This window comes from Spirosoma gilvum (assembly GCF_054776815.1).
Genome location: NZ_BAAHBH010000001.1, coordinates 922,742 through 980,412, shown reverse-complemented (window position 1 = coordinate 980,412; position 57,671 = coordinate 922,742). Strand labels below are relative to the sequence as shown.

Annotated in this window: 50 protein-coding genes (2 of these 50 running past the window's edge); 23 read left to right on the top strand and 27 right to left on the bottom strand. The window is 49.8% G+C overall.

Annotated features, from left to right (window positions below; all coding sequences use genetic code 11):
• From ACYVFD_RS03960 to ACYVFD_RS03945, 4 genes are all read right to left on the bottom strand, one after another.
• Nucleotides 1–213 carry the beginning of an ABC transporter permease gene (locus ACYVFD_RS03960; protein WP_461088453.1) on the bottom strand. 2,526 nt of this gene lie to the left of the window's left edge, so the window shows 213 of its 2,739 coding nt (coding positions 1–213); the start codon lies at nucleotides 211–213; the stop codon falls past the left edge of the window.
• Entirely contained in the window at nucleotides 210–548 is a 339-nt protein-coding gene (locus ACYVFD_RS03955) for a PadR family transcriptional regulator (protein ID WP_461088452.1), read from the bottom strand. The genes ACYVFD_RS03960 and ACYVFD_RS03955 overlap by 4 nt, the downstream gene beginning before the upstream one ends.
• A 196-nt stretch (nucleotides 549–744) precedes the next feature.
• A complete protein-coding gene (locus ACYVFD_RS03950) occupies nucleotides 745–3,402 on the bottom strand; it encodes an ABC transporter permease (RefSeq protein WP_461088451.1) in 2,658 nt (885 codons plus the stop codon).
• 4 nt (nucleotides 3,403–3,406) lie between these two features.
• Nucleotides 3,407–3,745: a PadR family transcriptional regulator gene (locus tag ACYVFD_RS03945; RefSeq protein WP_461088450.1), complete on the bottom strand. Its 339-nt coding sequence runs from the start codon at nucleotides 3,743–3,745 to the stop codon at nucleotides 3,407–3,409.
• 381 nt (nucleotides 3,746–4,126) lie between these two features.
• On the opposite strand from ACYVFD_RS03945, the gene ACYVFD_RS03940 reads away from it, so the two are divergent.
• The 4 genes from ACYVFD_RS03940 (at nucleotide 4,127) to ACYVFD_RS03925 (ending at nucleotide 7,527) form a co-directional block, all read left to right on the top strand.
• Nucleotides 4,127–5,011 (top strand): SDR family oxidoreductase, encoded by an 885-nt coding sequence (locus ACYVFD_RS03940; RefSeq protein ID WP_461088449.1) that lies wholly within the window; start codon nucleotides 4,127–4,129, stop codon nucleotides 5,009–5,011.
• 235 nt (nucleotides 5,012–5,246) lie between these two features.
• A complete protein-coding gene (locus ACYVFD_RS03935) occupies nucleotides 5,247–5,741 on the top strand; it encodes a hypothetical protein (protein ID WP_461088448.1) in 495 nt (164 codons plus the stop codon).
• Between the two features lie 7 nt (nucleotides 5,742–5,748).
• Entirely contained in the window at nucleotides 5,749–6,504 is a 756-nt protein-coding gene (locus ACYVFD_RS03930) for a VOC family protein (RefSeq protein ID WP_461088447.1), read from the top strand.
• Between the two features lie 93 nt (nucleotides 6,505–6,597).
• Nucleotides 6,598–7,527 (top strand): hypothetical protein, encoded by a 930-nt coding sequence (locus tag ACYVFD_RS03925; protein WP_461088446.1) that lies wholly within the window; start codon nucleotides 6,598–6,600, stop codon nucleotides 7,525–7,527.
• 201 nt (nucleotides 7,528–7,728) lie between these two features.
• On the opposite strand, the gene ACYVFD_RS03920 is transcribed toward ACYVFD_RS03925, so the two are convergent.
• Nucleotides 7,729–8,616 (bottom strand): helix-turn-helix domain-containing protein, encoded by an 888-nt coding sequence (locus ACYVFD_RS03920; RefSeq protein ID WP_461088445.1) that lies wholly within the window; start codon nucleotides 8,614–8,616, stop codon nucleotides 7,729–7,731.
• A gap of 156 nt (nucleotides 8,617–8,772) precedes the next feature.
• Here ACYVFD_RS03920 and ACYVFD_RS03915 point away from each other — a divergent pair, with 156 nt between their 5' ends.
• The 3 genes from ACYVFD_RS03915 (at nucleotide 8,773) to ACYVFD_RS03905 (ending at nucleotide 10,649) form a co-directional block, all read left to right on the top strand.
• On the top strand, nucleotides 8,773–9,546 hold the full coding sequence (locus tag ACYVFD_RS03915) for a hypothetical protein (RefSeq protein WP_461088444.1): 774 nt from the start codon (nucleotides 8,773–8,775) through the stop codon (nucleotides 9,544–9,546).
• A 28-nt stretch (nucleotides 9,547–9,574) separates the two neighbouring features.
• Complete coding sequence (locus ACYVFD_RS03910) at nucleotides 9,575–10,147, top strand: sugar O-acetyltransferase (RefSeq protein WP_461088443.1); 573 nt, start codon at nucleotides 9,575–9,577, stop codon at nucleotides 10,145–10,147.
• A 106-nt stretch (nucleotides 10,148–10,253) separates the two neighbouring features.
• Nucleotides 10,254–10,649, top strand: coding sequence for a (R)-mandelonitrile lyase (locus tag ACYVFD_RS03905; RefSeq protein ID WP_461088442.1), 396 nt, complete (start codon nucleotides 10,254–10,256; stop codon nucleotides 10,647–10,649).
• Between the two features lie 11 nt (nucleotides 10,650–10,660).
• Here ACYVFD_RS03905 and rhaM read toward each other — a convergent pair whose 3' ends face one another.
• The 4 genes from rhaM to ACYVFD_RS03885 form a co-directional block, all read right to left on the bottom strand.
• Nucleotides 10,661–10,975, bottom strand: coding sequence for an L-rhamnose mutarotase (gene rhaM, locus ACYVFD_RS03900; protein WP_461088614.1), 315 nt, complete (start codon nucleotides 10,973–10,975; stop codon nucleotides 10,661–10,663).
• 106 nt (nucleotides 10,976–11,081) lie between these two features.
• Nucleotides 11,082–12,215: a glycoside hydrolase family 88/105 protein gene (locus ACYVFD_RS03895; protein WP_461088441.1), complete on the bottom strand. Its 1,134-nt coding sequence runs from the start codon at nucleotides 12,213–12,215 to the stop codon at nucleotides 11,082–11,084.
• Between the two features lie 86 nt (nucleotides 12,216–12,301).
• Complete coding sequence (locus tag ACYVFD_RS03890) at nucleotides 12,302–13,696, bottom strand: FGGY-family carbohydrate kinase (RefSeq protein ID WP_461088440.1); 1,395 nt, start codon at nucleotides 13,694–13,696, stop codon at nucleotides 12,302–12,304.
• Between the two features lie 117 nt (nucleotides 13,697–13,813).
• Nucleotides 13,814–15,088 carry a sugar isomerase gene (locus tag ACYVFD_RS03885; RefSeq protein ID WP_461088439.1) on the bottom strand — a complete coding sequence of 425 codons (1,275 nt, stop codon included), beginning with the start codon at nucleotides 15,086–15,088 and terminating at the stop codon, nucleotides 13,814–13,816.
• 131 nt (nucleotides 15,089–15,219) lie between these two features.
• Between ACYVFD_RS03885 and tnpA the strand changes: the two genes are divergently transcribed.
• On the top strand, nucleotides 15,220–15,663 hold the full coding sequence (gene tnpA, locus ACYVFD_RS03880; RefSeq protein ID WP_461088438.1) for an IS200/IS605 family transposase: 444 nt from the start codon (nucleotides 15,220–15,222) through the stop codon (nucleotides 15,661–15,663).
• Nucleotides 15,664–15,805: 142 nt separating this feature from the next.
• Here tnpA and ACYVFD_RS03875 read toward each other — a convergent pair whose 3' ends face one another.
• Nucleotides 15,806–17,911: a bifunctional aldolase/short-chain dehydrogenase gene (locus tag ACYVFD_RS03875; RefSeq protein ID WP_461088437.1), complete on the bottom strand. Its 2,106-nt coding sequence runs from the start codon at nucleotides 17,909–17,911 to the stop codon at nucleotides 15,806–15,808.
• Between the two features lie 380 nt (nucleotides 17,912–18,291).
• On the opposite strand from ACYVFD_RS03875, the gene rhaT reads away from it, so the two are divergent.
• Nucleotides 18,292–19,329 (top strand): L-rhamnose/proton symporter RhaT, encoded by a 1,038-nt coding sequence (rhaT, locus tag ACYVFD_RS03870; protein WP_461088436.1) that lies wholly within the window; start codon nucleotides 18,292–18,294, stop codon nucleotides 19,327–19,329.
• Nucleotides 19,330–19,404: 75 nt separating this feature from the next.
• Here rhaT and ACYVFD_RS03865 read toward each other — a convergent pair whose 3' ends face one another.
• The 11 genes from ACYVFD_RS03865 to hisG all read right to left on the bottom strand — a co-directional run bounded on the left by ACYVFD_RS03865 (nucleotide 19,405) and on the right by hisG (nucleotide 30,690).
• Nucleotides 19,405–20,166 (bottom strand): phytanoyl-CoA dioxygenase family protein, encoded by a 762-nt coding sequence (locus ACYVFD_RS03865; RefSeq protein WP_461088435.1) that lies wholly within the window; start codon nucleotides 20,164–20,166, stop codon nucleotides 19,405–19,407.
• Nucleotides 20,167–20,202: 36 nt separating this feature from the next.
• Entirely contained in the window at nucleotides 20,203–21,162 is a 960-nt protein-coding gene (gene metF / locus ACYVFD_RS03860; protein ID WP_461088434.1) for a methylenetetrahydrofolate reductase [NAD(P)H], read from the bottom strand.
• A 51-nt stretch (nucleotides 21,163–21,213) separates the two neighbouring features.
• Nucleotides 21,214–22,050, bottom strand: a complete 837-nt coding sequence (locus ACYVFD_RS03855; protein ID WP_461088433.1) for a phosphatase PAP2 family protein — start codon at nucleotides 22,048–22,050, stop codon at nucleotides 21,214–21,216.
• Nucleotides 22,051–22,111: 61 nt separating this feature from the next.
• Nucleotides 22,112–25,465 (bottom strand): UvrD-helicase domain-containing protein, encoded by a 3,354-nt coding sequence (locus ACYVFD_RS03850; protein WP_461088432.1) that lies wholly within the window; start codon nucleotides 25,463–25,465, stop codon nucleotides 22,112–22,114.
• A 67-nt stretch (nucleotides 25,466–25,532) separates the two neighbouring features.
• Complete coding sequence (locus ACYVFD_RS03845; RefSeq protein WP_461088431.1) at nucleotides 25,533–26,075, bottom strand: hypothetical protein; 543 nt, start codon at nucleotides 26,073–26,075, stop codon at nucleotides 25,533–25,535.
• Between the two features lie 68 nt (nucleotides 26,076–26,143).
• Entirely contained in the window at nucleotides 26,144–27,271 is a 1,128-nt protein-coding gene (gene hisC, locus ACYVFD_RS03840) for a histidinol-phosphate transaminase (protein ID WP_461088430.1), read from the bottom strand.
• 15 nt (nucleotides 27,272–27,286) lie between these two features.
• Entirely contained in the window at nucleotides 27,287–27,787 is a 501-nt protein-coding gene (locus ACYVFD_RS03835; protein WP_461088429.1) for a peptide deformylase, read from the bottom strand.
• Nucleotides 27,784–28,164, bottom strand: coding sequence for a type II toxin-antitoxin system VapC family toxin (locus ACYVFD_RS03830; protein WP_461088428.1), 381 nt, complete (start codon nucleotides 28,162–28,164; stop codon nucleotides 27,784–27,786). The genes ACYVFD_RS03835 and ACYVFD_RS03830 overlap by 4 nt, the downstream gene beginning before the upstream one ends.
• Complete coding sequence (locus ACYVFD_RS03825; RefSeq protein WP_461088427.1) at nucleotides 28,161–28,403, bottom strand: hypothetical protein; 243 nt, start codon at nucleotides 28,401–28,403, stop codon at nucleotides 28,161–28,163. Before ACYVFD_RS03825 ends, ACYVFD_RS03830 begins: the two co-directional genes overlap by 4 nt.
• A 32-nt stretch (nucleotides 28,404–28,435) precedes the next feature.
• Nucleotides 28,436–29,725 (bottom strand): histidinol dehydrogenase, encoded by a 1,290-nt coding sequence (hisD, locus tag ACYVFD_RS03820; RefSeq protein WP_461088426.1) that lies wholly within the window; start codon nucleotides 29,723–29,725, stop codon nucleotides 28,436–28,438.
• A gap of 104 nt (nucleotides 29,726–29,829) precedes the next feature.
• Nucleotides 29,830–30,690: an ATP phosphoribosyltransferase gene (gene hisG / locus ACYVFD_RS03815; RefSeq protein WP_461088425.1), complete on the bottom strand. Its 861-nt coding sequence runs from the start codon at nucleotides 30,688–30,690 to the stop codon at nucleotides 29,830–29,832.
• A 294-nt stretch (nucleotides 30,691–30,984) separates the two neighbouring features.
• On the opposite strand from hisG, the gene ACYVFD_RS03810 reads away from it, so the two are divergent.
• The 9 genes from ACYVFD_RS03810 to recG all read left to right on the top strand — a co-directional run bounded on the left by ACYVFD_RS03810 (nucleotide 30,985) and on the right by recG (nucleotide 41,386).
• Nucleotides 30,985–31,650 (top strand): 7-carboxy-7-deazaguanine synthase QueE, encoded by a 666-nt coding sequence (locus ACYVFD_RS03810; RefSeq protein ID WP_461088424.1) that lies wholly within the window; start codon nucleotides 30,985–30,987, stop codon nucleotides 31,648–31,650.
• A complete protein-coding gene (locus ACYVFD_RS03805) occupies nucleotides 31,605–33,614 on the top strand; it encodes an OmpA family protein (protein WP_461088423.1) in 2,010 nt (669 codons plus the stop codon). The genes ACYVFD_RS03810 and ACYVFD_RS03805 overlap by 46 nt, the downstream gene beginning before the upstream one ends.
• A 187-nt stretch (nucleotides 33,615–33,801) precedes the next feature.
• The gene (trxB, locus tag ACYVFD_RS03800) at nucleotides 33,802–34,767 is read left to right on the top strand and encodes a thioredoxin-disulfide reductase (RefSeq protein WP_461088422.1); all 966 of its coding nucleotides are present in this window, start codon (nucleotides 33,802–33,804) and stop codon (nucleotides 34,765–34,767) included.
• A 64-nt stretch (nucleotides 34,768–34,831) separates the two neighbouring features.
• Complete coding sequence (locus ACYVFD_RS03795) at nucleotides 34,832–35,899, top strand: peptidoglycan DD-metalloendopeptidase family protein (RefSeq protein ID WP_461088421.1); 1,068 nt, start codon at nucleotides 34,832–34,834, stop codon at nucleotides 35,897–35,899.
• A 68-nt stretch (nucleotides 35,900–35,967) separates the two neighbouring features.
• Nucleotides 35,968–36,285 carry a 50S ribosomal protein L21 gene (gene rplU, locus ACYVFD_RS03790; protein ID WP_020595800.1) on the top strand — a complete coding sequence of 106 codons (318 nt, stop codon included), beginning with the start codon at nucleotides 35,968–35,970 and terminating at the stop codon, nucleotides 36,283–36,285.
• Nucleotides 36,286–36,381: 96 nt separating this feature from the next.
• The gene (rpmA, locus tag ACYVFD_RS03785) at nucleotides 36,382–36,696 is read left to right on the top strand and encodes a 50S ribosomal protein L27 (protein ID WP_461088420.1); all 315 of its coding nucleotides are present in this window, start codon (nucleotides 36,382–36,384) and stop codon (nucleotides 36,694–36,696) included.
• 188 nt (nucleotides 36,697–36,884) lie between these two features.
• Nucleotides 36,885–37,487, top strand: coding sequence for a NifU family protein (locus ACYVFD_RS03780; protein WP_461088419.1), 603 nt, complete (start codon nucleotides 36,885–36,887; stop codon nucleotides 37,485–37,487).
• A 161-nt stretch (nucleotides 37,488–37,648) separates the two neighbouring features.
• Entirely contained in the window at nucleotides 37,649–39,082 is a 1,434-nt protein-coding gene (locus ACYVFD_RS03775; RefSeq protein ID WP_461088418.1) for a DUF5723 family protein, read from the top strand.
• A 195-nt stretch (nucleotides 39,083–39,277) separates the two neighbouring features.
• Complete coding sequence (gene recG, locus ACYVFD_RS03770) at nucleotides 39,278–41,386, top strand: ATP-dependent DNA helicase RecG (RefSeq protein WP_461088417.1); 2,109 nt, start codon at nucleotides 39,278–39,280, stop codon at nucleotides 41,384–41,386.
• A gap of 22 nt (nucleotides 41,387–41,408) precedes the next feature.
• Here the strand turns inward: recG and ACYVFD_RS03765 are convergent, their stop codons facing one another.
• The 4 genes from ACYVFD_RS03765 to ACYVFD_RS03750 all read right to left on the bottom strand — a co-directional run bounded on the left by ACYVFD_RS03765 (nucleotide 41,409) and on the right by ACYVFD_RS03750 (nucleotide 48,745).
• Nucleotides 41,409–42,587, bottom strand: coding sequence for a DEAD/DEAH box helicase (locus tag ACYVFD_RS03765; protein ID WP_461088416.1), 1,179 nt, complete (start codon nucleotides 42,585–42,587; stop codon nucleotides 41,409–41,411).
• Entirely contained in the window at nucleotides 42,553–43,881 is a 1,329-nt protein-coding gene (locus ACYVFD_RS03760; protein ID WP_461088415.1) for a DEAD/DEAH box helicase, read from the bottom strand. The genes ACYVFD_RS03765 and ACYVFD_RS03760 overlap by 35 nt, the downstream gene beginning before the upstream one ends.
• Before the next feature lie 361 nt (nucleotides 43,882–44,242).
• Nucleotides 44,243–45,544, bottom strand: coding sequence for an amidohydrolase family protein (locus ACYVFD_RS03755; protein ID WP_461088414.1), 1,302 nt, complete (start codon nucleotides 45,542–45,544; stop codon nucleotides 44,243–44,245).
• Nucleotides 45,545–45,643: 99 nt separating this feature from the next.
• Complete coding sequence (locus ACYVFD_RS03750) at nucleotides 45,644–48,745, bottom strand: amidohydrolase family protein (RefSeq protein ID WP_461088413.1); 3,102 nt, start codon at nucleotides 48,743–48,745, stop codon at nucleotides 45,644–45,646.
• Between the two features lie 166 nt (nucleotides 48,746–48,911).
• On the opposite strand from ACYVFD_RS03750, the gene ACYVFD_RS03745 reads away from it, so the two are divergent.
• Entirely contained in the window at nucleotides 48,912–49,655 is a 744-nt protein-coding gene (locus tag ACYVFD_RS03745; protein ID WP_461088412.1) for a hypothetical protein, read from the top strand.
• Nucleotides 49,656–49,846: 191 nt separating this feature from the next.
• The gene (locus ACYVFD_RS03740) at nucleotides 49,847–51,091 is read left to right on the top strand and encodes a BamA/TamA family outer membrane protein (protein ID WP_461088411.1); all 1,245 of its coding nucleotides are present in this window, start codon (nucleotides 49,847–49,849) and stop codon (nucleotides 51,089–51,091) included.
• Between the two features lie 12 nt (nucleotides 51,092–51,103).
• On the opposite strand, the gene ACYVFD_RS03735 is transcribed toward ACYVFD_RS03740, so the two are convergent.
• Both ACYVFD_RS03735 and ACYVFD_RS03730 read right to left on the bottom strand, forming a co-directional pair.
• Entirely contained in the window at nucleotides 51,104–52,216 is a 1,113-nt protein-coding gene (locus tag ACYVFD_RS03735; protein ID WP_461088410.1) for a Gfo/Idh/MocA family protein, read from the bottom strand.
• Between the two features lie 9 nt (nucleotides 52,217–52,225).
• The gene (locus ACYVFD_RS03730) at nucleotides 52,226–53,671 is read right to left on the bottom strand and encodes a DEAD/DEAH box helicase (protein ID WP_461088613.1); all 1,446 of its coding nucleotides are present in this window, start codon (nucleotides 53,669–53,671) and stop codon (nucleotides 52,226–52,228) included.
• 206 nt (nucleotides 53,672–53,877) lie between these two features.
• On the opposite strand from ACYVFD_RS03730, the gene ACYVFD_RS03725 reads away from it, so the two are divergent.
• The 3 genes in view from ACYVFD_RS03725 to ACYVFD_RS03715 are tightly spaced (at most 43 nt apart) and all read left to right on the top strand, a layout consistent with a single transcriptional unit that may run on beyond the window.
• Nucleotides 53,878–55,110 carry a mandelate racemase/muconate lactonizing enzyme family protein gene (locus tag ACYVFD_RS03725; protein ID WP_461088409.1) on the top strand — a complete coding sequence of 411 codons (1,233 nt, stop codon included), beginning with the start codon at nucleotides 53,878–53,880 and terminating at the stop codon, nucleotides 55,108–55,110.
• A 35-nt stretch (nucleotides 55,111–55,145) separates the two neighbouring features.
• On the top strand, nucleotides 55,146–56,243 hold the full coding sequence (locus ACYVFD_RS03720) for an L-dopachrome tautomerase-related protein (RefSeq protein ID WP_461088408.1): 1,098 nt from the start codon (nucleotides 55,146–55,148) through the stop codon (nucleotides 56,241–56,243).
• Nucleotides 56,244–56,286: 43 nt separating this feature from the next.
• A protein-coding gene (locus tag ACYVFD_RS03715) for a TonB-dependent receptor (RefSeq protein ID WP_461088407.1) crosses the window boundary here: on the top strand, nucleotides 56,287–57,671 show its 5' portion. 733 nt of this gene lie beyond the right edge of the window; 1,385 of the gene's 2,118 nt are visible here — the first part of the coding sequence; it begins with the start codon at nucleotides 56,287–56,289; the stop codon falls past the right edge of the window.

Genomic DNA, 57,671 nt, shown 5'->3' with positions numbered 1-57,671 from the left:
AGGCGGCAGTACCGACACCACATTGAGCACATAGCGCAGGGTGGCCTGTGTTTTCCCCGCCCGATGGTACCAGTAATCGTATAGTTCATCCAGATCACCCTCGACTTCTTCGAGCGTGTTTTCTGGATGCAGTTTGGTCAACAGCCAGTGGGCCCAACGAGGAGGACGATCCGGCGACCGGGTCCGGCGATTCGGCTGAGGCATCGGGTTCATAGACCACTCAGTCGAAGGGTGCTTGGCGGCAGCATTTGCCAGAGTTCCTGCCGCAGTTGCTGAATTTCCTGAAGCGCCCGGCTACCCAGAGCCGTAACCCGAAACAATCGCTTGCGTCGACCGCCCCTTTCCGTAGTTGCCCCACCCAGATACGACGACACAAACCCTTTTTCTTCCAATCGAATCAGCGTGTTATGAACAGTGCCGAAGGTGACGATTCGCCCGGTATGTTCTTCCAGTGCCTGGCTCACCGTAACGCCATAGCCTTCTCCATCAAGAATGGCCACCATCAACAAGACGATTTCTTCAAATTCACCTAAATAGGTTCGGCGCATGGATTTAGGTTATTAGTTTATATTTTATCGTACAAATCTATTGCCAATAAACAAAACAGGCCATTTCAAATCAGAAACGGCCTGTTTTGCAAAATATCAAGTAAATTACTGTCCATTAACGGACAATCGGTGTCCCTCATCGGACGCGATTTAACTCTGAAATAAAGGAACCTACTTGAGTAGCCATACTGCAATCCTACTCCGCCCGTAGACTCTGGATCGGGTTGGTAAGGGCCGCTTTTATAGACTGGAAGCTAACCGTTAAAAAGGCGATTAGTATGGCCAGTAAAGCCGCTAGTGCAAATGTCCATACGCTGATGTCGATGCGGTAGGGATAGTTTTGCAGCCACTTGTCGATGGCGTAATAGGCGGCCGGGAAAGCAAAGACGAACGAGAACGAAACCAGCTTCAGAAAATCGGACGAGAGTAACTGAACAACGCTCGACGTCGATGCGCCCAGTACTTTCCGAATGCCTACTTCCTTCGTACGTCGTTCGGCCGACAGCGTGGCTAACCCAAATAACCCAATGCAGGAAATGAAGATAGTCAGGACAGCCCCGAATAGCATGATTTGCTTCCATTTTGCTTCTGATTCATACTTCCGCAAATTTTCCTGATCGAGAAACTTATAGGTGTACGGGCTAATGGGGAACAACCGCTTGAAGGTTTGTTCGATGGCTTTCAGGCTGGCAGTTTCGGTGTTGGGTTTGATTTTGATGAAGGCTTTCCCGTATTCGTTTTTGGGCCGCATGGTAAACAACTGCGAGCGGATCTGTTGATTCAGCGGTACGAAATGATAGTCCTTCACCACGCCAATCACGATGAACTTCTCCGGCTTTTCGTACGCAAAGAAATCGACAACCTGCCCAATGGGGTTTTTCCAGCCCGCTTCTTTCACAAAACTTTCGTTGACCAACACCGACTGAATAGAATCGCTCGGAAAATCGGGTGAGAAATTACGCCCTTTCAGAATCGGAATTTTAAACAGGGGCAGGTAGCTTTCGTTGACGGTTTCATAGGCAAACGAGAGCTGTTTTTCACCATTGTTCACCTTGGCCACCGTTCCCCAGAATCCCCGGTTCTTCGGCGCTACCTCGACAATAGTAGGCAATTTTAGCAGTTCTTTTTTCAACAAACTAACCTCATTCCGTTTCAAATTCGACTTGTCAACCACTACCAGATTCTTATCGTCGTATCCCAATTTCGTATTGGTCAGGTAGTTAAACTGCGAATAAATGGTCAGCGTTGTCACGATCAGAAACGATGCCAACGCAAACTGTAACACAACCAGACCTTTTTGCAGGTAATTTTTACCCGACAGATTGAAGCGGCTATATAGCGTTTGTACGGGATTGTAGCTGGACAAGACCAGTGCCGGATAAAACCCCGCAAGCAATCCCGTCATGACAAAAAGTAGTACGTAGCCAGTCACCAGCCGTGCATCGAACAAATAGGAAAGCGACAGGGCTTTATTGGCCAGTTGATTAAACGTAGGCAACACCAGTTGAACCAGCGCTACAGCAAACACAAAGGCGAACAAACACAGGAGAAACGACTCGCCCAGAAACTGGAACGTCAGTTGCGTACGGCCTCCGCCCACTACTTTTCGGATACCGATTTCCTTGGCCCGTTTCAACGACCGGGCAACGGTCAGGTTGACAAAATTGATACAGGCAATCAACAGTACGAATAGCGCAATACCCGATAAGATGTAGGAAAACATAGGGTTGCTCTCGTCCACCAAGCCATTGCTGGCCGGCAATTCCTTGCTCAAATGCATGTCGGTGAATGGCTGAAGTGCGTATTTCACGTTATTTTTATTGCCAAACTTCTCCGCCATCTCTTTTATACTCACCTGAGCATCGGCCTGATAAACCTGGTTCATTTTTGCTTCGACGGCTGATATATTGGCCGTTGGACTCAGCACGACAAACGTATTCTGGAAGACGCTAAACCAGTTATTGTTTAGGGCATACTCCTCTTTCGACACCTCCATCGGCAATAATACGTCGAATTTGACGGAAGAATTCTGCGGGCATTTTGCCGCAACACCCGTTACCGTGTAGGGCTCAAACTGATCTTTTTCTTTCAGAAAAATCAGTTTCCCAAGTGCCTGAGTGGTATGAAATTGCTTCTCAGCCATCTCTTCCGAAAGCACTACTGACCTGGGTTGGCGAAGAGCTGTTGCAGGGTTTCCACTTAAAAGTGGAAAGGAAAAAATGGTAAAAAAAGAGGAATCAGCATAAAACACTTCCTGACTTTTTACATCCGTTCCTTCTTTAATATCCCGCTGATTGGACTGGTATCGGACAAATGACCGAATTTCGGGCACCCCAGCCGTAAACTTAGGTCCCTGAAAAATACCGGTATAAGGCTGAAACGACTCGGGTATGCCTGCCGAGTTGTATTCCCGACTGGTGATGCGGTAGATATGCGGGTTGTTCGCATGGAACTGGTCGTAGCTGACTTCATCTTTCGTGTACAGCATGATCAGCATGGCAGCCGCCAGACCAATACTTAATCCAACGACGTTGATGATGGAGTAGGCCTTGTTGTGAGCCAGTGTGCGCAGGGCAATGGTTAGGTAATTACGTAACATACTCAGATTTAATAAAGAAGGAGATGGATAATCGGATGTTCTTCGGGCCGATTGAGCCGGTTTGAAAAAGAATGGGCTCAGGTAATGCAGCACCGCCCAACTGTATTCGCGTCGGGCACGCGCTAACCCTACCTGATCGATGCGTTTAGAGAACACTTCATGTAAATCGCCCTGCACATCTTCGAGCAGGTAGGGCGACAGGCAGCTTTCCAGCAGCCAATCGGCCCAGCGGGGAGGTCGGCGGGTTGCTTTCATACCCTTAAAAACCTATTAATTGAAATTTTCCGGGTGGAATGGCCTGCCAGAGTCGGCTGCGCACTTCCTGAACATCGTTTAAGGCTCGGACGCCAATAGCCGTCAAGGTAAAAAAGCGTTTACGGCGTCCACCCCGTTCGGCCGTAGCGCCCCCCATGACAGAAGACAAAAACCCTTTCTCTTCCAGCCGGTATAAGGTGGCATGGACAGCACTCATGGTAATTGACCGGCCGGTCTGTTGCTGAAGCTCCTCCCAGATCGTGACGCCGTAGGCTTCGGCCGGACAGGCCGCTACCACCAGCAAGACAATCTCTTCAAACTCGCCTAAAAAAGCCCTGCGCATAGCTTTATTCTGATTGACATGATTAGTTATAATTTTGCAAATCAAATGCCTTGCCAGAAGTAAAAAAGGCCATTTACAGGCAATAAGGACACTTTTACAATCGTATAAACTGTCCGAAATCGTACAGTTTTGTCCGCGACTGTCCGGTTCTCGAAGCCGCTAGACCCAGCTTATACGCATACTACCCAGTGATGTTCTACGGGTCGTATCGCCCAGTTCACGAATCACTTTTTCCGGTTGATCTGACTTACAATAGCTCACTGGGCCGGTTCCACGCAATTTTGTCCTGCCAGTCAGCAAGTGGCTTACAATTCCTGAACGGCATACAACAAATGCTTTAGCAACTCTTCTTTTTTACGCATAAACAACAACTAGTGAATTATGAAAATCTTAGTCATTGGCGGAACCGGAACAATTGGCCGCCTGGTCGTAGCCGAATTAGCTCAACAAAAGATGCCAGTCCGTGTACTGATCACATCGCCTGAACAGGCATCCCTATTTCCTAAAAGCGTTGAAACGATTGTAGGGCACCTGGAACAACCGGGCTCACTACCAAAAGCCTTCAACGATATCGACACGGTAGCTCTGCTCAATCAGCGCAGCCCGACCGAAGGAGCGCAGGGTCAGTATGCTATTGCCGCAGCTAAACGCGCTGGCGTTCGTAAAATGGTCTATTTAAGCCAGTATGGCGTTCGCCAGATACCGCACCTAAAGGCCAAAGTCATTATCGAAAATGTTTTGATGCAAACCGAAATGGAGTACGTAATGGTCTGCCCTACACTCGTCTATCAACATGATCCGGCCATCGGTTCGTCCATCGCGTCGTATGGGATTCCCCCTCAGCCAGTTGATGCTAACGATGTCAATCGGGTTGATGCGCGTGATGTGGCCGACGTAGCGATTAAAGCGATCCTCACCGATGACTTTAACGGCCAGTCTATTCCAGTCGTTAGTCCTCAGTCGTTTACTCAAACCCAACCCGTCGATCTCATCAGCAGACTACAGGAAACGACCACTCCCTATTCCGTTACAGATCAATCGCTTGCTACCTGGCTCGTTGAGGACTGGCGGAAAACCTACCAATTAATGAAGGAACAGGGGTTTAAAATATCGCCCGACGATATAGCCTTCTGCACCGAAGTCCTTGGGCGTACACCTCGTAGTTACGCCGATTTTTGGGCCGACTATGCACCGATTTCCCTACCTACTTTCGAATTTGATTTATCCGGGCAAAGCTCCCGCCTGGCCGCTGAAATTGGTTCATAGGCCAAGCGGGACTTGACCTGGATAGTAGATCGATAAAATCCAAACAGATTAGAACGGGTATAGGTATGAACGGTTGACTCGCCTTTCGCATCAATTCATCCGAGTCTTTTTCCGGTTGACAACCATGCCTGTGGGAGAACCTCTATTCGGACACCAACTTTGTCAGGCCAACCCGGCAACGTAAACAACAACAAGTAATCAGAAGCCTCTTTTTTAATCAAAAACAACAAATACAATGAAAGCCTTTAACACCTTCTTCATGGCTGCTGCCGCCACGTTTATTCTGACAGCTGCATCGTACAAGTTACCTTCCAACAGCAAAAGCCTGGCCTTCGTAGGCAAAAACCTGAGTATGGCGTCCTTCCAGGTTAGCCCAGCCATTGATCTGGATGGCGACGGTAAAGTCGATACTGATCTGATGGCGTTTCTCCGCCCCTGCGACAAAGACAATACCCTGACCTTTGAAGAAAACGGTAAAGTATCGGGTAATACAGGTACGCTGTCTTGTTCATCGGAAGAGTCGCTGCCGGTTGTTGCGAAGCCCAGCCACTGGACGTACAATGAGAAAACGGCCACCATCCGCATCGTAAGCGACAAGGATGCCAGCGCTGTATCAGAATGGAAAGTACTGGACGCATCGGCCGCTGGCTTGAAAATCGAGAAAACAGCTACCGAATATGGGAAGCAATCAACCACAACAGTGACGTTAAAGTCGGTTGTCAATCAGTAAGTTCGCCATGAAAATTGTTGCTCTTGAACTCTATACGACCGACCTTCTGGGTACGCGGGCGTTCTACAACCGGCAGCTTGGTTTGTCAATCGTCGCTGAATCGGTCGACACCCTGACAGTTCAGGTGGGCTGGACCCGCCTGACTTTCAGGGCCGTCGATGAGCCGGTAGCCCCCTATCACTTTGCCATCAATGTGCCAGTGGGGATGCTGGAAGTCTGCCTCCACAGCTATCCGCTGAACTATCTAACAACGAAAGGACAGGAGATTGTCGAATTGCCCACCTGGCGTGCCCGGGCCAGTTTCTTTCACGACAACAACGGCAATCTGGTGAAGTTCATCAGCCGCAACGACTTGTCTCTATTCAACCCGAACCTGACTGTCGATGATCTGTTTCAGGGAATTAGTGAGGTGGGTATAGCAACCGAATGTACCCCAACCACGACCCGTCAGTTGATGCAGCGGTTTGGTCTACCGACCTTCCGTCGGTTTGCGCCATCGCCCGAGCTGTCGATTCTGGGAAATGATGCGGGGCTCTTAACAGTAGCGCAGGTGGGTCATCCCTGGCCATTTACCAAAATACCAGCGGCCATGAATCACTGTCAGGTGACCTTTGAAACTGAACCGGGTAGCCCAGCCCAAACTTTGTACTGCTACGGCGTCAATCAATTACCTGTTTTGCTTGGGAAGCCCTTATTTGTTGGCACGGAGTACATCCGTTCAAAGGCCAGATCGCTCAACTCAATGCCCGTTATTGTCGGTTGATGCCAATTCCCCTTTTCTAGCGACCACTCCAGAATCAACTTTACATGGTCAAACGACGAGTATTACCCGAACCTTTCTCTTTTTTAACCGCTCATGAAAACTAGTAAACACATTATACTTCTCACCCTATTTAGTGCTAGTTTCTGGCTCGTTGCCGCCCGCGTTAGCGACGTTATGTCTGAACTAAGCATCGAAACCGGTAAGCTCCGACAGGATGTTCTGCTTAATCTGAAAGAGCCCCAGTGGTTCTTTTTTAACGCTACCAGCTCGATGCGGCAAATGGCCCGTCGGATTCCCGAATCGTCACGAGCCACTACGGTTCGGGCACTGGGAAAAGTGGTTCGGGCGTATGTGGAATCCTCGAATTTTAAGGATGCCTGGCTACAGGACCTACGGACGTATTATCCATACGACGAATCATATACCGACGAAAGTTTAGCCCGGAAGAAGCAGGACAATGAAGCCAACCGATCGGCTATGAAAAGCCAGCTTGGCACCCTTGATCAGGCTTTTGCCGGTATGGACCCAGCTATGATACAAATGGCTATCAGGAGCCAGTTGGCGCAGGAAGAACAGGGATTGGGGTCCCTCTCGGGTAGTGAACGGACCAGCAAAGCGCAACACATCGCCGAACTGAAAAAAGTGCTCAATCTGGCCCCAGCCGAATGCAAAAAACAGTATCTGGCATTACTGAAGCGGCAGGCAGGTGCCAACATCGATCAACAGACTGCCACACCTGAAGTCGATAAAGATCGCCTGGCGCAACAACGTCGGCAGAAAGCCGAATTCGACGCCCATGCTGACTTCCGCCCTCAACTAAAAAAACGCTTGCAGGATTTTATTATTCTGACCGAAACTGTTGACTTTGAAGCCCGGCTGATTCCAATGGGTCGGAAGCAGGAATTTGCGAACCCTGTTTACCAACGCAAACCTGCCGAGTGGAAATTCCTGTACCGGCTGGGTAAAACCCCCGTCATGGAAGCTCGTGCGTTTGCCCAACAATGGCTCGCTGAATTACACTGATTAAGGCCGCAACCATCTAATTTACACGTAAGCCACGCTTATTGCCTGATGAAAACTATTGGGCAGTAAGCGTGGCTTACGGTTATGCAACATAAAACATAGAACCTGTTTAAACTTTTATTTCTATGGCTATTTTGTCGTTCCTCGGGATGACAATGCACACCAATTAGTGCTCAACTATATAAAGTTTAAAACAGGCTCTTAACTTAACCCTCTATACTCATTGGGCGAAACACCTACTTTTTGTTTAAAAAATCGGGTAAAATGCTGCGGGTATTTGAAACCTAATTCATACGAGATTTCACTCAACGATTTGCTGGTGTCGAAAATTCGTTCTTTGGCCAGATCGATCAAATGGAGCTGAATGTATTCAAGGGCCGACTTACCTGTTTCCTTCTTGATTAAATCCCCAAAATAATTGGGCGAAAGATGTACCGAATCAGCAAAGTGGGCAACGGTCGGAACGCCATTGATTTTCAGATTTTCACTCAACAAATAGTCGTTTAACTTCTGCTCGAACTGCTCAACTATACCCCGATTCACGTGTTCACGGGTGATAAACTGGCGGTCATAGAATCGTAAAAAATACTTTAGCAGTAACTCAAGATTGGCTACAATCAATTGCTTACTATGTCGGTCAATAGTTTGGTCGATTTCAGCAGCAATATTTTCAAAACAAGCATTGATCGTCTCTCTCTCTTTATCAGAAAGGTGCAGAGCCTCATTGGACTGATAGCTAAAAAACGAATAGTCGTGAATCTGCCGGCCTAAGCTCGTGCCTTTGATGAGGTCGGGATGAAAAATGAGCGCCTGACCATAGGGTTGATGGACTTCGCCTTCTGGTTCATTCGTAATAACCTGTCCCGGTCCAAAAAAGACAACAGTTCCCTCAGCATAATCATAGTATCTGTTGCCATACCGCAAGTCGCCACAGTGGGTTTCTTTGATGATAATGGCGTAAAAACCCAAGGTAAACCGGGCTCGTTTCAATGGGTCAGACTTACTCAAATCCACCAGATTGATGAGCGGATGCAGCGTCTTGTTATTGAATGTATCGCTGTATTTTTTTAGGCTATCGTAGACGATCATCTTCCTCGTTTTTAATCAAATCTACAGACCAAAACGGTGGGTCATTCTGGTAACCGTAAAAATGGTAGATAAAACCGTAAAATGTATAAAAGCCAGTAAATAGGTACTGGATAATTTTGTGTGTACTTATCAAACAACCACCGTAATTCACTGTAAATGAGGACTAGCATTATTGTTTCAACTACCTTACTTTTAGCATTTTCATCCATAACGGGTTTTGGACAAACTACCGACAGCACCCAAAGCGTCTCGACGTTTTCAGGTTCTGTTGGCCTTACGAACAATGGTTTTTCTATCGTACCAACCTTTTCGTTGAATAACCCCGCCTTGATCATGAACTTGTACTGGCGCAGGAAACGGTTCAGCTTCGACCCCGACATTCGCCTTGTGCCAGATGCCAGTAAAGGCGGTTTTATTTTCTGGCTCCGGTATCGGCTGATCGAGCAAAAGCGGTTCAGTTTGCGGGTGGGTGTACACCCAGCCTTTTCATTGGTAAAAAAAATCATTTCCGAAAATGGCACTGATCATGAAATTACCGAAATGCTACGGTTTGCGGCTGCAGAAGTTGTACCCAACTACCAGATTACACCCAATTGGAGCATTGGAGCCGTGTATCTGCATGGCAGTGGGCTGCAAAACCATGGTCCACAAAATACCAACGTTTTCTTCCTGAACAATGTCGTTTCAAATATCAGACTAGGTGGCGACTTTAGGCTGACGCTCGTTCCGACTGTATATCTGTTATACGTCGATAGTAGTCAGGGGAGTTATTTTACCGGTACTGCCATCTTTGCTAAAAAAGGCATTCCTTTTACGGCACAGGGCACCATTAATCAGACCTTCACATCGAATGTCCCTGGCAACCAGGATTTCATGTGGAATGTGATGCTGGCCTACTATTTCAGTAAGACCTTTAGGCATGTCAACTAACCGTAACGAATGAAAGCGAATCTGCGCGATGAACGAACACCCGAAAAAAAGCATTTTTGAACGATTACGCGCCGGAGAGCCACTTCGACAAGACGATCCCGAGTATGCTCAATTTGGTGCCGTCGTTTCCCGGACCATAAAGCTATGCGTCGAAATGAACGCCACAGCTACTGATATTGACCAGATTCGCTCCCGGTTGAGTGACATCATCTGCACCGAAATAAACCCATCAACCGTGGTGTTCCCGCCGTTTTACACCAACTTCGGCCAATTTATCAGCCTGGGTAAAAACATCTTTATCAACCACAACTGTTCGTTTCTCGACATTGGCGGCATCACTATTGAAGACGATGTGCAAATTGGTCCCGGTGCCAAGCTGACCTCCGAGAACCACCCACTAGACCCTGCTGATCGTAAAACTCTTCTGCTGGCCCCTATCGTCATTAAACGAAATGCCTGGATTGGAGCAGGGGCAACCATTTTGCCGGGCGTAACCGTTGGCGAAAATTCCATAGTAGCAGCCGGAGCGGTGGTGAGCCGGGATGTGCCGTCGAATACAGTGGTGGCGGGTGTACCGGCAAAGATTGTCAAGGCTTTGTAAGTGAACGTTCAATCCATAGTATTCGAACGGGCAACGTCAGTTGCAACCAAGGATATTTACGAGTAGCTGGCAAGGCAACTAATTTATATCGCTATCAAAAAGAGTTATGGAAATCATTAAGAATGGAACACAAGCCTCTGCCAAAGGGCCAGAGGCCTGGTTTACAGGGGATGTACGAATTGATCCCTTATTTTCAAAAAAGGCGGCAACTAAAGGGGCTGGAGCACTGGTTACCTTTGAACCCGGCGCCCGAACGGCCTGGCATACTCACCCTGCCGGCCAAACGCTCATTATTGTTTCGGGCATGGGCTGGGTGCAACGCGAGGGTGGCCCAATTGAAGCTATTCATCCAGGAGATGTCATTTGGTTCGAACCGAATGAAAAGCACTTGCATGGTGCTTCACCAACGAAGGCTATGAGCCACATAGCCATTCAGGAGGAAGTCAATGGCCAAGTAGTAACCTGGATGGAGAAAGTAAGCGAGGATGAATACTCAAAATAACGCAGGCAGCGTTACTCCATATGAAAGACCCGCTCCAACCGAATGGATACAGGGGAATTATCGGGGTTTGTATCCATCAGGTCTGCCATATACGCCCACCATCGTTTCATAACAGGCAGTTCAGGCAAGGTATCGGCAGTATGACCCGGCAATCGTTTCTGCACGCCAAAGAGCGTCCCGGTCGATCGGTCCAGAAATATCGAATAATCACGAATACCAGCATCAGTCAACACCTGTGACAACTCAGGCCAGATTTCATCGTGACGCCGTTGATATTCAGCCTCAACGCCAGGCTTCAATTTCATCGTAAAGGCTATTTCTTCCATTTTTATTCCGTTTACAGTCTTCTGTTTCCTGTTTTCAGTTAGCTGACGCATTGATGTTTTGGTTTCTGCGTCAGCTAACTGAAAACAGGAAACAGAAGACTGTAAACTAATTTAGTTTATACAATTCTGTTCCGGCCAGCAGAAAGCAACCCAGACCATAATCTTCGAAATCGGGTTTGCTGTCGTAGGTAACAGGCTGTCCGTCTTTGGGCTCTTTGCCGGTTCCCTGTACATAGCCCAAAAAGCCATTCGGATGTACTGATTCGGTCGCCATGACATTCCAGGCTTTGGCAATAGTCGGTCGGTACGTCTTTGCATCGAGTAAACCATGATTGATACCCCAGGCTATACCGTACACAAACAAAGCGGTTCCCGTAAGCTCCTTACCCCCATAATTTGTCGGATCGTGCAGACTTGCATTCCAGTATCCATCCGGGCGTTGCAGGGGCACCAGGGCCTTAATCATTTCCAGATACGTCTTCTGATACTCGTCACGATGTGGCGCGTCTTTGGGCATAATGTCGAGTACACGTACCAGCGCTGCCACCACCCAGCCATTCCCTCGCGACCAGTAGCAATCTTGTCCGTTCGGTTCTTTGTAGGGAGGTACAAAATCCTTATCCCGCCACCATAGATGATCTTCGGGATTGTATAGTCCATTGCCGCCATGCTTCGTTTTCGAGTAATTGTAAATCTGGTACATCTTCTCGAAGTAAGCGGGATTTTTTTCCAGTACGCCTAACTGCGCAAAGACGGGCATGGCCATCTGCAAGGCATCGACCCAGTTCCAGTCATCGATTTTATCGCTGGCGACCATTGCATCAATCGATGCTTTGATGTCGCGAATACGCTCTGGTTTAGGATCGATCGCATAGAGATCAATGAACGTTTGGCCGCAGCACTGGTCATCGGCATTTCGGGTTTTGGTCCCACTCCGAAGCCCCCAATTATGCTTTACCCCCCATTCGACAGCGTAATCGTAGTAAGGCTTCTGTTTATCGATGCCGTACAGTGCCATCAGCCCTTCGTAGTAGACAGCCCGTGTCCAGATGTTGCTGGGTCGGGTTTTGTTGGTCACGATTTCCTTGCCGGGATCGGGCCAGGTCTTCATAAAGTATTCGTTGGCCAACGTCATTTTGGCCAGAATTTCCTTTTTAGCCGGTAGCTTCTGTGCCTGAACAGCTAGTGTCGTTAAGCAAAATAAGAGGGCAAGCCGGTAGCTTAGCGGTGGGCGTTTCATAGTTTTTAAGTCAACGTTTCATCCTGACCATTTCACCCAGGCCAAAGAGGTGACTGAATGATCGGAATGAAACTTGAAGCAACGGATTAATGAGCAATTATCTGAGCAGTATATTTTTTGAGTTCAACACAATCGCCCGGCAGTGGACACGCATTCCAATGCTGGTGAATGGCCAGGGCAGCTCCCAGCGCCGATGCCTGGGCCACCGATGCGGCATACACTTCGATGGTAGGGAAGGCAATCGCCAGCAGGTTCATATAAATGGGATTTTTGCTAAAGCCGCCATCTACAAAAATTCGCTTCACAGGCGACCCGGCCAGAACGAGATTCGTCGAAATCAATTGCTGTGATACAATGTCGAGAATGAGTTGATGATAAGCTTCGTCGTAGCTGGCAAAATCAGCTAATTTCCGTTGCCCAAACAATGACCCTTTCATCGACAGGAGTTGATCGCCTTTCGCATCATTGCCTGTTGTGACCTGACTATGCTGATGACGTAATCGCTCGATTGTCGCTGGGCTGTAGGCTACCTTTTTATACTGATCGACTGGTACCTGAAAATGCTCTGCCAGCCGTTTTACCTGCTGCTCATGCTCATATCCGGCAAACAAGCGGGATGATTTTACCGGCTGACCTTTGTAGTGCATGTAATTCAGGCAATCGTACTGCAACTCTTCGGGAGTCAGTGGGCGGTTGTTGAACGGATTCATGCTCACGCACCAGGTACCGGTCGAGATCAACACAAACGGTTCCTGAAACGACGCCAGATAGGGAATCAGGGCCGACGAACTGTCGTGCAAGCCAACGCCCACCTGTACCGAACGTCCCTCTACATTTGTTCCCTGAACCGAATCAGATGGAACGATGGGTGCCAGATGCGTGTCCAGTTTTTCGTCGATTACCCATTTGTGATATTGCTGCCGGTCAAAATCCCAGAGCATGGTATGACAGCCGATGCTGGTCAGATCGGAAACAGGCCAGCCACTAATCAGGTGACTTACATACTGCGGCAGATGAAGTGCATAGGCCAGTTTTGCGAACCGTTCCGGCTGTTCGTGCTTGAATCGATACAGTTGAAGGCCCGAGTTCAGGCTCCCCAGCGAAGGCGAGGCCGTTTGGCGAGTCAATTCCGTTTCGCCACCGTAGTTCGCAAAAAACTGCTGCAAAAGCGGTCCAGGATACGCTTTCAGGTAATTGTACAGGGGAGCAAACGCTTGTCCATTCTGATCAATATAGACCAGACTGGCCCCATAGGTGGAGAAATTAACGGCTTTTACCGAATAGTCCGGCAAGGCCATCACCTCGGCCAGCGACGTGGTTACCCAGTTTTGAAGCAAGTTTACATCTTCGCACAAGTCACCGTCTTCGTCAGGTACCTCTGAAAATTGCTCCGATTTTTCCCAAACGATTCGGTACTGTTCGTCAAACAGAAACAGCTTCTTATTGGTCTTCCCAATGTCAAAAATTGCAACAACGTTCATAGTCAATTTTGAATGATTGAATGACTGAATGATAGAATGAACGGTTCGCCGTCGCGGTGAATAAATAACTAGCGTGAGTCTATTCAATCATTCTATCATTCAGTCATTCACAATTGATTAAAGTCCCGTTGCTACGGTTTTGGCACCACGTTCACCGATGAGTTGCTGACGGACGTTCAGGCTGCGGAACAGGGCTAGTGGGTTCAGGGCCCCGCCTGCCCGCCGACGCGCTTCGGCTACCAGCGGACGCACATCGGTACGGAACGCTTCCTGCAGAATTTCCTGCGCCCGAACAGGGTCGTTGGCTTCGCGGGCTTCTTCCAGTGCTTCGCGATCAATGAGCAATGCCTGGGCATACGCCAGTTGGATGGCTTCGACCGACTGGATCAGGTCTTCGAGTGGATCTTTTACGTTATGGCTGGCATCGATCATCCAACCCAGGTCTTTAGCATGGTTCATACCACGCTCATCCATCCCGTCGATCAGTTCAGCAAAAATCAGGAACAGTTGGTAGGGCCGGATGCTACCTACAGTCAGGTCGTCGTCGCCGTATTTAGAGTCGTTGAAATGGAACCCACCCAGTTTACCCTGATGTAACAGAATGGCTACAATCTGCTCAATGTTGGCGTTGGGCAGGTGGTGCCCTAAATCGACCAGTGTATAGGCTTTCGGTCCGAGTTTGCTGGCATACAGGAAGCTGCTACCCCAGTCACCAACCGTCATCGAATAGAAGTTTGGTTCAAAGGCTTTGTATTCGACAAACATCTTCCAGTCGTCCGGCAAAGCGGCATAGATTTCGGCCAGACTTCCCAGCGTCCGGTCGAAGGCTTTCCGAAAGTTCAACTGACCGGGGAAGCACGAACCATCTGACAACCAGACCGTCAGCGAATCAGAACCTAGTGCCACGCCATGCCGGATCACCTCGATATTATGGTCGATAGCCTGTTGCCGAACGGCTGCATCAGTATGTTGGAGCGAACCGAATTTATAACTCAGCGATTGGTCGGGTTGATCCTGAAAGGTATTGGAATTGACCGCATCGAACCGAAGTCCGTGTTTAGCGGCTAATTGCTTGATCGCCTGTGGGTCAGTTGGGATGTCCCAGGGGATATGCAGGGAAATAGCTCCGCTCGCCCGGTTCAGCGCATGTAGTAGGCCAATATCGTCAATTTTTTCTTCAAGCGAGCGTGGCTCTCCCCCACCCGGAAAACGTCCGAAGCGGGTTCCGCCTGTGCCCAACGCCCAGCTAGGGATGGCAATCTGAAAGTCAATCAGTTTCTGAATAATGGGTTCCGCCTTAGCGACCTCCTGTGTCCAGTACGACAGTTTCCGTTGGTGCCCTTCCAACTGCGACTGGTTATACTCCGCAATATATTCGCGTTCGATTTGCATAAAGGTTTACAAGTTATAGGTATCCACGATCTGGATAATCCGTCTAATTATCAGCCCACACATTTATGTGTGGGTTCATAAAATCGTTAATCAATTCGTCAAACCGTTTTAACGGTTTTCTCCACTTTCCTATGAGCCACTCCAAATCGAAACTCTGGGTCCACGCTGTTTTTTCGACCAAAGACCGTCAACCATTAATCATTCCGGTCATTCGGCAAACTGTACACATCGAACTACGGAACCAACTAATTAATCTGGGTTGCTTTGTTGACTGTATTGGTGGAGTGGCCGACCATGTTCATCTTCTCTTCCTGCTCAATCCCAAAAAGTCTATAGCCGACGTGCTGAAACAACTAAAAGGAGGCAGTTCACATGCGTTTAATCAGGCTAAACTAACCGCGACGCATTTTGCCTGGCAAACTGGTTACGGCGCGTTTTCAGTTAGTGAGTCTCATGTTCCGCGCGTTCGAACTTATATCCAAAATCAGGAGGAACACCATCGTAAACTAAGCTATCAGGAGGAATACCGGAGGTTTATGATGCATTATGGGTTACCAACTGACGATATTGGCTAGCTCTCAAAACCGTTAAAACGGTTGAAAATGACGCGTAAACTACCGTTTTGACCCACAAATAAATTTGTGGGCTGATAATTTTTTGTGGTTTCTGAATTGTGGTGTCGGTTTTAAGAAACCGACACCACTTGTCTAGGCCTTATTACCGAACAAACGCCATAGCAACGCCACCGTCTACGTTCAGGACATTACCGGTTGATTTAGCCAGCAGGCCGTTTACGCAGGCCAGGCAGGCATTGGCAATATCGTCGGGTAGAATGATCTCATTCAGCAAGGTGCGTTTGGCATAGTAACCAGGGAGTTCTTCCACTGTAATGCCATACGCTTTTGCACGACCTTCGGCCCAGGCACCTGCCCAGATTTTCGAATCCGAAATAACAGCGTCAGGATTCACCACATTCACCCGGATATGATCCTTACCCAGCTCGGCAGCATTTAAGCGACTCAGGTGCAATTGAGCGGCTTTGGCTGAACCATACCCTGCGTTGTTCGGGCCGGATACCAGCGCGTTTTTGCTAACAATGTTGATCACATCGCCACCCAGTTTCTGCTTGCGCATGATCTCAACGCCTTTCTGCGTAACCAGGAACTGACCTTTTACCAGCACATCGTACAACAGATCCCAGTCTTTTTCGGTATGCTCTTCGATTGGCTTCGAGATGCTCAACCCAGCACAGTTCACCACAATATCGACACCACCAAACGCCAGTACCGCCGTATCGAACGTAGCCGCAATGGTATTAGCCTGGGTTACGTCCAACTGATCGGCCGCGTAAGCATCTTTGCCATATTGCTTCTGGAATTCTTCTTTAGCACCCGCCAGACGGTCAGCATCGTTATCGTTGATGACGACCACAGCGCCTTCGGAAAGGAACTTCTTAGCAATGGCTTTTCCGATACCACCCGCACTACCCGTAATCAGGGCAATTTTACCGGATAGTGGCTTCGGCTTGGGCATCCGCTGGAGTTTCGCTTCTTCGAGCAGCCAGTACTCAATGTCGAACGCTTCCTGCTCAGGCAGTCCAACGTAGTCCGATACCGCTTCGGCACCTTTCATGACGTTGATAGCGTTGGTGTAGAATTCGGCAGCCACCCGAGCCGTTTGCTTGTCTTTGGCAAAGGTCATCATACCCACGCCTGGCCATAGCAGTACCACCGGATTCGTATCACGAATGGCGGGGCTGTTGGGGTGTTTGCAACGTTCGTAGTAAGCCGTATAATCGGCGCGGTAATCAGCAAAAGCCTGACCGAGATAGGCAACACTGTCGTCACCAGTTAGTTTTTCAGGATCGAGAACCAGCGGACGGATTTTGGTACGCAGGAAGTGATCGGGGCAGCTTGTACCCAGGCGAGCCAGACGAGGCAGATCGTTCGAGTTTACGAACTCCAGTACCCGCTCATCATCGGTAAAATGGCCGATCATCTGCCGATAACTCGAAGCCAGTCCACGTAGGGTTGGCATCAGAGCGGCAGCTAGTTTTTTGCGGGTTTCCGGCGTTTCGCTTTGACCAGCTACTCCTCCGAACACCGGACGCTTTTTGCCGAAGTTCTGATGCAGGTATTCGGATGCCTGCTCAATCACTTCCAGCGTATTCATGTATGATTCGTACGATGTGGCACCCCAGGTAAACAGACCATGTCCACCCAGTATAATACCCCGAAGGTTCGGGTTTTTCTTAACGGCTTCTTCCAGCTTCAGGCCCAGGTCGAAACCAGGACGTTGCCAGGGAATCCAGGCCATCTGATCACCCCAGATTTCGTGCATGATCGCTTCACCGTCTTTGCTGGCGGCAATAGCAATCAGAGCATCCGGGTGCAGGTGGTCGATGTGTTTGAATGGCAATAGTCCGTGCAGTGGCGTGTCGATGGATGGCGCTGCACATTTCGGATCGAAGAGACAGTGATCAAAAAGACCAACCATTTCATCTTCGAATTCCAGACCACGGTAGCGACTTTTCAGGGCATGCAACCGCTCAACGTACAGATTGGCGCACCCTTTTTTGGTAAGCGTACCAATGTCGCCACCTGAGCCTTTCACCCACATTACCTCGACAGGTTCACCGGTCAATGGATTGGTTTCCATCAGCTTTACCGACGTATTCCCACCGGCGTAGTTCGTCAGACGCAGGTCAGCACCGAGCAGGTTGGAACGATAAATAAACAAAGCGACTTCATCACCCGCGAGTTCTGCGGCTTTTTGCTCATCCCAGAGATAGCTAACGTAGTTGAACGCTTGCGTCGTATTCATAGATAAATTGTAAGTAGTTCCTTTCCGAAATCTTGTTTTTAAGGCAAAGTACGTTTTATTTGTTTTCTCCTGTGTCATGCACTCTCCTGTTATAAAAGAGATTCTTTTTTTCGACTGGAAGTCAATAGTTAGTTATTGATAGTCATGTGGTAGTCATTAATTGTCATTCTATTTTCATTGATAGTCATCCGTGAGCAATAACTACCGAATGACTACGAATGACCATCAATGACAATAGAATGACAAGATACTGCCATACAGGAGAGAGCAGGTAAGTTTGAGGATCAAATTAGGATAAATTTGTTAAAATCCGTGATTTGTAGTTGCCGGAACAGGCTTCTCATCATTCATCATTAATCATTCATCATTTTAAAAAAACCGTGGCTGTAATCTGGGGTGTTGTACTGCATGCGCTGGGAGGGTTTGCTTCCGGCAGTTTCTATCTACCATATAAAAAAGTTCAGGGCTGGGCCTGGGAAAGTTACTGGCTCGTCGGCGGGTTATTCTCCTGGGTAGCAGCACCACTTATTTTAGGCTCACTGACGGTTCCTAATCTGTTCGGCGTACTGGCGCAGGCGCCAACCGAAACCGTCCTCTGGTGCTATTTCTGGGGTGTTTTATGGGGCTTCGGTGGACTAACGTTTGGCTTGGCCATGCGCTATCTGGGCTTATCGCTTGGCATGGCGGTTACACTCGGGTTATGTGCATTCTTTGGTACTCTGGTTCCGCCTATCTGGCAGGGTCAATTTGGCGAACTCATCAGCACTACTTCCGGACAAGTCATTATGCTGGGACTGGGCGTTTGTGTACTGGGTATTTCGATCTGCGGCATTGCGGGTATGATGAAAGAACGTTCTCTAACGGAAGAACAAAAGAAGGCAGTCATTGCCGAGTTTGATATTCGGAAAGGGCTTATGGTTGCCATTTTTTCGGGCATCATGAGCGCCTGCTTTGCCTTCGGACAAACGGCCGGGCAACCCATCGCTCAACTGGCAGTGAAAGCTGGCGCCGACCCACTCTACATGAACAATGCGGCATTGGTTATTATTCTGCTAGGTGGTCTGACAACCAACGCTGTCTGGACCATTTACCTGAATATCAAAAACCGCACCTACACCGATTACACAAATTACTCGACCCCCATCGTTGCCAATATTATTTTCTGTGCCATGGCTGGATTCACCTGGTATTTTCAGTTCTTCTTTTATGGCATGGGCGACAGCAAAATGGGCGAGTATCGGTTCTCAGGCTGGACACTTCACATGGCCTTTATTATTGCCTTCAGCAGTCTATGGGGGCTAATCCTACACGAATGGCGAGGCTCTAATCCCAAAACCATGCGTACGATTTCACTGGGCATACTGACCGTCGTTCTCTCAACCGTCATTGTCGGCATCGGCAATTATCTGGCCGCATAACAAAAATCATTTCTAAGAAACTCAAACGGTCGCTTCTCGTTGCCATTCGGCGAAAGAAGCGACCGTTAGAGTTTCTTAGTTCAGCCCAACTCGTATTGCCTGTTCGACAGGGGAATAAGCGCCATCGGATCGGTAAAGTTGTAAGGGTTCAGCCGGCAGCAAAGGAGGTTGGGCCATAAACCGAGGTTCGGTACCGTGGTGAGGCTGAGCCGCATGAACCAAAAAGGGATGACAGAGATACACCGTTCCTGCTTTTCCCGTAGCTAATTCAATCCGACGATTCAAGGTTGCCTCATCGAACTGCTGAGCCAGCTCCATAAACGACAATCCGTTGTCGCCAGCCGGTTGCAACCATTTCGGCACATCCTGATGCGAACCGACCAGAATTCGGGTTGGGGCATCCTCAGGTCCTACATCTGAGAACAGAAATAGCATGAGCAAGGCACGCCCTTTGGAGGAAACATTCAACCGCCAGGAACCATCGTCACCAGCAAAACTCGCTTCAGCATGCCAGCCCGTATCGCCCGGATCGACAGGGCTTGGAAATCGGACCGGGAACGTCCCTAAACTGTTTCGAGGCTCCCAACGCCCTTTCCCAACCAGTTGATCAAACGCTTCGTGCAACTGGGGCATATTGACCGCTTTTTGAAAAGGTTCCTGTGCATACCCACCCAGACGAATGACAGGCTGCGTCCAGGTGGTCGGATCAGTCGGGTCACAACCGGTGTCTTTCCACAAAATAGCGCGACCTGCCTCAGCCAGTTCGCGAGGAAATGCGTTATCGATTCGGACAAATCCGTCCTGAATAAACTGGTTGATTTCGGTTTGGCTAAGCATTGCTTTCCCTCTGCCATTACCCCACTGCCCTATGCGTTAGAACAGTTCACGGGCTATTTTCATGATATTATCAGCCTTACCCATCGTATAAAAGTGCAGGACGGGTGCGCCAGCGTCTGTCAGTTCACGACATTGCTGGATACACCACTCGACACCAACCTGCCGGGCCTGCTGGTCATTCTCACAGGATTCGACGGCCTTCCGCAAGTCTTCCGGTATTTCCAGATGGAACAGCTTGGGTAAAATCTGAAGTTGCTTGCGCGTACTGAGCGGTTTCAGCCCCGGAATAATTGGTACTGTAATGCCTTCCTGCCGACACCGCTCCACAAAGTCCAGAAACTTTTTATTATCAAAAAACATCTGGGTCACGATGTAGTGCGCTCCTTTATCGATTTTCTGTTTGAGATAATGAAAATCAATGTCGTGGTCGAGTGCTTCAAAATGCTTTTCAGGATAAGCCGCTACGCCGATGCAAAAATCACTGGGAGCCAGCGCCGTATCCTCTTCATGCAGGTAAATTCCCTGGTTCATATTGGCCACCTGCTCTACGAGTTCGCTGGCGTAGGAGTAGCCGTTTTCTTTGGCTTTGAAGGTTGTAAATGGCTTGGCCGGATCGCCCCGAAGCACCAGCGCATTGTCGATGCCGAGGTAATGTAGGTCGATCAGAAAGTCTTCAGTTTCTTCGCGGGTGAAACCGCCACAGAGCACATGCGGCACTGGATCGACGCCAAACTTATGCATGATGGCCGAACAAATGCCCACCGTACCGGGTCGTTTTCGGGTCACAATTTTCTGAATGGTCCCGTCGGGCATGGGCCGTTCGATGTATTCTTCCCGGTGATAGGTAACGTCGATAAACGGCGGTTTGAACTCCATCAACGGCTCAATATTGTCGAGCAGATTCTTGAGATTATCGCCTTTGATGGGCGGTATGACTTCAATCGAAAATATCGGCTTGCCGTTTGCGGCTTTAATGTGATCGGTAATTTTAGTCATCAGTCAAAAACACAGGCCGGATAAACAGCATCCAGCAACATAGTCTTAAAGTTAACGCGAAAACACGGCTAAGCGCACATAGATTCCGTTGGCTGAACCATTGCTCCACGGTTGCACATCCAGCCGGTTCCCGAACGAGCTACGCTGCTTCACCTGGTGAAGTTTGGGAATGCCCCAACCGACCAACGACCCAAAGGCAGCGCCCGCCAGCAGATCGGTTGGGTAATGGAGTCCGGCTTCGTACCGAAACAAAGCCGTAGCCGATGCCAGCCCAAGCGTTCCGACCCATACTACGGGCTTCCATTTGGAATGTGGAAAATAGTGCCGGAATACTTCACTGGTAAAAACGGCTGTGGCAAAGGCATTCGTGGCATGCCCCGAAAAGAAGGATTGACGAGATGTTCGGTCCAGTTTTTCATCCAGCGATACCAGTGGGTTATACACGTATGGTCGTGTTCGCTGCGTGACCGACTTAACGGTTCGGCCAACCCCATTGGCCAGCAACAGCGTTTCAATAAACATCACCCCCACCGTCTTGACATCCTGCCGTATAGGTTGCAAACCAAGGCCAATAACACCTGCGGCCCCAATCGTTCCTACCAAAGCCACATCGCTCAGTTTGTCGGCCGAAGTTGACCAGTGAAAAGTTGCATTCCGATCAAAGGAACTAATATCCCCCCGATTGAGCGATGCTATTTCTGCAGGTGTCAGCGGATCTATTGCCTTAGTCAGGGCTACCGAAGCCCCTAACGTAACCGCCCCCGCCCCCAGCAAACCGACTTCACGGCCTGTACGAAGATCATAAGGCGACTGCGCAAAGCCAGTGCTAATGAATAATGAATAATGGACAATGAATATTGATGAGAAAACACGGCACTTCCTATACATTCCTTTCCAAACTTTCTGATTCACTTCCATCATTGTTCATTATTCATTAAACATTCTTCATTTATGACACCCGCACTACTTCGGGTTTCTCAGCCAGATAGACCAGGCGTCCTTCCACTTCCGCAAAACCCATATCGCGGTAAAGACGGGTAAAGTATTTTAAAGAAGCGGTCGGGTTTTTAGTTTGTTCCGCTTCCTCCTCAACCTCATAACCCGCAGGGGCCACTGCTACCGATTCGTATTGCACCAGTACGACATGCCCATCGGGAAAATGCACGACGCGGTGCGGGGCTCCGTGAATGCGTTTACGACTCAAAATACTCCGATCGGTATCGATCCGCAATTGAGAATCGAACAGACCGACCAGATCCGGGTGCGACATAATAGCCAGCAAGTTATATTTCATCAGTTCGCACTCTACTTTACGAACAAGGCCTTCGCTGACAAGTCGACGGAGCACCGAATCAATCGTTTCCGGCCCTTTGATCAGACTAAGGGCCGCACACAGCTTTCGATCGCGCTCGCGGGTATGCTCAAACGTGGCCACGTCAAATATACGGTCGGCCAGTCGGCGCAACTGCAAATCCTGCCCCCGGTGCCCGCTGACAATATCGTTCAGCACAATTTCTTCCAGCGATTCGTCAACTTTTTTATGTGTCCAGACATCGGCGCACAAGCTAATCGGATAGGAATACACACCATCCTGCCAGGCACATCCGCAGTTTCGCGCTACCTCACTATCACGCAGAAATGCATGCAGCCAATGGCCAATGGTGTTCTGCGGCCCTTTCCCAAAGTCTTTAGCTTCGCTGATCACGTACAGCCGGTCGACAGGGCGGGTAAAGGCGACGTAGAGCAGATTCATATTTTCCAGAAACGTACGAGTCATTTCCTCTTCGTACTGGGCCGCAATGGGTTCGGGTGTTCCCCGCAACTTACTGGTGGCATTGACTGGCGCTGTCAGGAGCCGGGTCGGTCGCCCTTCATCTGCCGAATGCGTTAGCGCGTTGGTCTGGACTCCATCCAGGTTAACCCAGATCGTACTGTCGTTGATGGGCTCAACGCGCCAATTGGCGAACGGGATAATCACCACCGGATATTCCAGCCCTTTGGCTTTGTGAATCGTCTGGATACTCACCGCATTGCGGGTGCTGCCTTCGACCGAAATCTTCTGCCGTACACTTTCCCAATACAGAAGAAAATCGCTCAGGTGCCCGCTCCGTTTCTGGTTAAAGGTCAACACCTCGTCTAGAAACCGAAACAGAAATGGGTTGTGCTCCGCCTGATTGAACAAGCCAAACTGGGCTGTCAGGCGTTCGGCCAGTTCATACGGATTCAACTGACCCAATGCATAAACATCCAGCGCATAGCCCTGTTCAGCCAGATAGTCGTACATCGACAGAATAGGACCTTCGGCTACCGCCCGCAGTTTCTCGGTAAGTGCATCATCAGGAAAAATACCCTGTACCACCCGATGAAACAGATACAACAGTTCGTAGCGGAGCATCCGCTGATCGGGGCGTTGCAACACCTGCATGAACGTTACCAGCCACTTAACCGGGTCCGAAAATTCCAGCGATAGTGAATCGGCCGACACCAGCGGAATCTGACGGGCGTTCAGTTCATTGGCTAATGCTTTTGCCTGCGATTTTTTACGACACAGAATGGCAATGTCGCCATACTGATACCCGTCGGCCAGTGATCGGTCCAGATGCTCGATGGTTTTTTCGAGCATCAGAGTTGTCAGGTCTTTGTCAGCGTCTTCCTCTTTCATCACAAAGTCGAGCTGCACATGACCTGCCTGCCGGGCATTGGGCGAAGGTATCTGATGAAACTGTTGTTCTGGGTCGAACACATCCGCCAATTTGGGATGCTGGTGCTCAAACCGACGCGCCGTAAACTCAAAGAAATCGTTATTGAACCGAACGATCGGCTCGGCGCTCCGCCAGTTGGTATTGAGCATTTCCGGCTGCAAATGTCCATCGAGCATTTCGATTCGATCGGCCGTCCAGGATTCAGGATTATGGGCTTCTTTCAGACTTGTCAAGTCCCGGCGATGCAGGGCTACGATCTGGTCCATGTCGCCCCCCCGGAACCGGTAAATGGCCTGCTTTCCATCGCCCACAGCCAGATTAAAATGATCGCCACCAAGCGCATTCTCAATCAGGGGCAACAGGTTGGCAAACTGAAGTCGGGAGGTATCCTGAAATTCGTCGATCAGGATGTGATTGTACCGTACGCCCAATCGTTCATACAGAAACGGAACCGGCTCCGACGCAACGATAGACAGTATTTTCTTATTGAACTCCGAAATATGCACTCGCCCATCCTTGCGCAGCAGTTCATCGAACTCAACCCGCATCTGCTTCAACAGAGCCAGTTTCTGCAAATGCGGTAGTAAGCATTCAAACAGAGTAACCTGCCGACCATTTTCTTCCCGAATGGTATTGATTTGCGTCAGACAGTCGGTCAGCTCGTCTACCATGGCATCGATCATGCCCTGAACCAGCAAGGGCGTTTTTTTACCATACCACTCGCCTTTGCTGATGGCATTATGCACCCGAGTACCGGGCTCTTTTTGGGCATTACCCTCAGCTACTGTTTTAATAAACCCCGCTACGCCACTCATGCCGTAGGTAAAATCGGCTTCGGATAGTCCAGCGTTGGTAATCAGTTCCCATGCCCGCTGGCCACAGCCAATAATATCGCTCTCGATCTGCTGATTGTGCTGAATCAGTTGCTCCCGAATCATTCGTAACGCACTGGGCGACAATTCCTGAGCGGCATTGACAGATTCGTAGAACTGGTCGGAGGTCAGGTTACGGCCAAACTCTTTCAGGACTTCCGGCAACTGATTCCAGCTTTTCCCTTCCGTAGCCGTATGGGCGTAGTATTCACTCAGAATGGTGGTAATTTCCTCCATCTCCTCGGTTCCGGCCTTTTCGATCAGGTTATCGATCGCCAGTTCGAGTACTTCATCAGTCTCCAGTTCAACCTCGAACGAATAAGGCAACCCCAGCTCATCCGTAAACGCCATCACAATGCGTTGCGTAAACGAGTCGATGGTGGTAACGCTGAAATCGGCGTAGCGGTGAAGAATGGTTTTAAAAACCGAAGCGGCTTTCCGGCGAAGTTCGTCTTTAGCTATTTCAAACCCATCCGAATCAATCGGCATACCGTAGAGTTCAGCCACCAGTTCATCAAGCAGGGGCATCTCTTTGGTTCCGGCTATATCGGCAAGCCGTTCCAGAATCCGGTTCTTCATTTCATTGGCAGCCGCATTGGTAAACGTTACCGCCAGAATATGCCGGAAATAATCGTCCTTCGCATCGGGCCGAAGCGCCAGTTTCAGGTACTCTTTGGTAAGCGTGTACGTCTTACCCGACCCCGCCGAAGAACTGTAGACTTTGAACATAGTGGTTAGTAGTTAGGAGCGAGGAGCGCACCGGCGGCCCGGTCCTCACTCCTCGCTCCTAACTACTTTAAAAATTATATCTCAATCCTAATCCTGTATTTAAGCTTAGGAAGAAAGGGGCTTGTAGGAGTTCGACGTACGCGCCGGTTTCCAGGAAGAAGGAGTACGGTTTACTGGGGGGAAAGAATTCTAACCCACCGATACCCGATCCGCCCAGGGAAATATTGCTTTTCACATAATTAACGGATTGGCCAGCCAGATAGTCTGGATAGTACCGTCGGTTATTAATTTGGCCACCAAAACCGTAATAGGCCCGGATACTTTCGCTTTTCGTGAGCGCTGTATGCCATAAGTAATGTCCCTGAATGGTTAAGCCAACGGTTTTATAATCGCCCGAACGATAACTCCGGTTGGTCCCGTAAATACCGCCATACGTGCCGATATTCAGGTCGAAGGCATGATTAGTACCAAAATATTTACGGACATTTATGCCCGAAGGCTCTCCAATCCGGAATCCAATTGACCAGTTATTATATTGGGCAGAGGCTACATGAGTAGCCATCAAACAGCCCGCCAGGGCCAGGCATCTTATCAGAAATAATTTTCTCATACAACAAGCTTTAGTCTCACTTAGACTACCGATACCCCGCCACGTAACCAACCAATCGATCAGAAAGCTCAGGTATTTGACACCAGTTCGGGTTTGGTAGCCTCTTCGCCGGTGCCAAGTGGCAGTTCCGAGGTCACTGGCGTACTGTTCATCTGTCGAAGGACATCCATCAGTCGTTCGTTTTCATCGTGCGTACCTACCGAAATACGTAAACAGCCTTCGCAAAGCTTCACCTTCGACCGGTCTCGTACAATAACCTGTTGCTCGATCAAATGCTCGAATACCCATTTTGAGTCATCAAACTGAACAAGCAGGAAGTTGGCATCGGACGGATGAACCACCCGCACAGACGGCAAAGAACGTAGTTTTTCGGCCAAAATCTGTCTGTCCGTCAAAATTTGGGCCACCATATCGGCCTTTTTCGACTCCTGTGTAAGCGCTTCCAGGGCCAGCGTTTGTGAAGGTGCCGAAATGTTGTAAGGCGGCTTAATCTTATTCAAAACCTGAATCACCTCTTCCGATGCGAAGCACATACCCAACCGTAAGGCAGCCAGTCCCCAGGCTTTCGAGAAGGTTTGCAAGACCACCAGATTGGGGTATTTGTCCAGTTGAGTTGTCCAGGAAGGCGCGTTAGAAAAATCGATGTAAGCCTCATCGACAACCACCAGCGAATGATCGGCCGCTTCGAGAATCCGATGGATGGCATCAGCCTGTAACAGGTTGCCTGACGGATTATTAGGCGAACATAGCCAGATTAGTTTCGTTTTTTCCGTGATGGCGGCCAGAACGGCCTCTGTATCAACCTGAAAATCGGGCGTAAGCGGTACTTTGATCAGCGGAATATCGTTGAGTGCGGCCGACACTTCATACATGCCATAGGTAGGTGGCATGATCAGCATGTTATCCTCGCCGGGCACACAGGTGGCCCGTACCAGCAGGTCGATGGGTTCGTCGGAACCGTTACCCAGAAAAATCTGCCCTACGCGAACCCCTTTGATGGGTGCCAGTTGCTGCTTGATCGCCCATTGGTGCGGATCAGGATAGCGGTTATACTCACCAGTATTGGTCGTCGACCCAATTGGGTTTTCGTTGGCATCCAGAAATACCCCAATTGTACCCGTATACTCATCACGAGCCGATGAATAGGGTGTTAGAGACAGAATGTGCGGGCGGAGTAGGCTTGTAAGACTAAACATAATTAGTTATTCAAATTAAAGAGTGGGAGTTGGTCGCCAGCGAAAAGCCTGTTCGTCGATAGCTCGCATGGTACAAAGTACACCATTCAGGTGGTCGTATTCATGCTGAATCAATTCCGACAATCGCCAGTCGGTCACTTCCCAGGTATGGGATTGCCAATGCTCATCACGGTATATCATCGTGAGTTCCCGATGTCGTTGAACCCGTACTAATAAGTTCGGGAAGCTCATGCAGTCGTCCCACAGTTCACCCATGTCGTCACTGAGTGTTATCAGTTCGGGATTGATAATCACCTGTGGCCGGTCGACATTCAGGTAGATCAGTCGTTTCATAATCCCGAGCTGTGGGGCGGCTATACCTCGTCCGAACTTATATTTTGCCCGAATTTCTTCCATTACGTTATGCAGATCGGCTACCCAACCGGCCACCAATGGAAGTTCAGACTCCAGTACGGGCTCGCAGGTTTCGTACAAGCGCGGGTCGCCCAAAAGCAGAAGATCAGCGAGGTGTTTCATGGGTTTAAAACGTCGGACAGGGAAATGATCTGTAACCCGTCAATATCTGAAAAGTCAGCTACATTATTTGTCAGAACGGGTTGGTTATAGAGAAGCCCTGTTGCTGCAATAATAGAATCTGCCAGTGATCTTTTACGCTGTTGGCGTAACCGAATTGCTTCGGTGATAATCTCATTCGTAATGGGCAAAATGAATGTATTAGCAAAGAAAAGCTCTAACTCAATTTTATGTCTGAGTTGAAGTCTATGAAATCCTAATACCTCCAGCTTTGTAATTTGAGAAACAAAAGGAATTTCTACATTTTGAGCCAAATACGTTCGTAATGTATCATATCCCGGCTCAACAGAGTATATAAGAATATTACTGTCTAAAATCATTCTTCGCGTCCATCAAGTACACGATCCCAGCTACGAATTTCCCGTTGCCATTCAGATGGGTCGCCAAATGAATCGCCAACGCCCCCTTTAGCAGCCATATCTTGCATTAATTTTATTAATGCTGCTTTCTTTTCACTAATACTTTGTTGGTCAACAACTCGCGCATTCAATCGTGGGAGCAGGGCAAGAAGTAATTCTTTATCTTTTACAGTATCAACTTCTATGAGTATCTGTTCCATAGCTGTACCAGTTTTTTAGCAAAATAACGAAATCAAACGGGATTCGTTTCTTCCAGGCTAGCCAGGCGCAGGCTCACCGCCCGTTTGTGTGCTTCCAGCGATTCGGCTTCGGCCATCGCTTCCACGACTGGCCCAACCTGCCGCAAACCAGCGGGGGTAATGTGTTGCACCGTTATCTTCTTCACGAAACTATCCAGCGATACGCCACTATACGCCCGAGCAAATCCATTGGTTGGCAGGGTATGATTCGTTCCCGACGCATAATCACCGGCTGATTCAGGCGTGTAGTTGCCCAGGAAAATAGAACCCGCACTAACAATCTGCTCGGCAACCGATTCGGCATTTTCAACGCTTAAAATGAGGTGCTCCGCTGCGTAACTATTCAGTAAGTCAATGGCATCAGCCTGGTTTTCGACCAGAATCATTTTACTGTTTTCCAGCGCCTTAGCCGCCATCGCCTGCCGAGGTAAGCGACTGAGCTGCGTTGACAAGGTCAGGTTGACACTCGTCAAAAGCTTTTTACTGGTCGACACTAGTAGAACCTGACTATCGGCTCCGTGTTCAGCCTGAGAGAGTAAATCAGCCGCTACAAACGACGGTACGGCCGAATCGTCGGCATACACGGCCACTTCACTCGGACCAGCCGGCATATCAATCGCCATTCCTTCTTTGGCCACCAGCATTTTCGCTGCTGTCACATACTGATTGCCAGGCCCGAAGATCTTGTACACCTGCGGCACCGACTCGGTTCCGTACGCCATAGCCGCGATAGCCTGTGCCCCACCAATCCGAAACACCTGTGTAACACCCACCAGTTTGGCGGCAAAATAAATGGCAGGATGGTTACTCGGGGTACAAAGTATAATTTCCCGACAGCACGCCAGTTGAGCCGGAATACCCAGCATCAAAACGGTACTGAACAGCGGGGCCGTCCCCCCCGGAATATACAGCCCGACTTTTTCGATCCCTACACTTTTCCGCCAGCACGTAACGCCGGGCATGGTTTCGATCTTTTCGACAGGCTGTTTCTGCTTTTCATGGAATAGCCGAATGTTCTGATACGCTTGCCGGATGGCCGATTTCAATTCATCACTTAGTTGGGCTTCCGCAGCTTCGAGTTCGGTATAATCGACACGTAACTGCGCCGTGGTGAGGTCCACCTTGTCAAACTTTTTGGCCAGTGCAACCAGTGCCGCATCGCCCTCGGCTTTTACCTGAGCCAGAATCGGTGCTACAGCCGCTTCGATCTGTTGTGTCGATTGTACAGGCCGTGCCAGCAACGCTGGCCATTCGCTACGGGAAGGGAAAGGAATGATGTTCATTTTTGAGGAGCGAGGAGTGAGGAGCAAGTAGTGAGAATGCTGGCGCAACAACAAAAAATATGCGTCAGCATTCTCACTACTCGCTCCTCACTCCTACATACTAATTAATAGATCATTTTCTCAATTGGAATCACCAGAATGCCTTCGGCACCGGCGGCCCGGATGGCTTCGATGTTTTCCCAGAACTCATTTTCGTTCAGCACTGAATGCACCGAACTCCAGCCTTCGGTAGCCAACGGGGTCACCGTCGGACTTTTCATACCGGGCAGCAGGGAGGTAATCTGGTTCAGCGCATGGTTGGGTGCATTCAGAACGATATACTTATTATTTTTCGCTACCTGCACGGCCTTGATGCGGAACAACAATTTATCAACCAGCTCTTGTTTTCCAGCATCCAACTGTGTTGGCGCAATCAGGATAGCTTCGGAGCGGAAAATCGTTTCCACTTCTTTCAGCCCGTTACTGAGTAGCGTACTTCCCGAGCTGACAATATCACAAACAGCCTCCGCCAAACCAATACTGGGCGCGATTTCGACCGACCCACTGATCTCATGAATTTCGGCACGAACGCCCTGCTCAGTCAGATAGTTACCTAGCAGATTCGGGTATGACGTAGCAATATTTTTCCCTTCCAGGCTCTGAATACCCGTCCATTCGATACCCCGTGGAACGGCAATTGACAAACGGCATTTCGAAAAGCCTAATTTATGAATCGTTTGAACCGGGCGTCCCATTTCGACGGCAACGTTCTCACCAACGATACCCAAATCAGCTACGCCATCTTCTACGTAACCGGGAATGTCGTCGTCACGCAGGAAGAGAAATTCGGCCGGGAAGTTTGACGAAACGGATTTGAGTTTACCGGTACCATAGTCGAACCGGATACCACATTCCTTGAAAAGCTGATAGGAATCTTCGCTCAGCCGACCTGATTTTTGAAGGGCAATTCGTAATACAGAAGACATTAATTGATATAGGATGTAGGATGCATGAGGTGGTTCATACACCTTGTAATACGTTGGTTTTGAAACGACAGTCCGCCAGTTAACAAGCGATCAGGAAATTAGGGGGCAAAAATACAGGAAAACGGGGATACAACGATGTATCGGGGTGCCAGGTTAGCAACCGTGATGATGACGACGATGTCGGAAAGGCGAATGAGTGGCCCGTTTTGAAATCATGGCGCAAAGATAGTTGTTCAATATGAGACCTAAAAGTTTTGAAAACCTTTTAGGCGGGTAAGTTTGTATCTTTGTCCTATGCTTTTAGAACAGAATCAACAACGAATCACTCCGTTCACGGAATCTACCACGACCAGTTCTTTGTCGATGCTCCCCGTCATGGAGGCATTTTATACGATACAGGGCGAAGGGGCGCATACGGGTCGGGCGGCTTATTTCATCCGGCTGGGTGGTTGCGATGTGGGATGCCACTGGTGCGACGTGAAAGAATCGTGGGATGCCGAGGCTCATCCTAAATTAGCTATAGATACCATTGTACAAGGCGCTTTGGAGCACCCTGGCCGAATGGCTGTTGTTACGGGTGGCGAACCCCTGATGCACGACCTGACCGACCTGACCTCCGCCTTGCAGGCCGCTGGCTTCCGAACCAATATCGAAACATCCGGCGTTTGTCAGGCCGTTACGGGTTCGTGGGACTGGATATGTTTCTCTCCCAAGAAATTCAAAAAGCCCAATCCAGCCATTTTCGAGAAAGCAGATGAGCTAAAAGTTATTATTTATAACGTGTCGGATTTCGCGTTTGCGGAGTCATTTGTGCCCTTTTTACGACCCGACTGTAAACTCTTTTTACAAACAGAGTGGAGTCGTTCCAATGAAATGCTGCCTCGCATCGTTGATTACGTAAAGGCTAATCCGCAATGGCAAATCTCGTTGCAAACGCACAAATACATGGATATTCCGTAAAGGCAGGGGGCAGGGAGCAGGGGGCAGGGAGAAATAGTCTCTTTACCCGATTCTTTTTTCCTTTTGCTCAGCACACCTTGCTGATCTCCCTGCTCCTCGCTCCATGCACCCTGCTCCACGCTCAAACAAAAAAAGCGAAAGAGCTTTACGACCAATCCATCAGGCTGTTTAGTGAGCGGAAGGCGGGCGAAGCAATTCCGTTTATGGAACAGGCGGTAAAGGAAGACCCAAACTACACTGATGCCTACCTGAAACTTGGTCAGCTGTACGAATTCACCAGACGGTACGACCCGGCCCTCGCTGCCTATCGGAATGCGGTTCGTTTACAGCCCGATAGTCCATCCTCTGGAGCCGCTTATCAGGCCCTAAGCAATACCTTACTCCGGCTGGGGCGCTATGGTGAAGCCCTCCCCTATCTTGAAAAATTTCAGACGCTGTTTGCTCCCCAATCGACCCAGGCCAAACGCATTGCCCGGCAACTAGAAACCGCTCGCTTTGGTCAGGAAGCTATGCAGCATCCGCAGGCTGTCGACCCAAAACCCTTATCGTCGGTACTGCAAACGACGCCTTCTCAATATTTTCCGGTTCTGACCGCCGATGAGCAAACGCTTGTTTTTACAGCGCTGAAACCCGAAGGCGACGAAGATCTGATGACAGCCACCTTCAATGGTGAAACCTGGTCACCGCCTACCTCATTGGCTAGTAGTATCAATACACCCGAAAATGAAGGGACAGCCAGTCTGTCGGCCGATGGGCGGACCATTGTGTTTACCGCCTGCCAGGGGCGTAAAGGCTTTGGAAGCTGCGATCTTTACATGAGTCATAAAACCGGCAATGACTGGTCGAGCCCCGAAAATTTAGGACCTACGATCAACACCCGGTACTACGAATCGCAACCGGCCCTGTCGGCCGATGGACGCCAGCTTTATTTTGTTTCAGACCGGCCCGGCGGCAAAGGCCGTCGTGATATCTGGCGCAGTGATCGGGATACTAACGGTGAGTGGACTGAGCCCATCAATCTGGGAGAACCCGTCAATACAGCCTTCAATGAAGCTTCTCCCTTTATTCACCCCAATGGCCAGAGCCTGTTCTTCGCTTCGGAAGGTCACATTGGTATGGGTGGTTATGACTTGTTTGTAGCCGATACTGGACCTTCTGGTTGGTCTACTCCCGCCAATTTGGGGTATCCAATCAATACTTCAGAAGATCAGGCTTCGCTTTTTGTGTCGGCCAACGGCACCCGGGCTTATTATTCGTATGAAGAGCAGAAAGAAGGCGTGTCTCAGAAATCGCGTCTCTACACCTTCGAGTTGCCCGAATCGCTGCGGGAACGCATCAAGCCGGTCAGTTATTTAAAGGGAACGATAGCCGACGCCAAAACCAAAAAACCACTGGCCGCTACCGTTGAACTCGTTGACCTGAAAACTAATCAGATCGTTTCGCGGGTGCAGGCCGATGCGCAAACGGGTCAGTACACGGCTGTGTTGCCCAGTGGAGGTGAATACGCGCTCTATGTGAGCCAATCGGGCTATCTGTTCAAAAGTCTGTCGTTCGATTTTACCCAGAAAACAAAAGGTGAAGGCATGTCGCTGGCGGTACCGCTGGAGCCGGTGGTTGCTGGAGCGACCGCCAATGAAACCCTGAATAATTTATTCTTCGAATCGGGCCGATACGATCTGGCTGATAAATCACGCACGGAACTGGCTCGGCTGGCCGCTTTTTTACAGTCAAATCCGGGCGTTAAGGTAGAGATTTCAGGACACACCGACGACAAAGGGGATGCGGCCATCAACCTGACTCTTTCTCAAAAGCGGGCGCAAGCCGTGGTCACCTATCTGACTCAATCAGGTATCGAACCCGGCCGAATTAGGGCAGTAGGTTATGGCAAAACCCGGCCACTTGTTCCGAATACAACCGACGAAAACCGACGACTCAACCGGCGCATCGAGTGGAAAGTTTTATAAAAGAGCGAAAGAGTGAATGAGCGAAAGAGCAAAATACGGGTGCACCTCATTTTCGCTCTTACACTCATTCACTCTTTCGCTCTTTGTTTTCCTGCGGGATTTTTTTCAATTTTGTATATGTTGTCCAAATACCTCCACTTTAGGGCGGGGGTATTTTTTAGTTACCAGACAACACATTCCCACTACAATGACTCCCGAACACGTTAAGTGCTTAATTATAGGTTCTGGTCCAGCCGGTTATACAGCAGCTATTTATGCATCGCGGGCAAACATGCAACCCGTTCTTTTTCAGGGCGCCCAACCCGGTGGACAATTAACGATCACTACTGAAGTTGATAATTTCCCAGGATACCCGAATGGCGTACAAGGCCCTCAGATGATGCAGGATCTTGAAACACAGGCTCGCCGGTTTGGCACCGACATTCGCTATGGGATGGTGACCAATGTTGAATTTGTAGAGCAGCCAGGCCCTGGAAATCCACACCGCGTTACTGTCGACGATAAATATGAAATCACGGCCGATTCGGTCATTATTTCAACGGGTGCTTCGGCTAAGTGGCTCGGTTTGCCCTCCGAAATGCGACTTAATGGCCGGGGCGTATCGGCCTGTGCGGTCTGTGACGGATTCTTTTTCCGGGGACAGGACGTAGCTATCGTTGGCGCAGGCGACACAGCGGCCGAAGAAGCCAGTTATCTGGCCAATTTATGCCGCAAGGTGTATATGTTGGTCCGACGCGATGAGATGCGGGCATCGAAGTTCATGCAGCAACGGGTGACCACAGCGCATAATATCGAAATACTTTACAATTCGGTAACCGAGGAAATCCTTGGTGATGAAGATGTAGAGGGCGTTCGGATTAAAAATACGGTAACGGGCGAAGAGTCGATTCTGAACGTTACAGGCTTTTTTGTGGCTATTGGTCACAAACCGAATACAGACATTTTCCGGGAGTTTATCGATTTGGACGATAATGGCTACATTTTGACCGAAAAGGGAAGCACCCGAACCAATATACCCGGTGTATTTGCCTGTGGCGACGCACAGGATAACATCTATCGTCAGGCTGTTACGGCGGCTGGTACTGGCTGTATGGCCGCCCTCGACGCAGAACGTTATCTGGTCACCCTGGAAATGCAACCTGAAGAAATTTAATACATTAACAAAAACAGGTTTTCGGTTTACGGTTTATATCCGTAAACCGAAAACTCATCTGCCGATGAGAAGAACCGCTACACAGTGGCTTTTAGCCATTGGGTGTCTGTGCATATCCCTAACTGTACAGGCCCAGGAGCGCGGGCGATTTAAAAATAACCTGCGTATTACGCCCAAAAATGGGGCAACCCCAAACGCACCCGTCGTCGATCAGCCGCAAAAAGCGGACGACCCGTTTGAGCAAGAAACTACCCAACTGCGTTTCAACAACCAGTTTGAACCAAAAAAAGAGTTAAACCCCGTTGTAAGCGAAGACACGAGCCAGATTGATCAGGGAGAGACCAGCGTTGTGGAAATCATCGACTCTGTACTGGTTGGCAATGAATGGGTCAAAATCGCCGATTATTATGCCGTATGGGACTCCCGTACCATTGATCCGTATAACATCGACCCGCTCGAATTCGACGAAACAATCGATCTTAAACTGTATGACCCTCCCGCCAACCGCTACTGGTCGGCACCGCTGAATGAAGGCAAAATGACTTCCAATTTCGGGTTTCGCTGGGGTCGCTGGCATACGGGTACCGATCTTGACCTGGAAACGGGAGACCCAGTCTATGCCGCCTTCGACGGTATTGTACGGGTTGTTGGCTGGAATGGGGATGGATATGGTCGGTACGTGCTGGTTCGGCATTACAATGGGCTCGAAACCTTATATGGTCACCTCTCTAAACAGACCGTCGAAACAGGCCAGCTCGTCAAAGCCGGTGACCAAATTGGGCTTGGCGGTAGTACAGGTCGCAGTTCGGGGCCTCACCTCCACTTTGAGACACGCTATGAAGGGAATCCATTTAGCCCACTCAACATCTATGCCTTCCCTGAAAACACTATCCTTTCCGACCATTTTTTGCTCACCGGATCGGTATGGGATTACCTGCGTGGAGGGCGCTCAAACTCGTCGGAGTCTCGCTCTAAGCCCCGGTTTAAACGGACGGTCTTGCATAAAGTTCGTTCAGGCGATACCCTCAGTTCTATAGCCGATCGGTATGGCATGTCGGTGTCGGCCCTAAAGCGTAAAAATCATATTTCCGGTTCACGGCTTCGGGCTGGTCAAAAAATTCGTGTGCATTAGTCTATATATTGGATTGTGCAGAAAAAACATTACCTTTGCACCCTCATTTCCAATTTTATACACAACACATGTACGCAATCGTAGAGATCGCAGGGCAGCAATTCAAGATCCAGAAAGGTCGTTCCATCTATACCCACCGGTTAGAGGGCGATGTGGACGCTGCACTTGCCTCCGACAAGGTGAAAGTTCTCCTTGTTGATAACGAAGGGAGCATTTCCGTCGGTGCCCCAACCGTCGCTGGAGCGACCGTATCGGCTAAAATTGTCGAGCACTTGAAAGGCGAAAAAGTTATCGTCTTCAAGAAAAAACGTCGGAAAGGATACAAAAAGAAAAACGGCCACCGTCAATACCTGACGAAGGTCCTGATCGAAGACATAACTCTGTAAAACAGTAGTGAGGAGTTAGGAGCGAGAAGTGAGGAGTTGCTGACGCAAACCTTATTCTCGCTCCTCGCTCCTCGCTCCTAACTCCTTCAAAGAAAAATGGCACACAAGAAAGGTGTAGGTAGTTCCAAAAACGGCCGTGATTCGATCAGCAAACGTCTGGGCGTGAAGTTGTTCGGCGGTCAGTCGGCTATTGCCGGCAATATTATCGTGCGTCAGCGTGGCACGAAACACCACCCCGGTAAAAATGTAGGGCTGGGTAAAGATTATACGTTGTTTGCCCTGGTTGATGGTGTTGTAAAATTCCGTCCAGGTCGCAACAGCCGTTCGTATGTCGACATCATTCCAGCAGGTCCGTCAGCCGTTGAGGCAGCTCCGGTAGCTGTAGCTCCAGCCGAAACAGCAGAGGCTTAGTTCGCATACATTGCTAACAATGAACCCGTTTGATTAAAGTCAGGCGGGTTTTTTTATGGGCAAAAACTAAAAAAATGATGTCGGTGTTAGTTAATCGAACGAAGGTAGACTAGCTGTTTTCATTGGCTCTCTTTCTTCTCACGTTTGTGATCTAACCGTATCTGGTAAACCAAAACCATACGCTCTCTATGAATTCTACGCTCAGCCGTCCCGTATCTATTTTTACGGAAGGAAGCCCCAATCCGAACTCAATGAAGTTCGTCGTCAGTTTTGAACTCGTGCCCAGCGGGCTTTCATTCGATTATGCAACCCCCGGCGATGCCCTGCTCGATGGGAAAGCGTCGCCGTTGGCCGTAGCGCTGTTTGGTTTTGATTCTGTACGCCGGGTGTTTATCTCAGGTAATTTCGTGACCGTTACGAAAGACGACGAAACCGAGTGGGACGACGTTCTGTTTGAGGTGAAGCTTTTCCTGAAAGATTATTTCAGCGAGCAAAAGCCCGTTTTTGCCCAACGGACGATGGATGCCAACACCACCAAGCTGGAGGTCGATTCGGAAACCGTACAGAAAATTAAAGCCGTTCTGGACCAATACATCCGTCCGGCTGTGGAGTCAGACGGGGGCGCTATCAGCTTCCATACATTTGATGAACCTACGGGTACCGTCAAAGTTTTACTTCAAGGCTCATGCAGCGGTTGCCCATCCTCTACTCTGACCCTCAAAGCGGGCATTGAAAACCTGTTGACTAGACTGGTACCAGAAGTCAAAACGGTTGAAGCAGAAGGAGTATAAGCCCATAGTTATCAGTCAATCGTCGTTATCGCTTTTCAGAAAAAGAGCTGTTGACGAACTAACCGTTGACTAAGAAGTCAAAAATAAAACCGCCATTAGCCAACCCTAATGGCGGTTTTGCGTTTCTTTTGCAGACGCTTTTGCATTCACTGATTCACTACATGAAGTATTTACTCTCACTAGGACTGCTCCTACAGATTTCTGGTGCCAGTTTTTCTCAGAACTTATTGGGCATTTCGACCAGTCGATTTGGGGGCACCAACCGGCTCTATATGAATCCGGCTCTGGCTGCCGATTCCCCTTCCAAATTTTACCTGAACGTTTTCACGGGCAACGGCCATGTTGATAATAATTATGTACGCTATCAGGCCCCTTTCTCCTTACTTCGGCTAATCACAGGCAATGTCCCTGCCCAATACAAATCAGCCGACGGCTCTATCCGCTTTGAAACGGACTATACACGTGAAACGCTAGACGGCAAACCCAAAAATGGGACCATATGGGGTGAAGTTCGTGGCCCTTCGTTCCTGATGCAGGTGGGTGAGCGGGGAGCGGCCCTGGCTTTCACAACGCGGTTTCGGGCTATTGGACAGGTGATTGGTGCTTCAGAAGGGCTTCTATCGGCTTTCCGGGCCAGTCTGAACACAGGAGGATTGTACAGCATTCCGACAACAGACAATAAGTTTGGCGCCAGTACCAATACGTATGCCGAACTGGGCGTAACGTATGGCTTTCCTATTATGGAAGCCGACGGACGAAAGATTTTATTTGGAACGACGGCTAAGTTCCTGCTAGGGTATTCTGCTCAACGAATGACCAACCGGGGCATGAGCTATCGAATCGTACAGGACCCAACCATACCGAATACCAACCTCTTGGAAGTAAGCAAATTAGACGCTACACTGGCCTATACTACGTTTCTACAAAACCGAAGCCTGACGCCTGCCACTTTGTTTAGTCCCTCTTCACCAGGTCGAGGATTCGGGCTTGATCTAGGCTTTACGTATGTTGATCAATACGATGTCGATAGTCCGGCTTTACGGCTTGGCATCGCCCTGACGGATATCGGGGGCCTCACATATAAAGGTCAGGAATATAGCTATACCAACAGCGATCTGGCGGCTAAACCCGTACGATTCAGTACGAAGGATTTCAATAACCTGAGTGGTACCAGTTCGATTGTCGAGGTTATTCAGAGTCGGCTAACGACTGGCCGGGCCCCCGACAGCAACACCTTCCGGGTAGGTCTTCCAACGTCCTTAAATCTGCTCTTCGATTATCAACTCCCCAACGGGTTTGGCCTAAATTTCACTTATTTACAGGACGTTCGGGCCACGTCAGCAGCCGCTAGCCATCAGCCTACCCTTATTGCCGTTACTCCCCGCTACGATTCCCGTTGGTTAAGTGTATCGGTACCGATTGCCTACCTGAATGGGGGGCTCACGGCCGGAGGCTCTGTTCGAGTAGGACCCGGCTGGCTAGGAACCGACAATTTACTGGGCTTGCTTGGCAACAGTTCCAATGGCATCCAACCACGGGGTTTGGATATCTACGCGGGGTTTGCCTTTGGCCTGGGAAAAGTGGAAGAGGAATAGGAGGTCAACTCGTAGTCATGGATTGTCATTTGTGGTCATTGATTGTTCTATGAATATGACAAACCTACTGAATGACAATGAATAGCTACAAATGACCATCAATGACGACGAATGACCATTTATGACAACTAAGTACTTTTTTGTATTTTTGATCAATCCAGACCGGGGTAGTACACACCCGCGCTGGGGTCAGCTATGACCGAACGAGTCGTTTTTTTTGATACACCGCTGCTTTATCTGAAAGGATTAGGCCCCCAACGGACCGAATTACTCAACAAAGAGTTGAATCTGTTCTCCTACGGCGACCTGATCCAGTACTATCCCTTTCGCTACGACGACCGAACCCGTTTCTATACCATCAGCGAGTTGATGGAGTCCATGCCTTCTGCGCAAGTACGGGGCCGCATCCGCGAGTGGTATCTGGAAGGCGAAGGGCCGAAGAAGCGGTTAGTGGCCACATTTCAGGATGGTACCGGCTCCATGTCGCTGGTCTGGTTTCAGGCTATCACCTACATGGAGAAAACACTCCGGCGGGATGGTGAGTACATTGTATACGGCAAACCGCAATCGTTCAACGGGCAATTCAGCATTGTTCACCCCGAACTGGAAAATACGGCCACGGCTGCCGAACATGAAGCCGGTTTCTTCCCCGTTTACAACCTGACCGAAAAGCTCCGCAAACGCCACCTCGATAGCAAAGCCATCGGCAAAGTGATGCGAATATTGCTAGAGCAATCGTGGCCGCATATTCGCGAAACCTTACCCGAATCACTGATTCAGCAATTTCGGTTGATTGGCAAGCGCGAGGCTATGTGGAATATTCATTTGCCTCAAAATCAGGCTTGGTTGAAGCAGGCGCAACGGCGGTTGAAATTTGAAGAGTTGTTCTACAACCAACTCCGGTTGATCAAAAACAAGCTGATTCAGAAAGAAGAGTTTCCAGGACAGATTTTCCGGGACACCTCGCTGATGAAGCATTTTTACAAAGAGTTGCTCCCGTTCGAGCTTACGTTTGCACAGCAACGGGTTATCAAGGAAATCTATGCCGATTTCCTGACGGGTAAACAGATGAACCGATTGTTACAGGGTGACGTAGGCAGTGGCAAAACCATTGTAGCGTTTATTGCCTGTCTGCTCGCCATCGGCAACGGAGCTCAGGCCTGCATCATGGCCCCTACCGAAATTCTGGCGGATCAGCATTACAATGGCCTGAAGCCATTTGCCGATTCGATGGGGCTTAACATCGGCATTTTGACCGGTTCGACCAATAAGAAACGTCGGGTGGTGCTTCATGATGAATTGCAATCCGGCAAAATGCACATTCTGGTCGGGACCCACGCCCTGCTCGAAGATGCCGTCCAATACAAAAATCTTGGCCTATGCATTATTGATGAGCAGCACCGATTTGGCGTGGCCCAACGGGCGAAACTCTGGCGCAAGAACGAAGTGGTTCCTCCGCACATTCTGGTCATGACAGCCACGCCCATCCCGCGTACGCTGGCCATGACACTCTATGGTAATCTGGACGTGTCGGTGATCGATGAATTGCCCAAAGGCCGTAAACCCATCAAAACAGTGCATAAGTTCGACAAGCACCGGGCCGAAGTGTTTGGCTTTATCCGTCAGCAGATTGAACTCGGCCGACAGGTGTATGTCGTGTACCCGTTGATCGTGGAATCCGAAAAGCTGGATTATAAAGACCTCATGGACGGCTTCGAAAGTATGCAACGAGCCTTTCCCCGACCTAAATACGAGATCGGAATTCTGCACGGAAAAATGCTGCCGTACGAAAAAGACGACGAGATGAAACGGTTTCTGAAGAACGAAACCCAGATTCTGGTCGCCACAACGGTCATTGAAGTGGGCGTGAACGTACCCAACGCCAGTGTAATGGTCATTGAAAGTGCCGAACGGTTTGGGCTGTCACAATTGCACCAGTTACGCGGGCGCGTTGGTCGGGGCGCTGAGCAATCGTACTGCATTCTGATGACCGGCTACAAAATCAGCAGCGACACCCGCACCCGGCTCGAAACGATGGTACGCACCAACAACGGCTTTGAGATTGCCGACGTTGATCTGCAACTACGCGGCCCCGGCGACCTGACGGGTACGCAGCAAAGTGGGGTCATGGACCTGATGATTGCCGACCTGGCTAAAGATGGGCCCATACTGACGGCCGCCCGCGACTCGGCTCAGGCAATCCTGGCCGAAGATCCGGAACTCATCCTCCCCCAACATGCCCCCATTCGCAACCACCTGGACGGCATCAAACAAACCGAAAGTAACTGGGGCCGGATTTCGTAATGTATTGATTCGTAAATAGCGATCAGTATCCCTGTAAATCCAGATCGGTGGTATCAAGTTGCGTCACTCGTTTACCCATCTTTTTCTGAATGATTTTGAAATGATGCTCGTCGTCGGGTGTGATTAGCGAAATAGCCTTCCCCGTAGCTTCCGCACGACCCGTTCGGCCAATCCGGTGGACATAATCTTTGGGTGAACGCGGCAAATCGAAGTTGATCACGTAGGGAAGCAACTGAATGTCGATGCCACGCGCTAACAGATCCGTAGCTACCATGACCTGCAACTTACCGGCCTTGAATTTATGGAGCACATCCGTACGAACTTCCTGGCCTTTCTGCCCGTGGATAGCAGCCGCCTGAATCCCGTTCTTCGTCAATTTAACCACCAGATTATCGGCTGTTCGGGTCGACGATGCAAAGACCAGCACCTGCTTCATGTTTTCGGTTTTGATCAGATACCGGAGCAACGGGCCTTTCCGGGCTGGATCAACTTTATACGCTACCTGTTCAATCAGTTCGAGGTTCGTGGCTTCTTCGACTACTTCAATTTTAATGGGCGAGCGCAGTAGTGTTTGATTAATTTCCTGAACAGCATCGCCCAGTGTTGCCGAGAACAGAATCGTCTGCCGGCCTTTGGGTAGCTGATCAAACAGTTGGCTCATCTCATCAGCAAAGCCAAGTTCAAGCATTTTATCGGCCTCATCGAGAACCAGAATTTCAACGTCAGATAGTCGTAATGCATTTTGTGCGAGTAAATCCAGCAATCGACCCGGTGTAGCAACGATAATGTCAGCCCCATACACGGCCTGCATCTGCGGATTGATGGATACACCACCATAGACGGCCACCGTTTTCACTTTTGGAAACAGATGCTTACCCAGGTTCTGAAACACATCGGCTACCTGACTCGCCAATTCGCGGGTCGGCACCAATACGAGTACGCTGGCATAACGGCTACTCACGGTTTTGGTTCGGTGAAACAACTCCAGAATCGGCAGGACAAAACTAGCGGTTTTACCAGAACCCGTTTTGGCGATACCCAGGATGTCTTTTCCACGCAGGATGGGCGGAATAGCGTCGCGCTGGATGGGGTATGGGCGCGTGTACTGCTGTTCCTCCACGGCCTTAACCAGTGGTTCCGATAGCCCGAGGGAGGCAAAGGTGACGTTACTTTTTTCCGCTTCGCTTAATGGGTCGACCATATTTTTCTCGTTTTTCGGCGGCATAATCCCGCCGGACATTTACTTTTTTATTCTTGGCTAGCTTCTCGTGAAACGCAGGCCCAACCTCTTCACGTTTAGGCACTTTCACCTCAACGATCTTCATGTGCACTTTAGGCATTTCGGCTTCCGTAAGCTCGCTCGAAATGACCAGATCATCCGGCAATGCGAGTCTCGGAATCGAATACTTCATCAGGGTTTCAACTGCCTCCAAACGTTCATTATCAGCCGATGTCAGAAAGGCAATCGCGATCCCTTTTTGGTCGGCTCGACCCGTTCGGCCAATTCGGTGGATATAGATTTCCGGCACATCAGGCATATCAAAATTTACCACGTGCGAAACCTGGGCGACGTCGATTCCTCGGGCAATAATATCGGTGGCAATCAATATTCGGGAAATCCCGGCCTTGAAATTTTCGACCGCTTCGAACCGGAGATTTTGTGCTTTACTGGCATGAATAATACCGACCTGTGCTGGAAATTTGGGGGTAATTTCTTCTTCCAGTTGATCGGCCAACTGCTTGGTCGCGACAAAGACCAGCACTTTGGTCATCTCCGTATCCTGACGTAGCAATAACTCCAGCAAATTCACCTTGGTGTAAAAGTTGGGGACTTCATAGGCCGTCTGGGCAATGTTTTCCAGGGGGGTACCCATCGGTGCCGCTTCTACCCGAACGGGATTATTGAAGAAGGTATCAATTAACAGCTCGACTTCGGGGGTAAGTGTAGCCGAAAACAATAGGTTCTGGCGTTTCGGTGGCAACAGGTCCAGAATGGTTTTCAATTGCGTCCGAAAGCCAAGGTCCAGCATCTCATCGACCTCATCGATGACCAGTTTCTTAATCGCTTTGGTTTTTAGAACACCATTCGACAATAAATCGACCAGGCGACCCGGCGTTGCCACCAGCACATCCATGCCTTGCTGAACCTGAGCCACTTGTGGCTTCATATTGACACCGCCATAAACACCTACAGCGGTCAGATTCATGTAGGTGGTCAATTGCGTTACCGTTTCCAGCACCTGCACCACCAACTCACGCGTCGGCACAATGATTAGCAGTTGCGGAAGTTTCTCCTTGGAAAACTGAAGTTGACGAAGACAGGGCAGCAAGTAGGCAAGCGTTTTCCCCGTTCCAGTCTGCGCCAGTCCGCAAACATCCCGGCCCGACATAACGACCGGAAACACGTTTTGCTGAATCGTCGTCGGTGTGGTATAGCCCAGGTCATTCAGCGCATTCAGGAGCGGTTTATTCAGATTCAGTTCGTCAAACGTCATTGTCTTTTCACATCTACTACTCAGCGAAGGTAGGGCTAATCGCAGAAGAAAGAGAAAAGACACACGACAAAAGACGTTCTTCGAAATACCCACTTTAGCATAACGCGCTTACTATCAATCACTTATGTAACTTTAACACTAAAATTAGGTAGGCTGAATAAAACAGAAGGGACAGGTTTACAAACCTGCCCCTTCTAAACTTCGACTAACATTATTAAGTACACTGTAATTTAATCCCTTGAGTATTTTCTGTCATTCCGACGAAGGAGGAATCTTCGAATGAGTGTCGTATTTCTTCCTTACCCGAAGATTCCTCCTTCGTCGGAATGACAGAAAATTTACATTACACTGTATTCAGCCGTTATTTCTGTTCGTACTTGTCTTTATACGTTTTGTAAAGACGCTTATGACGATCGTCCAGATCCACTTTCCGGCCCTGGATAAATACCCTTTCGATGACGTTGGTCCGCATATCCAGGGCATCTCCGGCCGACACGAAGAGCGTGGCCTGCTTACCCTTTTCCAGTGTACCCACCAGGTTATCAATACCCAGGATTTTGGCCGTATTTGAGGTCACCAGTTTGAGGGCTTCTTCACGATCACTGATCCCAAAACCAGCAGCGGTTCCAGCCTGGAAGGGTAGATTCCGAGTCCGCCACCACTCATCAGCGTAGCTTAGACCGACCAGGATACCCGCTTTTTGCAGGATACCCGGCAAGCGATACGGCAGGTCCACATCTTCGTCTTCACGAGTTGGCAGTCGATGCATTTCGCCCAGAATAACGGGTACGTTGTTCTCTTTCAGGAAAGTAATGGCCCGATGTGCATCCTCGCCCCCAACAATGACCACTTTCTGCACACCAGCACCTTTCGCAAATTTCACCGACTCAATAATATCCTTGCCATTGTTCGCCCGGATGTACAGGTTCTGCTTACCTGAAAATAGCCCTTTCATGGCCTCCAGCTTCAGGTTCATCGGCGTCGGATTGGTCAGGGCTGCATAGGCTCGCGCATCAGCAAAAGTGGACTGGAGCGCTGCAATGGCTGCTTCCCGGCGGTCATTTTTGCGGACAACTGTCGAAAAATCCTCCAGGTTGAAGTCACGGGAAAAATAAGCAGGCCAGTTCAGCCAGAGGCCATCATCTTTCTTCAGTACGGCATCTTCCCAATTCCAGCCATCCGACATCATCACACTCGAACTTCCCGAAATGGTTCCTCCCTGCGGGGTTGCCTGCGAAAACAGAACCCCATTGTTCCGAATGGTTGGAATAATCTCCGAATCCGTATTGTAGGCAATCAACGCGCGGATGTGCGGATTCAGGATACCAACTTCCTGTTTATCGACGGTAGCGCGCACCGCGCCGGTTTCCTGTAAACCAACGGTAGACACCGGCGAAATAAATCCGGGATATACGTGCTTGCCCGATACGTCGATGACCTCAACATCATTCAGGTTCAGCCGAACGATCGTACCATCGACCACGTTGGTAATGACACCCTTATCGAACAGCACAACACCATTGGGAATCACTTGGCCGTTACCGATATGCACAACGCCACCCATTAAGGCAATGGTCTTTGTCTGTGGTTTGGCCGGAGCCGGGTTCTGACCAAAGCTCGTAAGCGTAGCCAGCGAAAAAAGTATAGACAGTGTTTTTTTCATATGGTTTTTAAATTTCAGGTTTCATTTTTCAAGTTTCAGGTTGGCTGGTGCATAGACACTACTGATGCGTCAGCCAACTTGAAACAAAAAACTTGAAACTTATTTTCCTTTTTCCTCTTCTTCCCCTTCGGCCATTACGCCTTCAATGTCTTCACAATGCCACATACGCGCCCGACGGAACGTTGGGCGAACAGTCGACGCACCACTCGCTTTGGCAGTCAGCATTTTCTGAATGATCCGGGAGCGTTCCGCATGAAGGGCATCGCGTTTGGCATCTTCATCTTTGAGACTGAAGTACGTTGCCCCTTCGATCATCGTAATCTCCGGACGAGCATAGATCGACAGCGGATGGGCATTCCAGAGAACCAGATCGGCATCTTTACCGGCCCGGATGCTTCCCAGACGGTTGTCCAGGTGCAGGAGTTTAGCAGGGTTAAGCGTTACCATTTTCCAGGCATCTTCTTCACTTACTCCACCGTACTCGACAGTCTTAGCCGCTTCCTGATTCAACCGTCGAGCCATTTCAGCATCATCGGAGTTGATCGATACGACTACACCCTGACGGTGCATCAACGCTGCGTTGTAGGGAATGGCATCGTGTACTTCCATTTTATAAGCCCACCAGTCGGCAAAGGACGAGCCGCCAACGCCATGTTTTGCCATCTTGTCGGCCAGTTTATACCCTTCCAGAATGTGCGTAAACGTATTCACTTTAAAGCCCAGCGAATCCGCCACTTTCATTAGCATATTGATTTCCGACTGCACGTAGGAGTGGCAGGTAATGAACCGTTTTGCCGCCAGAATTTCGGCCAGGGCGTCCAGTTCAATATCTCGTCGGGGCGGGATAGCCGTTGCTTTCTCCTTGGCCGATAGTTTGTTGTAGGTCTCCCAGCCTTTCGCGTATTCCTTTGCGCGGGTGAAGTGGTCCATATATACCTGCTCAACGCCCATCCGCGATTGCGGGAACCGGGTCAGCACGTTTGGGTTGGGGTAGTTGGCCTGTTTTACGTTTTCACCCAGAGCAAACTTGATAAATCCATCCGCGCCTTTGATGAGCATGCCTTCGGGCGATTCACCCCATTTCAGTTTCACCAACGCCGACTGTCCACCAATGGAGTTGGCCGAACCGTGCAGCAGTTGTGAAGTAGTGACACCACCCGCCAGTTGACGATAAATATTAATGTCTTCGGGGTTAATCACGTCCGACATCCGAACTTCCGCCGAACTGGTCTGTCCTCCTTCGTTGATGGACAACAGGGCAATGTGCGAGTGTTCGTCGATGATCCCGTTGGTTAGGTGCTTGCCCGTACCATCTACCACCTTTACGCCAGCGGGAGCTGTCAGCCCCTTCCCTACTTTCGAAATTTTGCCATCTGTCACCAACACATCAGCACCAGTCAACACACCATCTTTTTCGTTCGTCCAGACGGTTGCATTCCGAATCAGTACCGCTTCAGCTTTCGGTTTCTGGGCGTTCCCCATTCCAACAAACGGATAGAGCAACGTGGCGGTACTGCTGGCCGGGGTTGTAGTGGTCGTTGAGGCCACCGTCGACGTTGAGCTGGTCGCTGAGGTCGAGGTAACACTGGTCGACGTTGGGGCATCGCCCGTACGCGTAGCCGACCACTGGATGATCTGCCCATTCGGCATTTCGCCATCACCTTTAAAGTTAGTTGGCGAGGTCCGGTAGCCCGTCAGGCGAGTTGTACCCGGCTGGCGTCTGTTCAATTGCACCTGCATCGACATCAGGTCGCCACTAACCGCTACTTTCGGGGTAATACGAGCCGTGTCGGCCATAATCTGGTAATCCAGTTTATCGGGCGTTTTCCCGGTGATATTCAGTTTCAGGTTGCTCCGATCACCAATGGTCAGCGCCCAGGTACCACGCAGGTCGACCGGCGCTTTTGTGGTTACGATATACTGCTTACCGCGTGTCCAGTTTTCATAAATGACATTATCAGCACTGAACAGATTGCCTGATGTAATGATGAAATTGGCAACATGACCTTTCTGCAAGGTTCCCAGCATATCCTCAGCATGAATCAATTTGGCCGGGATAATTGTCAGGGCTTCCAGTGCTTTTTGCTCCGACAAACCATTTTCGATGGCTTTCCGCAGATTTGGCCAGAAATCGCTCTTATTGCGCAAACCCGCTGAAGTAAGAGCAAACGGAATGTTGGCGGTCGCCAGTCGACCCGCGTTCGTGGGAGCCATTTCCCAGTGCTTAAGTTCGGCCAGCGATACGTTGTCGGCATCCCAGGGATCTTCCACATCATACGGTTGCGGGAAATTCAGGGGCACAATCAGCGAGGCACCTGTGGCTTTCACCTCGTCGATCATCTGGTATTCATCACCCGTACTGCGAACAATGTATTGAGTCCCAAATTCATCACCGATCTTATCGGCCCGCATAATACCCAGTTTGTCGTTGGCTTCAAAAATGGTCGGAAGCGTCCGAATCCGGTTCAGTGCGTCAAGCGACATATTTGCCTGATCTTTGCTGCTACTCCGTTTGTACCAGTCGGCATCGTACATGGCCTGCCGAAGTAAGGCGACCACGCCCATCATGGAGTTAGGGTATTGCTGGGTAGAGGTACCTTTGCTGAACGAAAAATGAGCGGTTGCATTCGATTTCAGCATCAGCGTGTTTTCACGATCATCGGCCAGGGTTACCAGCGCTCCTGTACCACGAGCAATGCCATCATGCGGATGTACCAGCACCGCACCAAAACCTAATTTTCGCAGTTCATCGGCTTTGGCCGTATTGGCTTTGAAGATGACACTGGCATCGTTTTCGGGTTGAATGGCCTGATTCCAGTAATAAGGCCCTTTTTTGTTCGACTCATACTGGGGAGCTCCAGCGCCACGACCACCTCCACCGGGTCCGCGGGTAATCTCTGGCATACCATAGTCCGAATCGATGTCGACCAGCGCTGGATAAATCCGTTTGCCTTTCAGGTCGGCAATGACTGTTCCGGCCGGAACGGAAACGCTGGTTCCAACCGCTTCGATGCGCCCATTACGGATGAGCAGTGTCGCGTTCTGTAGTGTCGTTTGCGGGTCCACAACGATGGTTGCGTTGGTGAAGGCGTAAAGCCCCGGCCGCTCGTCATAAACGCCATTTTGGGGGAAGGTTGTCTGAGCCCAGGCGGAATAGGCCAGACTGACTGTAAGCAGTCCAGTCAGGAAATGTTTTATCATGAAAGACTAGTTGTTGATAGGGTTAACTGTCAAAAATACAGAAATAAAAGTGCCTTCAGGCATCAAAGCCAAAGAAGATTTTGCGAATTAAGGCCATCTTATATGATTAATTTCTAATTAATAATTCGTTTCTTTATTACTTGATAACCATTCCATTTATTTTCCTATGCGTTTTTTTCTTTTCGCCATTGGCCTGTTTAATTCCTTCTCAGTTTTTTCGCAGGCACAGACCGAATACATGACTCAAACCACCCGAGACCGGATCAATTTTACGAATCTGGCCATTAACAACAATTCCACACTGTTTACCATTAAAGGAGATCCCGGTAAGCTCATTGGCGACCCATATCTGGATACAACCTGGCAGGCTGGCAACGTTAAATTCTACAATAAAGTAGGCGTTTCATTAACGAACGATTCGCTGGCGGGTGTGCCCGTACGGCTAGACCTGTCGGCCAATGAAGTAGAGATTAAGGCCGGGGCCAATGCTATTAAAGCAGTCAAATCGTCGGCCGTTCGCTATGTTGACCGGAACAATCTAACGGGCTCGGTTAGCCGGTTTGTCAACGTACATGAATACCAGGGGGAGGCCGAAACCCTGACTGGTTTCTTCGAACAACTGACAACGGGAAAACTAGACCTGCTACAACACCCCTCAGTGTATATACGCAAAGCCAACTACAATGTAGCGATGAATACCGGAACCAAAGACGATGAGTACATGAAGAAGATGGATTGGTACGTTGCCCGCGATAAAAAAGCAGTTAAATTTTCGCCCGGCAAAAAGTCAGTTCTGGAGTTGATGGCCGACAAAAAAGACCAGATCGAAGCGTTTATGAAGACACAGAAACTGGACTTAAAATCACCCTCAGGGCTGGCAACTATATTCGCTTATTACAATAAGCTTTAACTTTGCCAGGCTTATTCCGTTGACTCTACTTATACCTCGTTTAATGGACTCAATGGAATACCCAAACGCCATTTTGCTGCAACGTTCTGGAATTGTTTCGCGTTTTAGTATAAGCTGGCCTACGGCAGTTCGTCTTAGTAGCACCTGTTAATTCCCTCATTTTCAAACTATGCGACTTTTCTAACCCACTTATGAAACTCCTCCATCGTTCGTTTGTGGGTTTGCTAATACTGATTATATCGGATACCACGTGTCTGGCCCAAATGCTGTTTTCAGATACGGCTTCCATTACAAATACCTTCCCTATTACGCGGTCGGTAAGCCCGACTCATGATGTAGCTGACTTAGTTAGTCGCTGGTTTCCACGTTTACACATTACCCCTCACGATTCGGCAAGCCTGCAAGAAGGCAAGCGTTTTCTGATCGTTATTCCTCAGGTTGGCTATACCCTACAAACTCGATTATTAGCAGCCGTCCTGCTGAATACACCGTTCCGACGACCGGGTGCCAACATGTCGACAATCAGTACCCAGCTTACCTATACGCAGAACAATCAGGCATTTCTGACGGCCATTTCGCAAATCTGGAGCCGCAATAACCGGTACTTATGGACAAACGACTGGCGGCTGATGCATTACCCGCAGGCTACGTATGGCCTGGGCATGTATACATCGACCGACCGGCGGGTGGTGGATATGGACTATGCGTATCTACGTATGTACCAGAGCCTGCTACGACAACTGGCTCCCAATTTTTACGCGGGCATTGGGTATCATCTGGACCTGCACTGGAACATCGAAAGCTATAATGACTTCCGGGAGTTTACGCGTATTTCAGGCTATCCGTATGGTGTTCAGGGGCGATCGGTTTCTTCCGGTCCAACACTCCATCTTCTGTACGACAATCGCCAGAATTCCATCAATCCAAGTGGAGGCTTATATGCGAATGCGGTGCTACGGAGCAACATGGCGTTTTTGGGCAGCGATGAAACCTACCAATCGTTGCTGCTGGAGGTCCGGAAGTACATCCCCGTTTCACCACAATCGGGGAACATTCTGGCGCTATGGTCCTACAACGCCTTTACACTGGATGGGAACCCTCCTTTTCTGGATTTGCCCAGTACGGGCTGGGACAGTAACGGCAACTTAGGACGGGGCTTTATTCAGGGTCGTTTTCGGGGCAAAAACCTGTTGTACGCCGAAGCTGAATACCGCTTTCATATCACGGCCGATCGATTGTTGGGGGGTGTTATTTTTGCCAATGCCCAAACCGTAACCGAACAGGCAAGTCGGCAATTTGAAAAGGTGATTCCTGCCGTAGGTGGAGGGTTACGCATCAAAATGAACAAAATTTCCCGTACCAACCTCTCCATCGACTACGGCTTCGGCATGGATGGCTCCCATGGGCTATTTTTCAATCTGGGCGAAGTATTTTAATTGCTGGAAGACTTAACGCTGAAGGTCAATCGTAATCTTCCGGCCTGTTTCGGCAGCCTGTAGAATAGCGCCGATCAGCTTCATGTCCTTCCAGCCTTCCTCACCCGACGCTTCAGGAGTCGTCTTGTTCCAGATCGACTGAACAAAGGCGTCCATCTGGGCAATTTGCTGATACTTTGGCGAAGGTACGTCCATCGATCCTTTGCTTGTTAGACCCTGGGCTCCTGTGGCATTATAGGCGGGTTCGAGCTTGTACCAGCCCCAGCGTTCGCAGGTAACATACAGCCGATCGACGTAGGACGAGTAAGTCGTTCGGCAATCGGCGATGGTTCCGCCCGGAAACTCAAACTGCCAGAACACCATCTCGTGAACGTCTTTAAAGTGCTCTTTATCGTAGGTGAACGCCTGGGCAGTTACACTAACGGGGTCCAGATTAAGCGTTCGTCGGGCGCCCTGAATGGCATAAATACCCAAATCCATGATGGCTCCGCCCCCGCCAATTTTCTTGTCCAATCGCCAGGAATTGGGTCCCGGAACGGTGAATCCTAAGGCCGATTCAATCACTTTCACCTGCCCGAACCCTTTCTCTGCCACTAACCGACGGACTTCCAGATGATGTGGCTCGAAGTACAGTCGATAACCAACCGACAACTGCACGCCCGCTTTCTCACAGGCCGTAATCATCTGCCGGGCCTCGGTTGCATTCATCGCCATCGGTTTCTCACAGATTACATGCTTACCAGCCTGCGCAGCCCGAATGGTGTATTCGGCATGCAGAAAGTTCGGCAAGACCACGTAGACAATGTCAATATCGGGGTTATTCCGAATCTGGTCGAAAGTCTGGTAATTGTAGATGTTCTTCGCTGGGATATTATACTTATCTGCCCAGGTTTTAGCCTTTTCGGGCGTACCTGTCACAATTCCGGCGAGGTAACAATGCTGGGTTTCCTGAAGCGCGGGAGCCAACTGATTGGTGGCATAGTTGCCCAGCCCGACCAGCGCAATACCTAATTTTTTAGGCGCAGGCTGGCCAGACCCGATGAGATCTGGTGACTGCAACAGCAAGCTAGCAGAGGCCACTGATAGCGTTTGTAAAGCAGTTCGTCGGGAAATGGTTGCGTTCATAGGTAACAGCTATTCACCGGCTGGTGCTGACTGGCCTGGTGGAGTTGTCCGGGGATTTCCCTCGTCGTTACCACGATTGTCACCCCGTGGTCCGCGTCGACGTTTTTTCCGCTTTTTCGATTTCTCAACGGCCTGCCCGTCAGCATCTACGGGTAAAGATGGTTTTTCAGCGGCTGCTGTTGCATCAGTACGAGGCTTTTGTGCCGTTTTATCGACTTTCTCCCGACGGTGTTCCGGGCGCGTTTCGCCCGATGCGCTCGGTTCCTGATTTCGTCGATCTTCCTTCCGGCGCTTATCTTTGCTCCGACCCGATCCACGTCCGCCTTTCCCACGCAGGCCACTAAACCGACGCGGATCGAACACGGGTGATTTACCCATGCCCAACTCTTCGGTAATCGACCGTTTTTCGACCTCCCGTTCGATAAGCCGTTCAATACTGACAATTCGATTTTGGTCCTGATCGCTGACGAAGGTGATGGCGGTACCCGTAGTCGCTGCCCGAGCTGTCCGGCCAATTCGGTGGACATAATCTTCAGCATCGCGGGGAATATCGTAGTTGACAACGTGCGTCAGATTGTCGATGTCGATCCCTCTCGACAGGACATCGGTAGCGACCAGAATCGGGAATGCTTTGTTTTTAAAATCCCGCAGTACGATTTCCCGGTCATCCTGTTCCAGATCAGAACTAATGCCCCTGGCTTCGAAACCCAGTTTACCCAACGCCCGAACGATGCTGTTTACTTCTGCCTTTTTGGATGTAAACAATACCATACTTTGTACCGGCGTAGCGCTGTTCTGGATTAAATGCACCAGCAGGGGCAATTTCTGAGCATCGTAGGCCAGATAAAACTGCTGATCGATACCGGCTGCCGGTTTGGAAACTGCCAGTCGGATTTCTTCGGGCTCGATCAGAATTCGTTTGGAAAACTCCCGAATTTTAGGCGGCATGGTGGCCGAAAACAGCAGCGTTTGCCGTTTGGTCGGAAGCTTATCGACAATATTCAGAATATCATCCGAAAAGCCCATGTCGAGCATCTTATCGGCTTCGTCCAGCACCAGATAGTCGAGTTTGTCGAAGTTGACATAGCCCAACTGCATATGCGCGATAAGCCGACCAGGAGTCGCGATGATAATGTCGGCCCCGGTTTCCAGGGCTTTGCGCTGCTTGTCCCAGTCATCACCTTTGCCACCACCATAAATAGCAATGCTTCGTGCCTGCACAAAATAGCCAAAGCCTTCGACCTGTTCGTCAATTTGCTTGGCCAGTTCACGCGTGGGCACCAGAATGAGCGTACTGGTATGGTCGTGGTTAGCGTGTGAAATCCGGTCGAGTAGCGGAATAAGGTAAGCCGCTGTTTTACCAGTCCCGGTCTGAGCGCTGGCGATAAGGTCGCGCCCTTCGAGGATTTTAGGAATTGCCAGTTCCTGAATCGGTGTGGCCTTAAGGTAGTTCATGGCGTCCACACCGGCCAACAGGTCGTCGTGGAGATTAAATTCTTGAAACGTCAAGTTACAGCTTCGTGAAGGTGAAAACTAACTGACCTTGACATCCCGGCCAGTATCCTGCTTGATTGGAAACAAATATATCGAAAAAATCGAATTTCATCCAGTATTCTGCTCTGTTAACGCCCTTTCTTGAAAGAATATTCCTTTACGTAGCCATGCAACGCCGACAGTTTCTTCATTCAGCCATCCTGAGTAGTAGTTTGCTCGCTAGTGCCGATTCAGTTGGATCTCTATTGACAGCAGCCGACGGCTTGCCAGCCTGGAACCTGCCGGATTTACACAAAGCACTACCCAACCCAGTTCTCATCCGGTCGGTCGAGCTATTAAAAACGCAGGGGCAACTCATGCTGGTCGTTACGGCACAGGATGGTACGCGGGGAATCACCCAATGCAACGACCGGATGCCCAATCTATCGTCGTTGCTCAAAGGCCTGGTTATTGAGTACTTCATGGGCAAAGATGCCCGCGATCTGCCGCAATTGGCCGACAATGCATACCGACTCAATTCGAATTACAAATACGCCGGTATGCCCCTCTGGAACTGTATAGGCTCGGTCGAGATTGCGGTTTGGGATTTACTGGGTCGGCTGGCGAAAAAACCCGTTTATCAACTATTGGGTAAGCCCGTTCGAACCCAATACGATGTGTACATTTCTGATTTCGACCGGGGCACGTTGACGCCCGATGCAGTGGTTGATCAACTAGCCCAAAAACTGGCTGCCACAGGCGCTAAAGGGGTTAAAATCAAGGTAGGTGGCCGAATGCAGAATACGCCCGACGACGAACGCCGAACCCGAGCGTTCGTTCCATTGGTGCGCAAAAAACTGGGTGATGCCATCACCATTTACGCTGATGCAAACGGTTCTTATACCCCCAAAGAAGGTATCGAGATTGGCCACATGCTGGAAGATAACGGCGTTGTCATCTTCGAAGAACCCTGTAATTTTGAAGATGAAGAAGGCTTACGCAGCGTCAACAAAGCCCTGACCAAACTTCGGCTGGCTGGCGGAGAGCAGGACACCAGCCTCTATCGGTTCGAGCGCTTGGCCCGCACGGATGTGTATGATTTGCTGCAACCGGATCTGTATTATAACGGGGGAATTTTGCGCGCTCTCCAGGTGGCTGAGATTGCCCGGAAGTACAACAAGAACATAGCTCCTCATACACCCAAGGCCGACCCGTTGATTGCACCGTTCTGGCAGTTGGCGGCCGTTTGCCCAAACCTGTATGGACTACAGGAAACAGTCTTTGACCTGAACAGTAAACCGGCAAACTGGTACACTCCGTCCATTCGCATGCAGGCCGGGTCGATCCAAATTCCAAACACGCCGGGCCTGGGGATTAATTACGACGAAACCATCTGGAAGTCGGCCGAGCGAATCGTTTGATCCCAACAGAATCCGCTGTCTCTGGTTATGCAAGTATGAAAACGCGCTTCATTACTCTTTTCTTTTTAGTTAACTCATTCGTTAGCCAGGCCCAATCAAACTCCTCAGTCAGGCTGGAAACGGTCGCTCAGTTTGGAAAACACCAACCAATAGGACTAGGCGTTTCGCAGGAGAACCGCATCTTCGTCACATTCCCCAAGAACCCAACGAACTATGACTATGGTCTGGCTGAGATTGTTAGCGGCAAACGTATACCCTACCCGAATGCCGAATGGAACCAGTGGGATTCACTGAACCCACAACAGCGTTTTATCAACGTCCAGGCTATGTTTGTCGATCAGGCCAACGCCCTTTGGGTACTTGACCCGGCAAGTCCATCGGGCCAAAAAGCGATGCCCGAAGGCATCAAGCTGCTGAAAATTAACCTCGCGACCAATAAGGTGGAACGGGTTTACCGTTTCGAAGACTTACCCCGTGAGCGAACGGGACTGAACGACGTACAGATCGACACGCGTCGGCAAAAGGCGTACCTATCCGACCCCGGTCGGGGCGCTATTGTCGTGCTAGATCTAACTTCCGGTAAAAGTCGAACGGTGCTGGAGGCTGCCCCATCGACCAAAGCCGATCCTAACTTTGTACTGACCATCGATGGCAAAGAAGTTCGGGATAGCAAGGGAAACCCGTTTCGAAGCCATGTCAATGGCATTGCACTCACGCACGATTTCAGATACCTCTATTTTCGACCGATCACCCAAACCAAGCTCTATCGGATAGCCGTTGATGATTTAGTCAATGAGAGTTTACCAGCCACTGATCTTTCCGCACATGTCGAAAATATGGGCGAAACGGGTGTATCCCACGGGATGATTGCTGATAAAGCGGGCCATATATACCTTACCGACTCTCCTGATAAAGCCATTCGTTATTTTACGCCTGGTGAGCCCAGCCCCGAACGGCGGCTACGCATGCTCGTTCAGGACAATCGCTTACTTTGGCCCGATAGCTTTGGAATCGGAACAGATGGCTATTTGTATGTAACGGCCGCTCAGCTACACCGAACCCGTCGCTTTAACAATGGCGAAGACAAGGTTGACTATCCATTTGGGCTGTACCGGGTGAAATTACCGAACTAATGAAAGTCTCTTTACGTACTCAATTCGATTATACTCTTACCGAATGCTCGTAGTCTTTATGCGAAACGCCTACTTTTCAGCGCTAATTCTTATTTGTGGCTTTTACTCTTCGTCTCTGTTGGCACAGGATGTATCGACCAGTTCTTTGGACGATACGCTTCAACTCAATGAGGTAGTGGTGCGTGGGTACGCGACGAACCGTCGCTTGCTGGAAACGCCTGCGTCAGTAGGGGTACTCACCCGCCGGGACTTGAACCAACGTTTTGGCATACCCACCATCGTACCAGCACTCAACACCATTCCTGGCGTACGTGCCGACGAGCGATCACCGGGAAGTTACCGGCTGGCCATTCGGGGAAGTGCCATTCGCTCACCGTTTGGCGTACGTAATATAAAAACTTATTGGAACGAATTACCCCTGACTGATGCAGGTGGCAACACCCCGTTGAACGCGCTGGATGTGCGGGCGCTAGGACGGATTGAAGTTATAAAAGGGCCTTCAGGTAGTCTGTACGGGGCCGGAACCGGCGGTACTATTCTGTTTAGTGGACTGGCTGTTCCAGCTAACAAAAGCAGCGTAGAACTTTCAGCGGTGGGTGGTTCGTATGGCCTTTATGGAAATGGACTTTCTCTACAAACCGGGAAAGCAAATGCATCAATATCACTCAACTACAATCATTTGCAATCGGATGGTTACCGTGATCAGAGTGCGGTGGTGCGCGACAACCTGAGTTTTATTGGGTCATTCAATGTTAGTCCTAAACGTACCGTGTCGCTGCTCGCACTGTATTCAGATCTGCATTACCAAACGCCTGGTGGCTTGACAGAAGCGCAGTTTCTGGCCAACCCACAGGCTTCCCGACCTGCTACGGCTACCTTACCCAGCAGTGCTGCCCAACAGGCGGGTATTTACCAGAAAGTAGGGTATTTCGGACTATCGCACGAATACCGCTGGAACGACCGCATCCAAAATACAACCGTCATTTACGGCTCAACGACCGACTTTGCCAATCCGTTTATTACCAATTACGAAAAGCGAACCGACCTGGGCATCGGGGGACGTACCGTAACCCAATTTCGATTCCCGAACAGTCCGCTACCAACGGTCGTTACCGTCGGCGCCGAGCTCTTACGCAACTTTACGGTCGACCGAAACTTTGGCAACCGGGCTGGCGTACCGGACTCTGTCCAGACCGACGAGGAACTGATTGCTCGACAAACAACCCTGTTTGCCCAGCTTGAAACCGAACTCCCCGCGCACTTCCGACTGACGGCGGGTCTGAGCCGAAACGATGTTCGCTACGATTTCACCCGGTATATGGTCCGGAGCAAAGGGCTGCCAACGGCTATGATTACCCGAAATTTTACTCCCGTCTGGTTGCCTCGGGTGGCGCTGCTTCGCACATTTGGGCCTAATTTCTCTGCCTT

Coding starts and splice junctions, on each gene's coding strand:
- ACYVFD_RS03830 (WP_461088428.1), bottom strand. CDS start 28,164: ATGATTTTAGACAGTAATATTCTTATATACTCTGTTGAGCCGGGATAT.
- ACYVFD_RS03955 (WP_461088452.1), bottom strand. CDS start 548: ATGCGCCGAACCTATTTAGGTGAATTTGAAGAAATCGTCTTGTTGATG.
- rplU (WP_020595800.1), top strand. CDS start 35,968: ATGTACGCAATCGTAGAGATCGCAGGGCAGCAATTCAAGATCCAGAAA.
- ACYVFD_RS03850 (WP_461088432.1), bottom strand. CDS start 25,465: ATGTTCAAAGTCTACAGTTCTTCGGCGGGGTCGGGTAAGACGTACACG.
- ACYVFD_RS03930 (WP_461088447.1), top strand. CDS start 5,749: ATGAAAATTGTTGCTCTTGAACTCTATACGACCGACCTTCTGGGTACG.
- ACYVFD_RS03735 (WP_461088410.1), bottom strand. CDS start 52,216: ATGAACGCAACCATTTCCCGACGAACTGCTTTACAAACGCTATCAGTG.
- hisC (WP_461088430.1), bottom strand. CDS start 27,271: ATGTTTAGTCTTACAAGCCTACTCCGCCCGCACATTCTGTCTCTAACA.
- ACYVFD_RS03915 (WP_461088444.1), top strand. CDS start 8,773: ATGAGGACTAGCATTATTGTTTCAACTACCTTACTTTTAGCATTTTCA.
- ACYVFD_RS03720 (WP_461088408.1), top strand. CDS start 55,146: ATGAAAACGCGCTTCATTACTCTTTTCTTTTTAGTTAACTCATTCGTT.
- trxB (WP_461088422.1), top strand. CDS start 33,802: ATGACTCCCGAACACGTTAAGTGCTTAATTATAGGTTCTGGTCCAGCC.
- ACYVFD_RS03745 (WP_461088412.1), top strand. CDS start 48,912: ATGCGTTTTTTTCTTTTCGCCATTGGCCTGTTTAATTCCTTCTCAGTT.
- ACYVFD_RS03835 (WP_461088429.1), bottom strand. CDS start 27,787: ATGAAACACCTCGCTGATCTTCTGCTTTTGGGCGACCCGCGCTTGTAC.
- ACYVFD_RS03810 (WP_461088424.1), top strand. CDS start 30,985: ATGCTTTTAGAACAGAATCAACAACGAATCACTCCGTTCACGGAATCT.
- ACYVFD_RS03920 (WP_461088445.1), bottom strand. CDS start 8,616: ATGATCGTCTACGATAGCCTAAAAAAATACAGCGATACATTCAATAAC.
- ACYVFD_RS03885 (WP_461088439.1), bottom strand. CDS start 15,088: ATGCAAATCGAACGCGAATATATTGCGGAGTATAACCAGTCGCAGTTG.
- ACYVFD_RS03910 (WP_461088443.1), top strand. CDS start 9,575: ATGAACGAACACCCGAAAAAAAGCATTTTTGAACGATTACGCGCCGGA.
- ACYVFD_RS03780 (WP_461088419.1), top strand. CDS start 36,885: ATGAATTCTACGCTCAGCCGTCCCGTATCTATTTTTACGGAAGGAAGC.
- hisD (WP_461088426.1), bottom strand. CDS start 29,725: ATGAACATCATTCCTTTCCCTTCCCGTAGCGAATGGCCAGCGTTGCTG.
- ACYVFD_RS03765 (WP_461088416.1), bottom strand. CDS start 42,587: ATGGTCGACCCATTAAGCGAAGCGGAAAAAAGTAACGTCACCTTTGCC.
- ACYVFD_RS03940 (WP_461088449.1), top strand. CDS start 4,127: ATGAAAATCTTAGTCATTGGCGGAACCGGAACAATTGGCCGCCTGGTC.
- ACYVFD_RS03805 (WP_461088423.1), top strand. CDS start 31,605: ATGGCAAATCTCGTTGCAAACGCACAAATACATGGATATTCCGTAAAG.
- ACYVFD_RS03750 (WP_461088413.1), bottom strand. CDS start 48,745: ATGATAAAACATTTCCTGACTGGACTGCTTACAGTCAGTCTGGCCTAT.
- metF (WP_461088434.1), bottom strand. CDS start 21,162: ATGACTAAAATTACCGATCACATTAAAGCCGCAAACGGCAAGCCGATA.
- ACYVFD_RS03760 (WP_461088415.1), bottom strand. CDS start 43,881: ATGACGTTTGACGAACTGAATCTGAATAAACCGCTCCTGAATGCGCTG.
- tnpA (WP_461088438.1), top strand. CDS start 15,220: ATGAGCCACTCCAAATCGAAACTCTGGGTCCACGCTGTTTTTTCGACC.
- ACYVFD_RS03730 (WP_461088613.1), bottom strand. CDS start 53,671: ATGAACTACCTTAAGGCCACACCGATTCAGGAACTGGCAATTCCTAAA.
- ACYVFD_RS03935 (WP_461088448.1), top strand. CDS start 5,247: ATGAAAGCCTTTAACACCTTCTTCATGGCTGCTGCCGCCACGTTTATT.
- ACYVFD_RS03845 (WP_461088431.1), bottom strand. CDS start 26,075: ATGAGAAAATTATTTCTGATAAGATGCCTGGCCCTGGCGGGCTGTTTG.
- ACYVFD_RS03775 (WP_461088418.1), top strand. CDS start 37,649: ATGAAGTATTTACTCTCACTAGGACTGCTCCTACAGATTTCTGGTGCC.
- ACYVFD_RS03755 (WP_461088414.1), bottom strand. CDS start 45,544: ATGAAAAAAACACTGTCTATACTTTTTTCGCTGGCTACGCTTACGAGC.
- ACYVFD_RS03945 (WP_461088450.1), bottom strand. CDS start 3,745: ATGCGCAGGGCTTTTTTAGGCGAGTTTGAAGAGATTGTCTTGCTGGTG.
- rhaM (WP_461088614.1), bottom strand. CDS start 10,975: ATGGAAGAAATAGCCTTTACGATGAAATTGAAGCCTGGCGTTGAGGCT.
- ACYVFD_RS03925 (WP_461088446.1), top strand. CDS start 6,598: ATGAAAACTAGTAAACACATTATACTTCTCACCCTATTTAGTGCTAGT.
- hisG (WP_461088425.1), bottom strand. CDS start 30,690: ATGTCTTCTGTATTACGAATTGCCCTTCAAAAATCAGGTCGGCTGAGC.
- ACYVFD_RS03855 (WP_461088433.1), bottom strand. CDS start 22,050: ATGTATAGGAAGTGCCGTGTTTTCTCATCAATATTCATTGTCCATTAT.
- ACYVFD_RS03950 (WP_461088451.1), bottom strand. CDS start 3,402: ATGAAAGCAACCCGCCGACCTCCCCGCTGGGCCGATTGGCTGCTGGAA.
- ACYVFD_RS03725 (WP_461088409.1), top strand. CDS start 53,878: ATGCAACGCCGACAGTTTCTTCATTCAGCCATCCTGAGTAGTAGTTTG.
- rpmA (WP_461088420.1), top strand. CDS start 36,382: ATGGCACACAAGAAAGGTGTAGGTAGTTCCAAAAACGGCCGTGATTCG.
- ACYVFD_RS03865 (WP_461088435.1), bottom strand. CDS start 20,166: ATGCTTAGCCAAACCGAAATCAACCAGTTTATTCAGGACGGATTTGTC.
- recG (WP_461088417.1), top strand. CDS start 39,278: ATGACCGAACGAGTCGTTTTTTTTGATACACCGCTGCTTTATCTGAAA.
- ACYVFD_RS03890 (WP_461088440.1), bottom strand. CDS start 13,696: ATGAACGTTGTTGCAATTTTTGACATTGGGAAGACCAATAAGAAGCTG.
- ACYVFD_RS03875 (WP_461088437.1), bottom strand. CDS start 17,911: ATGAATACGACGCAAGCGTTCAACTACGTTAGCTATCTCTGGGATGAG.
- ACYVFD_RS03905 (WP_461088442.1), top strand. CDS start 10,254: ATGGAAATCATTAAGAATGGAACACAAGCCTCTGCCAAAGGGCCAGAG.
- ACYVFD_RS03740 (WP_461088411.1), top strand. CDS start 49,847: ATGAAACTCCTCCATCGTTCGTTTGTGGGTTTGCTAATACTGATTATA.
- ACYVFD_RS03895 (WP_461088441.1), bottom strand. CDS start 12,215: ATGAAACGCCCACCGCTAAGCTACCGGCTTGCCCTCTTATTTTGCTTA.
- ACYVFD_RS03825 (WP_461088427.1), bottom strand. CDS start 28,403: ATGGAACAGATACTCATAGAAGTTGATACTGTAAAAGATAAAGAATTA.
- ACYVFD_RS03795 (WP_461088421.1), top strand. CDS start 34,832: ATGAGAAGAACCGCTACACAGTGGCTTTTAGCCATTGGGTGTCTGTGC.